General features: G+C 72.2%; 44 protein-coding genes, 2 rRNA genes, 1 pseudogene and 1 riboswitch (2 of these 48 cut by a window edge). Of the genes and pseudogenes, 14 read left to right on the top strand and 33 right to left on the bottom strand.

Going from position 1 to position 49,278, the window contains the following annotated elements:
* The 3 genes from ligD to AB8735_RS07250 all read right to left on the bottom strand — a co-directional run.
* Position 1, bottom strand: partial view of a non-homologous end-joining DNA ligase gene (gene ligD, locus AB8735_RS07240; RefSeq protein WP_372411789.1) — a 1-nt sliver only. Its footprint begins 842 nt before the window's first position; only 1 of the gene's 843 nt is visible here; only part of the start codon is in view: it crosses the left edge, with 1 base visible at position 1; the stop codon falls past the left edge of the window.
* 65 nt (positions 2-66) lie between these two features.
* A complete protein-coding gene (locus AB8735_RS07245) occupies positions 67-1,041 on the bottom strand; it encodes a Ku protein (protein ID WP_372406167.1) in 975 nt (324 codons plus the stop codon).
* Positions 1,042-1,120: 79 nt separating this feature from the next.
* Entirely contained in the window at positions 1,121-3,817 is a 2,697-nt protein-coding gene (locus tag AB8735_RS07250) for an AAA family ATPase (protein ID WP_372406168.1), read from the bottom strand.
* Positions 3,818-4,245: 428 nt separating this feature from the next.
* On the opposite strand from AB8735_RS07250, the gene AB8735_RS07255 reads away from it, so the two are divergent.
* From AB8735_RS07255 to AB8735_RS07275, 5 genes are read left to right on the top strand one after another with little or no spacing between them, the layout of a single operon-like run.
* Entirely contained in the window at positions 4,246-5,724 is a 1,479-nt protein-coding gene (locus AB8735_RS07255; protein WP_372406170.1) for a sensor histidine kinase, read from the top strand.
* A gap of 4 nt (positions 5,725-5,728) precedes the next feature.
* Positions 5,729-6,136 (top strand): roadblock/LC7 domain-containing protein, encoded by a 408-nt coding sequence (locus tag AB8735_RS07260; protein WP_199894135.1) that lies wholly within the window; start codon positions 5,729-5,731, stop codon positions 6,134-6,136.
* A complete protein-coding gene (locus tag AB8735_RS07265; RefSeq protein ID WP_344032698.1) occupies positions 6,133-6,495 on the top strand; it encodes a DUF742 domain-containing protein in 363 nt (120 codons plus the stop codon). The genes AB8735_RS07260 and AB8735_RS07265 overlap by 4 nt, the downstream gene beginning before the upstream one ends.
* Positions 6,476-7,099, top strand: coding sequence for an ATP/GTP-binding protein (locus AB8735_RS07270; RefSeq protein WP_344032700.1), 624 nt, complete (start codon positions 6,476-6,478; stop codon positions 7,097-7,099). Before AB8735_RS07265 ends, AB8735_RS07270 begins: the two co-directional genes overlap by 20 nt.
* Complete coding sequence (locus tag AB8735_RS07275) at positions 7,096-8,547, top strand: cytochrome P450 (protein WP_372406174.1); 1,452 nt, start codon at positions 7,096-7,098, stop codon at positions 8,545-8,547. The genes AB8735_RS07270 and AB8735_RS07275 overlap by 4 nt, the downstream gene beginning before the upstream one ends.
* 281 nt (positions 8,548-8,828) lie before the next feature.
* Here the strand turns inward: AB8735_RS07275 and AB8735_RS07280 are convergent.
* Both AB8735_RS07280 and AB8735_RS07285 read right to left on the bottom strand, forming a co-directional pair.
* A pseudogene (locus tag AB8735_RS07280) lies at positions 8,829-9,449 on the bottom strand (terpene synthase family protein); the annotation flags it as partial.
* Positions 9,450-9,682: 233 nt separating this feature from the next.
* Positions 9,683-10,591 (bottom strand): class I SAM-dependent methyltransferase, encoded by a 909-nt coding sequence (locus AB8735_RS07285; protein ID WP_344032704.1) that lies wholly within the window; start codon positions 10,589-10,591, stop codon positions 9,683-9,685.
* A 562-nt stretch (positions 10,592-11,153) separates the two neighbouring features.
* Between AB8735_RS07285 and lnt the strand changes: the two genes are divergently transcribed.
* Complete coding sequence (gene lnt, locus AB8735_RS07290) at positions 11,154-12,680, top strand: apolipoprotein N-acyltransferase (RefSeq protein WP_372406176.1); 1,527 nt, start codon at positions 11,154-11,156, stop codon at positions 12,678-12,680.
* On the opposite strand, the gene AB8735_RS07295 is transcribed toward lnt, so the two are convergent.
* Positions 12,652-13,557 (bottom strand): Gfo/Idh/MocA family oxidoreductase, encoded by a 906-nt coding sequence (locus tag AB8735_RS07295; RefSeq protein WP_344032708.1) that lies wholly within the window; start codon positions 13,555-13,557, stop codon positions 12,652-12,654. The genes lnt and AB8735_RS07295 overlap by 29 nt on opposite strands.
* Before the next feature lie 821 nt (positions 13,558-14,378).
* On the opposite strand from AB8735_RS07295, the gene AB8735_RS07300 reads away from it, so the two are divergent.
* Positions 14,379-15,074: a hypothetical protein gene (locus tag AB8735_RS07300; protein ID WP_372406177.1), complete on the top strand. Its 696-nt coding sequence runs from the start codon at positions 14,379-14,381 to the stop codon at positions 15,072-15,074.
* Here AB8735_RS07300 and AB8735_RS07305 read toward each other — a convergent pair.
* Positions 15,056-16,030 carry a helix-turn-helix transcriptional regulator gene (locus tag AB8735_RS07305; RefSeq protein ID WP_372406179.1) on the bottom strand — a complete coding sequence of 325 codons (975 nt, stop codon included), beginning with the start codon at positions 16,028-16,030 and terminating at the stop codon, positions 15,056-15,058. The two genes, AB8735_RS07300 and AB8735_RS07305, sit on opposite strands and share 19 nt — an antisense overlap.
* A 96-nt stretch (positions 16,031-16,126) precedes the next feature.
* Here AB8735_RS07305 and AB8735_RS07310 point away from each other — a divergent pair, with 96 nt between their 5' ends.
* Positions 16,127-16,546: a DUF3224 domain-containing protein gene (locus AB8735_RS07310; protein WP_372406180.1), complete on the top strand. Its 420-nt coding sequence runs from the start codon at positions 16,127-16,129 to the stop codon at positions 16,544-16,546.
* A 5-nt stretch (positions 16,547-16,551) separates the two neighbouring features.
* Here the strand turns inward: AB8735_RS07310 and AB8735_RS07315 are convergent, their stop codons facing one another.
* The 6 genes from AB8735_RS07315 to AB8735_RS07340 all read right to left on the bottom strand — a co-directional run bounded on the left by AB8735_RS07315 (position 16,552) and on the right by AB8735_RS07340 (position 21,293).
* Positions 16,552-17,280, bottom strand: a complete 729-nt coding sequence (locus tag AB8735_RS07315; RefSeq protein ID WP_344032739.1) for a uracil-DNA glycosylase — start codon at positions 17,278-17,280, stop codon at positions 16,552-16,554.
* Between the two features lie 90 nt (positions 17,281-17,370).
* A complete protein-coding gene (locus tag AB8735_RS07320) occupies positions 17,371-18,132 on the bottom strand; it encodes an SDR family oxidoreductase (protein WP_344032716.1) in 762 nt (253 codons plus the stop codon).
* 29 nt (positions 18,133-18,161) lie between these two features.
* The gene (gene fabG / locus AB8735_RS07325) at positions 18,162-18,923 is read right to left on the bottom strand and encodes a 3-oxoacyl-ACP reductase FabG (RefSeq protein WP_372406183.1); all 762 of its coding nucleotides are present in this window, start codon (positions 18,921-18,923) and stop codon (positions 18,162-18,164) included.
* A gap of 133 nt (positions 18,924-19,056) precedes the next feature.
* A complete protein-coding gene (locus AB8735_RS07330; protein ID WP_372411790.1) occupies positions 19,057-19,464 on the bottom strand; it encodes a DUF3037 domain-containing protein in 408 nt (135 codons plus the stop codon).
* A gap of 35 nt (positions 19,465-19,499) precedes the next feature.
* Positions 19,500-20,324 (bottom strand): HipA family kinase, encoded by an 825-nt coding sequence (locus tag AB8735_RS07335; protein ID WP_372406185.1) that lies wholly within the window; start codon positions 20,322-20,324, stop codon positions 19,500-19,502.
* A gap of 9 nt (positions 20,325-20,333) precedes the next feature.
* Positions 20,334-21,293 (bottom strand): LysR substrate-binding domain-containing protein, encoded by a 960-nt coding sequence (locus tag AB8735_RS07340; protein ID WP_344032720.1) that lies wholly within the window; start codon positions 21,291-21,293, stop codon positions 20,334-20,336.
* A 75-nt stretch (positions 21,294-21,368) separates the two neighbouring features.
* Between AB8735_RS07340 and AB8735_RS07345 the strand changes: the two genes are divergently transcribed.
* The gene (locus AB8735_RS07345) at positions 21,369-22,436 is read left to right on the top strand and encodes a DMT family transporter (protein ID WP_372406188.1); all 1,068 of its coding nucleotides are present in this window, start codon (positions 21,369-21,371) and stop codon (positions 22,434-22,436) included.
* A 36-nt stretch (positions 22,437-22,472) separates the two neighbouring features.
* Here AB8735_RS07345 and AB8735_RS07350 read toward each other — a convergent pair whose 3' ends face one another.
* Positions 22,473-23,804: an aminotransferase class I/II-fold pyridoxal phosphate-dependent enzyme gene (locus AB8735_RS07350; protein WP_372406190.1), complete on the bottom strand. Its 1,332-nt coding sequence runs from the start codon at positions 23,802-23,804 to the stop codon at positions 22,473-22,475.
* A 50-nt stretch (positions 23,805-23,854) separates the two neighbouring features.
* Between AB8735_RS07350 and AB8735_RS07355 the strand changes: the two genes are divergently transcribed.
* Positions 23,855-24,550: a pyridoxamine 5'-phosphate oxidase family protein gene (locus AB8735_RS07355; RefSeq protein ID WP_372411791.1), complete on the top strand. Its 696-nt coding sequence runs from the start codon at positions 23,855-23,857 to the stop codon at positions 24,548-24,550.
* On the opposite strand, the gene AB8735_RS07360 is transcribed toward AB8735_RS07355, so the two are convergent.
* The 4 genes from AB8735_RS07360 to AB8735_RS07375 all read right to left on the bottom strand — a co-directional run bounded on the left by AB8735_RS07360 (position 24,537) and on the right by AB8735_RS07375 (position 28,055).
* A complete protein-coding gene (locus tag AB8735_RS07360) occupies positions 24,537-25,553 on the bottom strand; it encodes a DMT family transporter (RefSeq protein ID WP_372406192.1) in 1,017 nt (338 codons plus the stop codon). The genes AB8735_RS07355 and AB8735_RS07360 overlap by 14 nt on opposite strands.
* Positions 25,554-25,740: 187 nt before the next feature.
* On the bottom strand, positions 25,741-26,748 hold the full coding sequence (locus tag AB8735_RS07365) for a DMT family transporter (RefSeq protein WP_372406194.1): 1,008 nt from the start codon (positions 26,746-26,748) through the stop codon (positions 25,741-25,743).
* A gap of 32 nt (positions 26,749-26,780) precedes the next feature.
* Positions 26,781-27,302: a Clp protease N-terminal domain-containing protein gene (locus AB8735_RS07370; protein ID WP_372406196.1), complete on the bottom strand. Its 522-nt coding sequence runs from the start codon at positions 27,300-27,302 to the stop codon at positions 26,781-26,783.
* Between the two features lie 168 nt (positions 27,303-27,470).
* Positions 27,471-28,055, bottom strand: a complete 585-nt coding sequence (locus tag AB8735_RS07375) for a PadR family transcriptional regulator (RefSeq protein WP_344032732.1) — start codon at positions 28,053-28,055, stop codon at positions 27,471-27,473.
* A gap of 167 nt (positions 28,056-28,222) precedes the next feature.
* Between AB8735_RS07375 and AB8735_RS07380 the strand changes: the two genes are divergently transcribed.
* Positions 28,223-29,044 (top strand): PhzF family phenazine biosynthesis protein, encoded by an 822-nt coding sequence (locus tag AB8735_RS07380; protein ID WP_372406198.1) that lies wholly within the window; start codon positions 28,223-28,225, stop codon positions 29,042-29,044.
* Between the two features lie 31 nt (positions 29,045-29,075).
* Here AB8735_RS07380 and AB8735_RS07385 read toward each other — a convergent pair whose 3' ends face one another.
* Together AB8735_RS07385 and AB8735_RS07390 are read right to left on the bottom strand one after the other, a co-directional pair.
* Positions 29,076-29,843, bottom strand: a complete 768-nt coding sequence (locus AB8735_RS07385) for a CPBP family intramembrane glutamic endopeptidase (RefSeq protein WP_344031853.1) — start codon at positions 29,841-29,843, stop codon at positions 29,076-29,078.
* 138 nt (positions 29,844-29,981) lie between these two features.
* Positions 29,982-31,481, bottom strand: coding sequence for a glutamate--cysteine ligase (locus AB8735_RS07390; RefSeq protein WP_344031824.1), 1,500 nt, complete (start codon positions 31,479-31,481; stop codon positions 29,982-29,984).
* A 477-nt stretch (positions 31,482-31,958) separates the two neighbouring features.
* Between AB8735_RS07390 and AB8735_RS07395 the strand changes: the two genes are divergently transcribed.
* A complete protein-coding gene (locus AB8735_RS07395) occupies positions 31,959-32,546 on the top strand; it encodes a hypothetical protein (RefSeq protein WP_372406199.1) in 588 nt (195 codons plus the stop codon).
* 304 nt (positions 32,547-32,850) lie between these two features.
* The gene (locus AB8735_RS07400) at positions 32,851-33,057 is read left to right on the top strand and encodes a DUF5999 family protein (RefSeq protein ID WP_344031828.1); all 207 of its coding nucleotides are present in this window, start codon (positions 32,851-32,853) and stop codon (positions 33,055-33,057) included.
* Between the two features lie 80 nt (positions 33,058-33,137).
* Here AB8735_RS07400 and gcvP read toward each other — a convergent pair whose 3' ends face one another.
* Positions 33,138-36,023 (bottom strand): aminomethyl-transferring glycine dehydrogenase, encoded by a 2,886-nt coding sequence (gene gcvP / locus AB8735_RS07405; RefSeq protein WP_372406201.1) that lies wholly within the window; start codon positions 36,021-36,023, stop codon positions 33,138-33,140.
* Positions 36,024-36,210: 187 nt separating this feature from the next.
* Positions 36,211-36,333: riboswitch (glycine riboswitch) on the bottom strand.
* 147 nt (positions 36,334-36,480) lie between these two features.
* Here gcvP and AB8735_RS07410 point away from each other — a divergent pair.
* Entirely contained in the window at positions 36,481-36,870 is a 390-nt protein-coding gene (locus AB8735_RS07410) for a PRC-barrel domain-containing protein (protein ID WP_372406202.1), read from the top strand.
* 77 nt (positions 36,871-36,947) lie between these two features.
* On the opposite strand, the gene AB8735_RS07415 is transcribed toward AB8735_RS07410, so the two are convergent.
* The 12 genes from AB8735_RS07415 to AB8735_RS07470 all read right to left on the bottom strand — a co-directional run.
* The gene (locus AB8735_RS07415; protein WP_372406203.1) at positions 36,948-38,342 is read right to left on the bottom strand and encodes a DNA polymerase IV; all 1,395 of its coding nucleotides are present in this window, start codon (positions 38,340-38,342) and stop codon (positions 36,948-36,950) included.
* A 78-nt stretch (positions 38,343-38,420) separates the two neighbouring features.
* Positions 38,421-39,119, bottom strand: a complete 699-nt coding sequence (locus tag AB8735_RS07420) for a MerR family transcriptional regulator (protein WP_344031836.1) — start codon at positions 39,117-39,119, stop codon at positions 38,421-38,423.
* A 232-nt stretch (positions 39,120-39,351) separates the two neighbouring features.
* Positions 39,352-39,825 carry a bifunctional nuclease family protein gene (locus AB8735_RS07425; RefSeq protein WP_049715992.1) on the bottom strand — a complete coding sequence of 158 codons (474 nt, stop codon included), beginning with the start codon at positions 39,823-39,825 and terminating at the stop codon, positions 39,352-39,354.
* A 51-nt stretch (positions 39,826-39,876) separates the two neighbouring features.
* A complete protein-coding gene (locus AB8735_RS07430) occupies positions 39,877-40,638 on the bottom strand; it encodes a MerR family transcriptional regulator (protein ID WP_372406206.1) in 762 nt (253 codons plus the stop codon).
* 38 nt (positions 40,639-40,676) lie between these two features.
* Positions 40,677-41,489: an FHA domain-containing protein gene (locus tag AB8735_RS07435; RefSeq protein ID WP_372406209.1), complete on the bottom strand. Its 813-nt coding sequence runs from the start codon at positions 41,487-41,489 to the stop codon at positions 40,677-40,679.
* A 130-nt stretch (positions 41,490-41,619) separates the two neighbouring features.
* Positions 41,620-42,480, bottom strand: coding sequence for a DUF881 domain-containing protein (locus AB8735_RS07440; protein ID WP_344031840.1), 861 nt, complete (start codon positions 42,478-42,480; stop codon positions 41,620-41,622).
* A 5-nt stretch (positions 42,481-42,485) separates the two neighbouring features.
* Entirely contained in the window at positions 42,486-42,818 is a 333-nt protein-coding gene (locus tag AB8735_RS07445; RefSeq protein WP_049715989.1) for a small basic family protein, read from the bottom strand.
* Positions 42,815-43,732 (bottom strand): DUF881 domain-containing protein, encoded by a 918-nt coding sequence (locus AB8735_RS07450; RefSeq protein ID WP_344031846.1) that lies wholly within the window; start codon positions 43,730-43,732, stop codon positions 42,815-42,817. The genes AB8735_RS07445 and AB8735_RS07450 overlap by 4 nt, the downstream gene beginning before the upstream one ends.
* Before the next feature lie 102 nt (positions 43,733-43,834).
* Positions 43,835-46,330, bottom strand: coding sequence for a sugar phosphate nucleotidyltransferase (locus tag AB8735_RS07455; protein WP_372406214.1), 2,496 nt, complete (start codon positions 46,328-46,330; stop codon positions 43,835-43,837).
* A gap of 76 nt (positions 46,331-46,406) precedes the next feature.
* The gene (locus tag AB8735_RS07460; RefSeq protein ID WP_344031850.1) at positions 46,407-47,024 is read right to left on the bottom strand and encodes a CDP-alcohol phosphatidyltransferase family protein; all 618 of its coding nucleotides are present in this window, start codon (positions 47,022-47,024) and stop codon (positions 46,407-46,409) included.
* A 141-nt stretch (positions 47,025-47,165) separates the two neighbouring features.
* Positions 47,166-47,282, bottom strand: a 5S ribosomal RNA gene (gene rrf, locus AB8735_RS07465).
* 70 nt (positions 47,283-47,352) lie between these two features.
* A 23S ribosomal RNA gene (locus AB8735_RS07470) occupies positions 47,353-49,278 on the bottom strand; it runs 1,197 nt beyond the window's last position.

Below are 49,278 nucleotides of genomic sequence, written 5' to 3' on the forward strand. Positions count from 1 at the left end.
GGTGGGACAGCGACAGCCGGTGGCCCTCGATCTCGACCGTCTGCCGGCCGCCGGCCGGTCCCCCGTTCAGGACGCCCTCTTCAGCGCCTCGACCAGCTCGTCACGGGTCATATGGGAACGGCCGGGGACACCGGCGTCGGCGGCGCGCCGGTAGAGCTCGTTCTTCGTGAGCTCCTCCAACTCACCCGCCCTGGCGCGCTTCCTGGCCGCTTCCTTGATCGGCGTGGGTGGCCGCACCTTCCGCTCCGTTTCCGGCGCGGCCTTCCCCTTCGCCTTGTCGATGCTCGCCTGCAACGCCCCCATGAGGTCGATGACGTTGGTCGACCTCGGCGCCGGCTCGCTCTTCTCGACCGTGCTTCCGGCCTGCTTGGCCCGGACGAGGTCGAGGACCTTCTCCTGGTACGTGTCGTGGTAGGACTCGGGGTCCCAGTCCGCGCTGAGCGCCTCCACCAGCTGGACGGCGGTGGCCAGTTCGCGCTCGGCCACCTCCGTCCGTTCCCGCAGCGTGCCGACCTCGACGCGCGGATCGCGGATCTCGTCGGCCCAGTGCAGGGTGTGCAGCGTCAGGATGTCGCCCTCCGCCTTCACCGCGACGAGGTACTCCCGGTTGCGCATCACGAGGGTGGCGAGCCCGGCCCGGTGGGACCGGTGCAGTGCCTCGCGCAGCAGGGCGTAGACCTTGGCGTACTCCTTGCTCTTCGGGCCGAGGTAGTACGTCTTGTCGAAGTAGATCGGGTCGATGGTGTCCAGGTCCACGAACCCGCTGATCTCCAGGGCCTTGGAGCGGCCCGGCGCGATGTCCTCCAGCTCGCCCGGCTCGACGACGACGTAGTCGTCCCCCAGGTCGTAGCCCTTGACGATCTCGGTGAGCGGGACCTCCTCGCCCGTGCGCTCGTTGACCCGCCGGTTGCGCACCCGGTCCGACGTGCCGCGCTGGAGCTGGTTGAACCGGATCGTGTGACTCTCCGTCGCCGCGAACATCTGCACCGGAAGGGTGACCAGCCCGAACGAGAGGGCACCGCTCCACACCGCATGCGCCATGACGTCCTCCGCCCAGTGGTCCCTCCATGGGACCCCGGCGCGACGGAGATCGCATCCCGGCGGCGGCCGGGCGCCCGCCTCAGGGCGTGTCCGCGGCACCCACCAGCGCCAGCGCCTCGCGCGCCCGGCCCGCGAGCCCGTCCGCCCCGCACTCCCCGGCGATCCGCAGGCCCTCGCCCAGCGGCCCGGCGGCCTCGGCCGCGCGCCCGGCCCGCTCCAGGGCCCGGCCGTGGTCGACCAGGGCCAGGGCGTACTCGTGGCGGCACGGGGAGCCGGCCAGGTGCCGGACCGCCTCCTCCAGCCGGGAGAGGGCCTCCGCCGGCTCCGCGAGGGACGCCGCGCGGCGCAGCGCCTCGCCGATGGCGGTATCGGTGCCGAACCGCAGGGCGTAGCGGACGGCGCGGTCCGCGAGTTCGCGGGCGCGCTCGGGCTCCTCGGGGGCGACGGCGGCGGCCAGGTCCAGGGCCCAGGGGGCCCACAGGGTGTTGTGCCGGCCGCGCTCCTCCAGGCGGTGGCCCGCGGCCTCCAGCTCGGCGACGGCCTCCTTGGTGCGGCCGAGGGCGAGGAGCAGGCGGCCCACCACACAGGCGGCGTCGGGCATGACCATGGCCGGGGGGTAGGGCGGGCCGAAGGAGTACTTCTCGGCGATGGCCTGGGCCTCGTCGAGGCGGCCCCGGGCCAGCAGGGTGTCGATGAGCAGACAGGTGCCGTCCCATTGGATGGGGACGCCCGGGCCCAGCCGGTCGGCGAGCCGCAGGCCCTCGCGGAGGAAGCCCTCGGCGCGGTCGAGGTCGCCGCGGCGGCGGTGGACGAGGCCGAGGAACTCGTGGGCGAAGGCGAGGTGTCCACCGCGCCAGCCGGAGATCTCGAACTCCCGGACGGCCTCGGTGAAGAGCTCCTCGGCCCGGTCCAGCCGGTCGGTGTAGGCGTAGGTGATGCCGATGATGCTGGGCAGTTCGAAGCCCCACTCGGTGTTGGTCCAGCCCATGCCGTCGGCGAGGCGGCCGTCCACCAGGGCGCGGTCGGCCAGTTCGGCGACCTGCAGGGCGTCCTCGGCGTGGATCATGGCGTCGAAGGCGCGGAGGGCGAGCAGCGCGCGCTCGGCGTTGTCCCGCCCGTCGAGGTGCCGGGTGAGCTCGGCGACCTCGCGGTAGCGCTCGTGGGCGCCCTCCTCCTCCAGCTGGATGCCCTTCCAGAGGTAGTGGGCGGCCTGGAGCCGCATCCGGCCGGGGCCGTCGGGGGTGCGGACGGCGTGTTCGGCGACCACCTTGGCGGCCTCGCTGAGCTGGCTGTTGTGCGCGTACGCCTGGGAGAGCCGGTAAGTGGCGTCCACCCGCAGGTCCTTGGGGAGACCGGCGAGGGAGAGGGCCGAGCGCAGATGGTTGATGGTGGTGGGCGGCGAGGTCAACAGGGCGGAGCAGCCCAGCTCGTAGAGGACGGCGGCACGTTCCTCCTCCGGGGGCGGCTCGGCCAGCGCCCGTTCGAGACAGCGCTGGGCGGCCTCCGGGGCGCCGACGGCGAGGTGTTCGCGCGCGGCGTCGCGCAACTGCCGTACGAGGTCGGCGTCGCCCTCGGGGTGCACCTCCAGCAGGTGCCGGGAGGCGGCGGCCGCTCCGTGGCCCGCGTTGGTGACGGCCCAGGCGGCCAGGCCGTGCATCGCGGTGCGGGCGGCCGAGGGGACGGCCTGGTAGATGGCGGTGGCGATGAGCGGGTGGACGAACTCCAGGTCGGCGGCGCCGGTGAGGATGCGGGCCTCGCGCAGCCGGTCCGCGCACACGGCGCCCTCGGCCGGGCTCATCCCGGCGAGCATGGCGGCCACCCGGACGGAGATCTCCGTGCCCAGCACGGAGGCGCCCCAGGCGAAGCGGGTGGTGGCGTTGCCCAGCCGCTCCAGCCGGGCGACGAGGCCGCTGCCGCGCGCGGCGGCGCCGAGCTCGCGCAGCAGGGCGGCGGACTCCTCCAGGGGCGCCAGGCTGCGGTCGCGGGCCTTGGCGACCAGCTCGACCGCCTCGTAGGGATTGCCGCCGGTGACGGCCCAGACCTCGCGGCAGAACGGGTCGTCGGCCTCGCGGCCCATGGCGGTGCGCACCATCTCGGCGACGGCGCCCGGGGTCAGCGGGTGGAGCGTCACCGGACGGTTGCCCCGGCCGGTGACCAGATCGTGGAACGCCGGTGAGTGCTTGGGGAGTTCCGCGGGCCGGTAGGCGACCACGAGGAGGATCGGCAGGTCGGCCAGGCGCAGGGCGAAGGAGGTCAGCCAGGAGAGCGACGCCGCGTCGACCCAGTGCACGTCGTCGACGACGAGGAGCAGCCGGCCGCGGGCCATCGCCAACTGCATGACGAGCCAGTCGATTCCGTCGCGGACGCCCTGGGGGTCGGCCTGCGGTCCGGTCGGCGGCGCGATGCCGAGGGCGGGTCCGGCGATGTCGTACCAGTCGCCGAGCATCCGCCGCCGCTCCCGCTCCTCCATGGGGGCGAGGGCGGGTTGCAGCAACTGCCGTACGACGTGGAAGGGAACGGACTGCGTCTGCTCGCTGCCGCGCGCGGAGAGCACCGTGCAGTCGCCGTGCTCGGCGGCGAGCCGGCGGGCCTCGCCGAGCAACGCCGTTTTCCCGACGCCCGCTTCGCCGCTGAACAGCAGCAGCCCTCCGGTCGCGGGGCCGTTGCCGTCCGTCCCGCCGCACAGGTCCGTGACGGCCCGCTGTGCGGTGGCCACCTCCTGGTCGCGCTCGAACAGGGCGGTGTACGGGCGCCGTTCGTGCTGTTGCCCCGTCATGACGTGTCTCCCGTATGAGTGTGGTGGGGCGAGCCTAGCCCTACGTGCGGAGGGCGGGGGAAGGGTTCGCCGGACAGAACCACCCGCGAGCATGACCCGTCGATCATCACGAACGCGATCCGGACATTCAAAAACCCTTTCGATAAACACACCTCGGGGTCATTGTGATGCCTTTCGAATTCCCTCGTCAGCCCTTTCCGCGAATATGACAACTTCGCGCCGGAGGGTCCCGCAACCGGCTACGCTCCTTCCCCGCAGCGGGTCGTGGCGACTGCGGCACGCTGCCGCCCACCGCCGTGCCGACGCGACCGGAGAACCCCGCGACCCCGGGGCGACCCCTGGGGAACCCGGGAACCCCCGCAGCCCTCTCCCCCGCGCGCCGACGGCGCCCCCTTCCCACGTCGCCCCCGCAAGCCCCGAGGAACTCGATGGTTGGTACTGGATCGTCACCTCACGTCAGGCGGCCCGCCCCCTCCCTCATATGGCTGGTTCCCCCCGTGCTGCTGGCGGCCTGCACCGCGGCCGCCGCCCTTCTCGCGCCCCTGGAGGCCCGTACCCCGGCGGTCTGGTGCGGGACGGTGGCCACCGTGGCCGTCGCCCTGGCCTCGTCGGAGGCCGCCCGCCGGGGCCGGGTGATCCATGCGCTGCGCCGCCGGTGCGACCAGCAGGAGGCGGTCCTCCGGCACCAACTGGCCCGGCAGCAGGCGGAGACCACCAGGCTGGCCAAGGAGCTGCTGCCGACCGCGGTCAAGATGCTCCAGCAGGGTGCGTCCGCCGACGAGGTGCTGGGCGAAGTCGCCCCGTCGCCCTCGCACGGCTCCCCGTTCGCGGCCGAACACCGCTCCGTGCTCCAGAACGTGGTGGAGGCGGTGCAGGCCGAGGAGGGCCTGCGCGACTCCACCCACCGCGCCTTCGTCAACATCGCCCGCCGGGTCCAGGCGATCGTCCACCAACAGGCCACCGACCTGCGGGAGATGGAGGACCGGCACGGCAACAACCCCGAGGTCTTCAGCGACTTGCTGCACCTCGACCACGGGACCGCACTGATCGGCCGCCTCGCCGACAGCATCGCCGTGCTCGGCGGCTCCCGCCCCGGCCGCCAGTGGAAGAACCCGATCCCGCTCTACAACGTGCTGCGCGGCGCCATGTCGCGGATCATGGACTACCGCCGGGTCGACCTCCACTCGGTCGCGGACGTCGCGGTGACCGGCCCCGGCGTCGAGCCGGTGATCCACGCCGCGGCGGAGCTGCTGGACAACGCCACCCGCTACTCCCCGCCGGAGACCCGGGTGCACCTGACCGCCGTGGAGATCCAGTCCGGCGTCGCCATCGAGATCGAGGACGCGGGCGTCGGGCTCACCGACGAGACCCGGCGCCGCACCGAGCAGGTGCTGGAGCTCGCCGACCGCGGCTTCGACCTCAACGACCTGGGCGAGACCCCGCGTCTGGGCCTGGCCGTCGTCAGCAGGCTCGCCCGGACCTACGACTTCCGGGTCTCCCTGCGCCCCTCGGCCTACGGCGGCGTACGGGCCGTGCTGATCATCCCGTCCCGGCTGGTGACCGCCAGCGCCACCCCCGGCGGCGAGATCGCCCGGGCCGCCACCCTGCCGCCCCCCAAGGTCAGGAAGAAGCCCGGCCGTCCGCTGCCGGACCCTCCGCAGATGCCGGACCTGTCCGCGGCCGAGCACACCGCCCACGGCCTTCCGCAGCGCCGGCGGCGCGCGCTGGGCATGGCCGCCCGGGCGGCGGCCGTCGCCCCGGCCGAGTCGGCCCGGACCCCCGAGCCGGAGGCCGAGCCCACCCAGCCGGGCATCTGGCTGGCCGCCTTCACCACCGCCCTCAAGGGCGACGCCCCGGCGGCCCACCGGAGCCCGACCACTGATGACCCGTCAGACGAGAAAGAGTAGCCAAGTGACGCAGCAGCGGTTCAACATGGACTGGATGCTCAAGGATCTGGCATCCAGCGTTCCGCAGACCCGCCACGTGATCGTGCTGTCCTCGGACGGCCTGCGCATGGCGCAGCACGGCACGGACACGGACGCCGCGGACCGGCTGGCCGCAGCCTGCGCGGGACTGCAGAGCCTGTCGACCGCGATCGCGGCCGAATTCCCGCACGGCGACGGGCAGATGAGGCTGGTCGTGATCGAGGTGGACGGCGGGTTCTTCTACCTGATGGCGGCCGGCGCCGGCGCCTATCTGGCGGTGCTCGCCGACGACGACGTGGACGCCGGGCTGATGGGCCAGCGGATGCGGGACCTGGTGGCCCGCATCGGCGAGCACCTCACCAGTCCGCCGCGCGTCAGCGGGCCGGTGGCATGAGCAAACCCGAAAGGGCATGGGATCCCGGCAATCCGGACCGGCTGTACATCGTCACCAAGGGCGGCGAGGAGACGGAGAAGAGCGACACCGGGCTCGACCTGGTGACCCTCATCGTCTCCCGCACGGAGACCGACCCCGGTCTCCAGCCCGAGCACGAGACGATCGTCCGCATGTGCGACTACCCGCTGTCCGTCGCCGAGATATCCGCTTATCTCACGCTGCCCGTCAGTACCGTGACCGTTCTGCTCGACGACCTCCTCTCCCGGGGGCACGTGGAGGCCAGACCCCCGGTCCCGGTCGCTGCCCTTCCTGACGTAAGCCTCCTGGAGGCGGTGATGCATGGACTACAAAACCTCTGACCCCCACACCGGTCCCAGGAGGGAGGACATCCTCCCGGCCACCGCCGCGGCGGCGGTGAAGGTCGTGATCGTGGGCGGGTTCGGGGTGGGCAAGACCACCCTGGTCGGCACGGTGAGCGAGATCAGACCGCTCACCACCGAGGAGACGATGACCCAGGCCGGCGTCGGCGTGGACGACCTCGCCGGGATCGAGCAGAAGATCGAGACCACCGTGGCCATGGACTTCGGCCGCATCAGCATCAACGAGCAGTTGGTGCTGTACCTGTTCGGCACCCCCGGGCAGGAGCGGTTCTGGTTCCTGTGGGACGGCCTCTTCGAGGGCGCCCTGGGCGCGGTGGTGCTGCTCGACACCCGCCGCCTGGAGGTCAGTTACGAGGTCGTGGGCATCCTGGAGGAGCGCGGCGTGCCCTTCGTCGTCGCCGTCAACACCTTCCCCGGCGCCCCCGTCCACCCCGTCCCGGAGCTGCGGGCCGCGATGGACCTCCCCGAGTCCGTACCCATCTTCGCCTGCGACGCCCGCGACCGGGCGTCCTGCCGCGACGCCCTGATGACCCTCATGCGCTACCTGTACCGCCTCGCACACAAGACCCCGGAGCCACAGTGACCCCACCCGACGAGCACACCCGCGCCGACTCCGCGCAGACCGCTCCCCCGCCCGAGTGCCCGGCCCACGCCTACGGTTCCGGGGGCGTCGCCCGGCTGTACGGGACGGCCGCGGAGGAGGACCCCATGGGGCTGTACGAGCAGCTGCGCGAGCGGCACGGCGCCGTCGCCCCCGTCCTGCTCAGCGGCGACGTCCCGGCCTGGCTGGTCCTCGGCTACCGGGAGAACCTGGACGTCACCCGTACTCCCTCGCGCTTCTCCCGCGACTCGCGCAACTGGCACGCCATCCGGAGCGGCGAGATCGACCCCCGGCACCCGCTGGCGCCGATCTCCACCTGGCAGCCGATCTGCTCGATGGCCGACGGTGCCGCGCACGAGCGCTGGCGCGGTGCCATCAACGACTCGATGAACCGGTTCGACCGGCGCGGGGTCCGCCGGCACATCACCCGCTTCGCCAACCGGCTCATCGACGAGTTCTGCGCCTCCGGCGGCGCCGACCTGGTGCACGCCTTCGCCGAGCCGCTGCCGATGATGGTGATGACCCAACTCCTGGGCATGCAGGAGGAGTACAGCCCCCGTCTGGTACAGGCCGCCCGTGACATGATCAAGGGCACGGAGACCGCGGTCGCCAGCAACGCCTTCGTCCAGGAGGTGCTGGCGAGGACGGTGGCGAACAAGCGCAGGGAGCCCGGCCCGGACTTCACCAGCTGGCTGCTGGAGCACCCCTCCCAGCTCTCCGACGACGAGGTCCAGCAGCACCTGCGGCTGGTGCTCATCGCCGCCTTCGAGACCACCGCCAACCTCATCGCCAACACGCTGCGGATGGTCCTGACCGACCCCCGGTGCCGGGCCAACCTGGCCGGCGGCCATATGACCCTGCCCGACGCGGTCGAGCAGACCCTGTGGGACGAACCGCCGTTCACCACCATCCTCGGACGCTGGGCGACCCAGGACACCGAGCTCGCCGGCCAGAAGATCAAGGCCGGGGACGCACTCGTCCTCGGGCTCGCCGCGGCCAATGTGGACACCGCCATCCGCCCCGACCCCACCGCCCCCGTCCACGGCAACCGCTCGCACCTGGCCTTCAGCGGCGGTGCCCACGAGTGCCCCGGCCAGGACATCGGCCGGGCCATCGCGGACACGGGCATCGACGCCCTGATGACCCGGCTCCCCGATGTCCGCCTGGCGGTGGCCGAGTCGGAGCTGTGCTGGGTCTCCGCCCTGATGTCACGTCATCTCGTCGCGCTGCCCGTGGCGTTCACCCCCGGGGCCCCTCAGCCGCCCGCGCCCCTGGTGCCGGCCGCCCCGGCGACCGTCGGCCAGGACACCGCCGACGATCCGGCGACGGCCGGCGAGGGCACGGCCCGGATCCCGGCGCCGCCCTCCTCGGAGTCGCGCCCGCGCGCCTCGTGGTGGCGGTCGCTGACCCGGTGGTTCCGCGGTGAGTGAGCCGGCGGGTCGAGCTGCTCCCACCACCACGCCGCGGACGGTATGGGCAGCGGGTCGGTCCGGGGGTCACTGGGGGTGTCCCGCCAGGTGATCCCGTACGTCGCCCCCGGGACCGGAAGCGGATGGCGGTTCCGGGGGCTGGCGTAGCGGGGGGCGTCGTTCATCCACCGGATGCAGCCGGCGATGTAGTGGCCCAACGCCTCCAGATAGCGGGCGAGTTGCGGGCCGGCGGTGCGGGCGAGCCGGTCGCGCAGGGCCAGGAAGAGGGTCATGGAGCGGTCCCGTATGGCGACGGCCTCCGTCAGGGCCCGGGTCAGGGAGGTGCCGTTGTGGTACGCGAGCACATTGACGAGGTTCTGGTCCATGGTCTCGTGGTCGTCCTCCTTGGCGTAGGAGAACAGGTCGTTGTCGCAGCTGACGATGAACCCCGCGGCTTCCGTGAGGGCCTGGACGGGGGGTGCGGAGAGTTCCTCGTCCGGGACCTCGATGCCGCTGGCGATCTGGTTCCAGGCCAGCGAGAAGCGCGTTCCGTTGATCGACGGCCGCAGGGCGACATAGTCGGAGAGCGTGGGCATGACGCGCCGTTCGATGTTGCTGACCTGCCATGCCGCGCCGAAGAGCCAGTCGCGCATCCCCTCGGCCACCCGGCGGAGCTGGACGGGGCCGGCGAGGGCCCGGGTCCGGGCCGCGAGGTCCTCCAGCGCGCGGTCGAAGGGGGAGGTGCCGAGCATGGCGGAGCCCGGCGCCTCCAGGCAGCGGGAGATCCGGGCGTTGAGGTCGACGATCCGGGCGGTCTTGATGTCGGCGGCGCCGGTGTCGTGCCAGAGGTCGTCGAGCGCGAAGGCCCAGTGGTTCCACTCGATGAACAGCAGCAGTGGTTCGTCCCGCCCGTGGGGGATCATCCGGCAGCTGAAGTCGGTGCTGTGGGTGGCGATGCTCCAGGCCCGTTCGGTGGCGTCGCGGAAGATGCCGCTGCGGTCCAGCCAGGCGACGGCCCGCTCCTCCAGCTCCGCCCGCCGGGGGTGCACGGCGGGCTCGATCGGGCAGTAGAACGGCGGCAGCCGCCAGCCGATCGCCGGGGCCCGGGAGGCCTCACCGGCGGAGGACGTCGTTTCGGCAGGGGAGGAAGACACGATCAGTCGCCCTCCATGCGGAACAGCAGCATGCGGGTCTCGACCGCGTGATCCCGCCAGGCCCGGAACAACTTGCCGTGCGTGAGCGCCGATTCGAGCAGCCGGTCGGCGGCGATCGGGGACTCGGTGCCGGTCCGGTGCACCTTGTCCAGCTCGGCCGTCGTCCAGGCCATGGACTGCACCCAGAACTCCGCGACGCGGTCGGTGATGTCCTCGTCCTGCTCCAGTTCGAAGCCGGCGGCCCGGGCGGCCGCGATGTACTCGGCGAGGGTGCCCAGGCGGGTCTTGTAGTAGCCGTCGATGAACGTGGTCCACTCCGGCCGGCACAGGAAGTGCTCCTGGATGCCGAACCAGCCGCCGGGCTTGAGCGCCTTGGCGACCACGGAGAAGAGCCGCTCGCGGTCCATGTAGCCGGAGCTCTCGATCGCCACGGCCGCGTCGTAGGCGGTCTCCTCGCGCAGGTCGTGGATGTCCCCGAGGACGGGGGTGACCAGGTCCTCCACGCCCGCCTCGCGGACGAGGTCGGCCATCACGGGCACATGCTTGGCCGTGACGGTGATCGCGGTGACATGGCAGCCGTACTCCTGGGCCCAGTAGATGGAGCCGCCGCCGATGCCGCAGCCGATGTCGAAGAGCTGCTCGGGTGGGTCCTCCGCCACGCCCCAGGTGCGGGCGGCATGGTCGAGGGCGGCCTCCTGCGAGGCTTTGAGGCGGTTGCGCAGGACGCGCTGCGAGACTGTCGTGTTGGGACTGAGCCCGGGCTCGAACATGCCCACGTGGAAGTGGATCCGGGGCCCGGGGCCGTACTTGTGAAGGATCTCGGCGGTCTTCCTGGAGTAGTAGGACGGTACCGGGGTCTCTTCGGACACCGCATCCGTAGCAGCGGTCACTTCCGCAACAAGGTGGTCCATGGGATCCCTCCGAGACTTCGGCTGTCGGTGGACAGACGGACGAGGAGCCGGGTCCCGGATGGGCTGCCCCTCCGGTGACGACTGGATTGCCGTTCGATCACATGCGCGAGTCACGCCGCCCCCCAGCAACAAGCGACCAGCATTCCTGTCCAGTTTTGCCCGGTACCTGCCCAGGGCGGGACAGCGATAACCCGTGATACGTACCGCCGTGCGCCTTTCTGGCAGACCCTCCCGAGATCACTTCCTTTCGCTTTAGACCGCATCGAACCGTTTCTGCACTGCGTAGCGACCAGAAAGGCTGAAAATTGCGCGCTGTTGTCGGGGTTTTGGCCTCGGTGCGGACCGATAACCGGACGCCCGGCGGATGGCCGGATCCCGCTCATGCGTGTGGTGTGCAGGCGATCGAAGGGGGCGCTAGCACTTGTGCGCATGCGCCCTTTCACGGCGTCCCCCGGTTTCCGGCCCGTCCCAGTGTGTCGCATACGCACCGGCCCGGGCGTGTCCCCGGCTCTCGCGCACACTGGAATCCGGCCGCACGACGCACCCGAGGAGGCAGGGCGTGATGACGGTGACGCCACCGGCGGGGACAGCCGGACCACCCGCCGCCGCACCCCGCTGGCGGGCGCCCGCGGCGGTGGCCGCGGGCGCCCTGCCTGCACTGGCCTTCCCCGAACCCGCCCTGTGGTGGCTGGCGTACGGGGCGCTCGTCCCCTGGCTGCTGCTGGTGCGCTCGGCGGGATCCGCGCGCCGCGCCGCGCTGGAGGGATGGCTGGGAGGCGCCGGTTTCCTGCTGGCGGTGCACCACTGGCTGCTGCCGAGCCTGCACATCTTCATTCTGGTACTGGCGGCGCTGCTGGGGCTGTTGTGGGTGCCCTGGGGTCTGCTGGTGCGGCGGCTGCTGGGGGGCGACCCGGGACCCGGCCGGGTGGCGGCGGCGCTCGTCGTCGTGCCGGCGGGCTGGATCCTGGCCGAACTCGTGCGTTCCTGGGAGTACTTGGGCGGACCCTGGGGGCTGCTGGGCGCCAGTCAGTGGCAGGTTCCGGCGGCGCTCCGGCTCGCGTCGGTGGGCGGCGTGTGGCTGGTCGGCCTGCTGGTGGTCGCCGTCAACACGGCGCTGGCGGCGCTCGTTTCGGCCCCGCGCGCCCGCCGGGCCGCCGCTGCGGGGCTGCTGGTGTGCGCCGCGGTGGCGGCGGGGACATGGTGGTGGGCCCCGCTGCCGCGGACGGCCGGGACCGTACGGGTCGCGGTGGTCCAGCCCGGCGTGGTCCCCGGGGAGGCCCGGCGCTTCGACCGCGAGGAGGCGCTCACCCGCGGACTGGCGGGCCGGCGGGTGGACCTGGTGGTGTGGGGCGAGAGCAGCGTCGGCACCGACCTCGGCCGGGACGCCGCGCTGCGGGACAGGCTCGCCGCGCTCTCCCGGACCGTCGGCGCCGACCTGCTGGTCAACGTGGACGCGCGGCGCTCCGACCGGCCCGGGATCTTCAAGAGCTCCGTCCTGATCGGACCGGACGGCCCCACCGGGGACCGCTACGACAAGATGCGCCTCGTCCCCTTCGGCGAGTACGTCCCCGCCCGTTCGCTGCTCGGCTGGGCCACCTCCGTGGGCAGGGCGGCGGGCGAGGACCGCGGGCGCGGCGCGCGGCAGGTGGTGATGCGGCTGCCGTCGGGGGCCGGGGCCGGGCTGCGGGTGGGCCCGCTGGTGTGCTTCGAGTCCGCCTTCCCCGACATGAGCCGCCATCTGGCCCGCGACGGCGCCCAGCTGATCGTCGCGCAGTCCGCGACGTCCACGTTCCAGCACAGCTGGGCCCCGGAGCAGCACGCCTCCCTCGCGGCGCTGCGGGCCGCCGAGACCTGGCGGCCGGTGGTGCACGCGACGCTGACCGGGGTCAGTGCGGCCGCGGACGCGCGCGGCCGCACGGTCGGCCGGTGGGTGGGCACCGACCGCAGCGCCGCGGTCGTCTACGACGTGCCGCTGGCCGAGGGCACCAGCCCGTACGCGCGCTTCGGCGACTGGGCGGTGTACGGCGCGCTGGCGGCCCTGCTCCTCTACTCCCTCTCCCTCATGCGGCCTGCTTCTCCAGGGCGTTGACGACCCGCTCGCACAACTCATGGGTGCGCAGGGCGTCCTCGGCGTCGATCGCCTTGCCGGCGCGCACCGCGTCGAGGAAGGCGTCGGCGCACTGCTCGATCCCCCGCTGGCGGGCGACCGGCACCCAGTCGCCGCGACGGCGCACCGTCGGCTGGCCCTTGTGGTCGATGACCTCGGCGAGGTTGACGACCTGCCGCTTGGAGTCCTGGCCGGAGACCTCCAGGACCTCCTCGGTCGAGCCGCTCGCCCGGTTCATGACGCCGAGGGCGGTGAAGCCGTCGCCGGAGAGCTGGAGGACGACGTGCTCGACGAGCCCGTCGCGCCCCCGTCCGCGCACGTCCACGTGCTCGACCGGCCCGGGGACGAGGAACCGGAGGGTGTCGACGACATGGATGAAGTCGTCGTAGACCAGGGTCCGGGCCTCCTCGGCCAGCCCCAGCCGGTTCTTCTGCAGGAGGATCAGGTCGCGCGGGTGGTCCAGGCACTGGACGTAGCCGGGCGCGTAGCGGCGGTTGAACCCCACGGCCAGCGGTACGCCGCGCTCCCGCGCCAGCCGCACCAGGCGCTCGCTCGCGGCGAGGTCGGAGGCGAGCGGCTTGTCCACATAGACCGGGATCCCGGCCTCCAGCAGCCGGGAGACGATCTCCGGGTGGGCGGCGGTCGGGGCGTGCACGAACGCCGCGTCGAGCCCCGCGGAGAGCAGCGAATCGAGGTCGGCGTGACGCCGGTCCGCCGGGACGTGGTGGGCGTCCGCGACCCGGGTGAGGGTGCTCTGCGTGCGGGTCTGGAGGTGCAGTTCGACGCCGGGCCGGGTGCCGAGCACGGGCAGGTACGCCTTTTGCGCGATGTCGCCGAGTCCGATGCAGCCGACCTTCACGGGTCCTCCTTGGTGGTGTCCGTCCGTGGCAGCATACGTGCGCCCCGGGGGCACCCTCGGGTGTGCCCCTGGCCCGCCCTTTCACCGTTTCTTCCGGGGCTCCGCCCCCTCGGCCCGGCACCGCGCTGCCGCGCGGTGGGCGGGGCTCCGCCCCTGCACCCCGGCGGGGGCTGCGCCCCCTGCACCCCTGCTCCCGGGGCTCCGCCCCTGGCCCCCTTTTCGGGGCTCCGCCCCGGACCCCGTTTGTCGCGGCTCCGCCGCTCGTCCTCAAACGCCGGACAGGCTGGGTTTCGCGCCCGGCCGGATTCCAAAGCCCAGGCGGGCACTTCAGCCCGGGCGCGCGCTTCAGCCCAGGCGCGCACTTCAGCCCAGTCGCGTACTTCAGCCCGGGCGCACACTTCAGCCCGTCCGGCGCTTGAGGACTCCGCCCGAAGGGCGGACGGGGCCCGGGGTCTCCCCGGAAGAAACGGTGAAAGGGCGGGACAGGGGCACACACCCAGCCCGTCCGGCGTTTGAGGACAGCGCCCGAAGGGCGCTTCAAGGGGGCCAGGGGGCGAAGCCCCCGGTGGGGCGCAGGGGCGAAGCCCCGCCCACCCGCGCGGCAGCGCGGGACCGCCCCCACCGCGCGCCAGCGCGCAGCGGGGTGCCGCAGGGGCGGCAGCCCCTACGGGAAACGGCGAAAGGGCGGGCCAGGGGCAAAACCTCCCCCCACCACCCAAGGGGGCACGGGACAAACAGGGGGCGCACCCCCCACCCCCCCACCCCCACGTCACCCCCACAGGGCGTTCCCAACCCACCCCGCCCACCCCAGAGTTGGGAGAATGCCCCGTCGCCCCGCAGCCACCCTCCTGATGGCCCTCACCGTCACCGCCACCGCCGGCTGCGTCTCCCTCTCCGCGCATCCGTCCCCTCCCCATCCACCCCGCTCCGCCGCGGACCAGCGCGCCATCCTCCCGGGCCGGGACCGCGAGTCCCTGGTGGACACCGGCCCGGGCGGGGCGGGCGCGACGGCCACGGCCGACGCGACCACGGGCACGTCCCACGGCCCGTCCCCCGGATCTCCGGGCGCCCTCTCCGAGAACGGACACCGCGAGACACCCCGGACATCCGCCCCGGACATCCGCACGGACCCCGGCACCCCTTCGCTCCCCTCAATCCCGACTATCCCATCCATCCCGTACGCCCCGTCCATCCCCTCCGCTCCGCGGGACTTGCCCACCACCCCCCGCGAGCCCCTCCCCCGCGAACCCGAGGCCCCCCGCCCCCCGGATCACCACTCGGAGGCACCCCCGCCCCGGGAGGCCCCGGCACCCCCGCCGCAGCACCACACCACCCCTCCCCCACCACCGCCTCCTCCCGCCCCCGAGCCGCCTCGCACCCGCCCCGCACCCGCCCCGCCGCACCCGGCGCCGGCGCCCCCCGCCCGCGGCGGCACCTGTGCGCTCGGCGAGCGCTACGGCCGCTGGCAGCCGGGCAGCGACGCCTCGCGCATCTGCCGTCAGGTGTACGGCGGTTGATACCGGGCGGCCAGCGCGGCGGCGGCCTCCGCCACCGCCGCCCGCAAGGACGCCGGTCCCAGCACCTCCGCCTCCGCCCCGAGCCCCAGCAGGTCGTGGACGGCCACCTTCGGCGCCTCGACGGCGAGCGTCACCGTGGCCCACCCCTCCCCATCAGGCTCACCCGCTCCTTCCACCGCAAGCCGCCCCACGGCCCCGAACTTCGCGGGCAGCAGGGCCAGTCCCGCCGGGCTCAACCGCAGCAGCGCCTCGCCCTGCAGGCGCATGTCCTCCAGCCGCCGGGCCGACCGGCGCCAGTGGTCGGCGAGATCGAAGCCCGCCGGCCGCTCGAAGCGTCCGTCCAGCAGCTCCGCGGCGAGGACCCGGCCCACCCGGTATGTACGGATGTCCGCACCGGACCGGGCCACGAGGTACCAGATGCCGCCCTTGAGGACGAGCCCCAACGGCTCCAGATCCCGGCGCACTTCGCCCTTCCACCGCCGGTAGTGCACGCGCAGGAGGCGCTGCCGCCACACGGCCCCGGCGAGGGTCGCCAGGTGCGGAACGGGCTCGGAGTCCCGGAACCACGCGTCGGCGTCGAGGTGGAAGCGCTCGGCGACCCGGCGCGCCCGGTCGCCGAGCCCGGCGGGCAGGGCCGCCTCCAGCTTCAGCCGCGCGGTGGCGAGGTCGGCGCCCAGCCCCAGTTCGGCGGCGGCACCGGGCACGGTGGCCAGGGCAAGGGAGCCGGCTTCGTCCTCGGTGAGGCCGGTGAGCCGGGTGCGGTATCCGTCGAGCAGGGAGTAGCCGCCGTCGGGGCCGCGGTCGGCGCGGACGGGGACGCCGGAGGCGCCGAGCGCCTCGATGTCCCGGTAGACCGTGCGGACGGAGACCTCCAGTTCCGCGGCGAGTTCGGGGGCGGTCATGCGGCCCCGGTTCTGGAGCAGGAGGAGCAGCGAGAGGAGACGGTCGGCGCGCACCCCGGCATTTTCCCGGACCCGCCCGCCGTACCTGACAGAAGGTGTCAGGTACGGGCGACAGAGTGGTCCCGCACCGCACGAGCGAGAGGACCCCTCATGACCACGACCACGACCACGCACATCACCGGCGCCTTCACCTCCGACGGCTGGGACGAGGAGGAGCTCTCCCGGACCGGGGACGGGACGCGCCTGGCGCGAACCGCGGTGCGCAACACCTACACCGGCGTCATCGAGGCGGCCGGCACCCACTGCGCGTACACCATCGTCTACCGCCCGGACGGCACCGGCTCGTTCACCGGCCACCAGCAGTTCGACGGAACCGTCGGCGGCCGGCGCGGCTCCTTCGTGGTGCACGAGAGCGGCACCTTCGACGAACGGGGCACGGTGCACTGCGCGTTCGAGGTCCTGCCGGAATCGGGCGGCGGGGAGCTGGCGGGGCTGGCGGGCAGCGGCTCGTACACGGCGGAGCACGGCGTCAAGGCCGTGCCCTACCGTTTCGAGCACACCGCGGGCTGAACCGCTCAGACCTCCAGGTCCGGGATGCGCCAGTCGACCGGCTCATGGCCCTGGGCCAGGATCGCCTCGTTGATCTGGGTGAAGGGGCGGCTGCCGAAGAAGCGCTTGGCCGACAGCGGCGAGGGGTGGGCGCCCTTGACGACGACGTGCCGCGATTCGTCGATCAACGGCAGCTTCTTCTGGGCGTAGTTGCCCCAGAGGACGAAGACGGCCGGGTCGGGCCGGGAGGCGACGGCGCGGATGACCGCGTCGGTGAACTTCTCCCAGCCCTTGCCCTTGTGGGAGTTGGGCTCGCCGCCGCGGACCGTCAGCACCGCGTTCAGCAGCAGGACTCCCTGCTGGGCCCAGGGCAGCAGATAGCCGTTGTCGGGGATGTCGTAGCCGAGCTCCTCGCGCATCTCCTTGTAGATGTTGCGCAGGGAGGGCGGGGTCCGCACCCCGGGGCGGACCGAGAAGGACAGGCCGTGGCCCTGGCCCGCGCCGTGGTACGGGTCCTGGCCGAGGACGAGGACCTTGACCTTCTCGTAGGGGGTGGCCTCCAGCGCGGCGAAGACCTCGCCGCGCGGCGGGTACACCGGGGCCTTCGTCCGCTCCTCCTCCACGAAGTCGGTGAGCTCCTTGAAGTAGGGCTTCTCCAGTTCCTCGCCGAGGACTGTGCGCCAGGACTCGGGCAGCACGTCGGTGACCGTCACGTCAGCAACCTCCGGGGTCGTTCTTGAACTCGGGGAGAACATACCGGGGGCCACTGACAACGCCGGTCCGCGCCGGGAGGGCGGAAGCCCCGGCCCGGCCCGGACCCGCCTCGCACATGCCTCGGACCCGCCTCAGATCCCGGCGTTGAGGAACAGCCCCCCGTCCAGGACGAGCGTCTGCCCGGTGATCCACCCGGCGGCGTCCGAGAGCAGGAACGCGGCCGCCCCGGCCACGTCCTCCGGGACGCCGAGGCGGCCCAGCGGGTAGGAGGCGGTGGCCTCCGCCTCGCGTCCCTCGTAGAGGGCGGCGGCGAACTTCGTCCTGACCACGGCGGGCGCGAGGGAGTTGACGCGCACCTTCGGGGCCATCTCGTGGGCGAGCTGGAGGGTGAGGTTGGCCATGGCGGCCTTGCTCATGCCGTAGACGCCGACGAAGGGGGAGGCGGCGAGGCCGGCGATGGAGGTGACGTTGACGATCGCCCCGCCGTTCTCCTTCTGCCAGGCGTGCCAGGTGCGCTGGGCGAAGCCGAGCGCGGAGACGACGTTGGTCTCGAAGACCTTGCGGGCGACGGCGAGGTCGGTGTCGGCGATGGGCCCGAACACCGGGTTGGTACCGGCGTTGTTGACGAGGTAGTCGATGCGGCCGAAGCGTTCCATCGCGGCCTCGACGGCGGCGGCCTGGTGGGCCTCGTCGTGCGCCTTGCCGGGCACGCCGAGCGCCCGCCCCTCGCCGAGCGAGGCGACGGCCTCCTTCAGCGCCTCCTCGTTGCGGCCCGTGATGACGACGCGGTCGCCGCGGGCGACGAGGGCCTCGGCGATGGCGTGGCCGATGCCGCGGCTGGCCCCGGTGATCAGCGCCACTCTGCCGGTGCCGGCGGGCTCCTGTGCGGTCATGCTGGTGCTCCCGTTCGGTCGAGCGGCGTTCAGTCGAGCGGCCCGCCGGCCACGTACAGGACCTGGCCGGAGACGAAGCCGGCGTTCTCCCCGGCGAAGAAGGCGATGGCGTCGGCGACGTCCTCGGGCCGGCCGACCCGGCCCACCGGGATCTCCTTGGCCGCCGCGGCCTGGAGGTCCTCGAAGCCCACACCGATCCGCGCCGCGGTGGAGGCGGTCATGTCGGTGGCGATGAAGCCGGGGGCGACGGCGTTGACGGTGACGCCGAACTTGCCGAGCTCCTTGGCGAGGGTCTTGGTGAAGCCCTGCAACCCGGCCTTGGCGGCGGAGTAGTTGACCTGGCCGCGGTTGCCGAGGGCGGAGCTGCTGGAGAGGTTGACGATACGGCCCCAGCCGGCGTCCACCATGTGCTTCTGGCAGGCCCGCGCCATCAGGAACGCACCGCGCAGGTGCACGTTCATGACGGTGTCCCAGTCGCTGTCGCTCATCTTGAACAGCAGGTTGTCGCGGAGCACCCCGGCGTTGTTGACGAGCACGGCGGGGGCGCCGAGTTCCGCCGTCACCCGGGCGACCGCGGCGGTCACCTGATCGGTGTCGGAGACGTCGCAGCCGACGGCGAGGGCGGTGCCGCCGGCCGCGGCGATCTGCTCCACGGTGCCGGCGCAGGCCGCCTCGTCGAGGTCGAGGACGGCGACCGCGTACCCGTCCCGGGCCAGCCGCAGGGCCGTCGCGGCGCCGATGCCTCGTGCCGCGCCGGTGACGACGGCCACCCGTCGCTCGGTGGTGGACATGCCGTATCTCCTCACCTCGTTGGCGGCTCCCCCGCGCGGGGAGCAGCGGGTGAGCAACCGCTTAGTAGCTTCGGCCGATCAGACGCTAGAAGCCCGGCCACCCGCTGTCAACGCCCCCGCGCACCACGGTGTCTCACCTGACCAGCAGGTCGAGCAGGCGCTCCGGTTCCGCCCGGGGATCGCCGGTCAGCCCGGTGTGCACCGGTCCGGGCTGGACGACCGTGCTGCGCGGCGCGATCAGCCAGCGGAAACGGCGTCCGGCGTCGTCGCAGGCGGCCTGGCCCGCACGCGCCCCGCCGGCGCAGATCCCCTCGACGGCGTGCAGCGCGGCCCGGACGCCCGCCACGTCGGCCGTCGGGTCGAGGGCCAGCAGACGGCGCTCGTCCAGGTGGACGCGGGCCTCGACGTACGACTCGGCCTGGCAGTAGACGACCACGCCGGCGTTGATCTGCTCCCCGCGCTCGACCCGGGGGACGACGCGCAGCAGCGCGTACTCGAACACCTCACGCTCTTTGGGATCCATGCCGCCTCTGGGATCCATGCTGCCCTTGGCGCCCATGCTGCCCTTGTGGTCCGTCACTTCCCGGCCTTCCTGTCCAACCTGACCCGCACCCACTCGGGCGCTTCCGAGGGCTTGTCCGCGCTGCGTTCGCCGATGGTGATCCGCTCGCCCACGGTGGCGGCGCGGTCCCGCAGCGCCTCGACGTAGGCGCGGCGGACGGCGTCCGGACCGGTGAACCCCGGCTCGTCGGCCAGCCATTCGTCCGGGACGTCGGCGAGGACCTCGGTCAGCAACTCCTCGGTCACCCGCGGGGCCAGTGCGGCGGCGGCCCCGGCGAGGTCCGGGGCGAAGGTGGCCAGGACGTGGTCGGAGGCGTCGTACGGCTTGGCCGCGGCGGCCGGCGCGGACGGCCAGTTGTGATGCCAGATCATCGTCGCGCCGTGGTCGATGAGCCACAGGGCGCCGTGCCACACCAGGAGGTTGGGGTTGCGCCAGGAGCGGTCGACGTTGCCCACCAGCGCGTCGAACCACACCACGCGCCCCGCCTCGGCGGCGTCCGTCTCGAAGGCGAGCGGGTCGAAGCCGAGGGCGCCGGGGAGGTAGTCCATGCCGAGGTTGAGCCCGCCGCTGGCCTTGAGCAGCCCCTGCACCTCCGGGTCGGGCTCGGCGCGGCCGATGACCGGGTCCAGCTGGATGCCGACCAGCTCCGGGACGCGCAGCCCCAGCGCCCTGGCCAACTGACCGCAGATCACCTCGGCGACGAGGGTCTTGCGGCCCTGCCCGGCCCCGGTGAACTTCATGACATAGGTGCCGAGATCGTCGGCCTCGACGATGCCCGGCAGCGAGCCGCCCTCACGCAAGGGCGTGACGTAGCGGATGGCGGTGACTTCGGGGAGCATCGCCCCAGGTTACTGCGGGGGCGCGGGGGTTTCGCGCGCCCCCGGCCGCGGGCCCCGCCCCGCCGCCCCGGCGACCGCCCGGCCGACCGCGCACAGCGCCCCGACGGCGGCCCGCACCGAGGGCCGGTCGCCGGCCCCGGTGCGCCAGACGGCGAAGACGTGCCGGCACATCGCGTGCCGCACGGGCACCATGCGCACCCCGTCGGGAACGGGCCCGCGGCCCAGCCGGGGCGAGACGACGACCCCGAACCCGGCGGCGACCAGGGCGAGCTGGGTGTGGTGCTCGTCGGCCAGGTGCGAGATCCGCGGCTCGATGCCCTTGCCCCGCAGGGTGCACAGCAGCCAGTCGTGACAGAACTCGCCCTTGGGCCAGGAGACCCACTCGTCGGCCGCGAGGTCCTCCAGGACGATGTCGTCGCGCCCGGCGAGGCGGTGGCCCTCCGGCACCGCCACGTCGACGGGGTCGTCGAGGATCGCGGCCTTCGACAGCCCGGCGGGCAGGGTCGTCGGCCGGTTGTCCCAGTCGAGGACGACGGCCAGGTCCAGGTCGCCGCGCTCCACCCGGCGCACGGCCTCCTCGGGCCGCATCTCCTCCAGGCTGACGGTCAGCCGGGGATGTTCCGCGCGCAGCCGGGCCAGCGCCGCCGGCAGCACCCCGCGGGCGGCGGTCGGGAAGGCGCCGATCAGCAGCTCGCCGATGGCCTGGCCGCGCTGCGCCTCCAGATCCGCCCGGGCGAACTCGACCTGGGTGAGAATGCGCGCCGCGTGGGCGGCGAGCAGCCGGCCCGCGTCGGTGAGGCGCACCCCGCGGCCCTGCTTGGCCAGCAGCTGCTGGCCGGTCTCCCGCTCCAGCTTGGCCAGCTGCTGGGAGACGGCGGAGGTGGTGACGTGCAGTCCGTCGGCCGCTCCGCCGACCGAGCCGTAGCGGGCGACGGCGTCGAGGGTCCGGAGGCGTTCGAGGTTCAACACCTCAGCGATGCTACGCGATTGCGCCAACCATTAATTGCTTGTCCTAACGGGATGGGCGCGACATCTTGTGTGCTCATGACGACCGTCACTCCACGCTCCTCCTCTGCCCCACCTCTTACCCCCACCGCTGACTCCCCTTCCAGCACTCCGGCTTCCGGCGCTCCGGCCACGGCCGGCCCGCGCTCCTCCTCCCTGGACTGGCGCATCCGCTTCGGCGCGCTGGCCCTCGTCTGGGGTTTCAGCTTCCTGTTCATGCGGCTGGGGACGGACGGCTACGCCCCGCTCTTCGTCTCCTTCGGCCGCATGCTCTTCGGCACGGCGGTGCTCGCCCTGGTGCTCGTCCTCCGGCGGGGGCGGCTGCCGCGGGCCCGGCGCACCTGGGCGCATCTGACGGTCGCGGCATTCCTGCTCAACGTCCTGCCCTTCTCCCTGTTCGCCTACTCGGAACTGACGATCCCCTCCTCCCTCGCGGGCATCTGCAACGCCACCACGCCGCTGTGGGGGATGGTGCTCTCCCTCGTGGCGCTCTCCGAGGACCGGCCGACCCGCCGCCGGTTCGCGGGGCTCCTCCTGGGCTTCGCCGGGGTGCTCATCGTGCTGGGCGCCTGGAAGGGGTTCTCCGGGCAGGACCCCTGGGGCACGGCCATGGCCCTGACGGCGTCCGCCAGTTACGCGGTCGGCTGGATCTATGTGAAGCGCACGCTCTCGGGCACGGGCGAGTCCCATCTGTCGCTGTCCACGGGCCAGTTGCTGGTGGGCACCGTCCAACTGGCGGTCATCGCGCCGCTGGCGGCGCCGCTGCCCTCCTCCTTCCATCTCGTGCCGGTCCTGGCGATCGCCGCGCTGGGCGCACTGGGCACCGGCCTGGCCATGCTCGTCCAGTACGGCCTGGTCGCCGAGGTCGGCCCGACGACGGCGGCGCTGAGCACCTACTTCATCCCGGTCGTGGCCACGGCGGCCGGCGCGGCCCTGCTGGGCGAACGGCTCAGCTGGAACACCCCCGTCGGCGCGGCCGTGGTCCTGGCCGGAGCGGCCCTCACCCAGACCGGGGCGTCCCGCACCGGCAGGCCCCGGCGCACCCGCACCGAGGACGCCGCGCCCCCGCCCGGCAAGGCCCCCCGGCCCGAGCACGTCCGCCCCTAGGGGCCGGGCGAAAGCCCCCCGGAGAGCCGCCGCCGCTCAGCCGTAACGGACCGCCCGCGCCGGGCCGGTCACGGACGCCAGCGCGTCCGCGACCGGGCCTATGTCGTCCGCGGTCAGCGCCGAGACCGTGACCCGGACGCCGGGAGGCGAGGCCACCCGGAACCGGGCGCCCGGCGCCACCGCGTACCCGGCCTGGAGCATCCGGGCCACCGCCCCCGTCTCGTCGGGCACGGGGATCCAGACGTTCATCCCGCTGCGGCCGCGGGCCTCGACTCCCCGCTCGCGCAGGGCCGTTATCAGTGCGTCGCGGCGGCGGCCGTAGGAGGCGGCCGTGGCCGCCGGGTCGACCGCGCCGGTGCGCCAGAGGTGCACCACGGTGTCCTGGAGGAGGTGGCTCACCCAGCCGGGGCCCAGCCGCTGCCGCCCCCGGACCCGGTCCACGGTGACCGGATCGCCGGTGAGCACCGCGAGCCGCAGATCGGGCCCGTAGGCCTTGGCCACCGAGCGGACGAACGCCCAGCGCCCGGTGGCCCCGGCGAGGGTGTGCAGGGCATCATCGACGATGCCGTGGCCGTGGTCGTCCTCGACCAGCAGCGCCTGGGGGTGGTCCGCCAGGACGGCGCGCAGCGCGCGGGCCCGCTCCGCGCCGATCACCGCCCCGGTGGGGTTCTGCGCACGGCCGGTGACCAGGAGGGCCCGCGCCCCCTGCGCCAGCGCGCGGGCCGCCTCGTCGGGCAGCGGGCCGTCGTCGTCCACCCCGACGGGGACGGGGCGCAGCCCGAGGGCCGGGACGAGGTCGAGGAGGGCGCCCCAGCCGGGGTCCTCGACGGCGACGGCGTCGCCGGGGCGCAGATGGGCGCCGAGCACCCGCTCGACGCCGTCCAGCGCGCCCGCGGTGACGGCCACGGGCCCGGCGGGCACGCCCTCCGCGTCGAAGGCGGCCCGGGCCAGCCGCTCCAGCTCGGTGTCCACCGGCGGGGCCCCGTAGAGAACGGGTGCGCGGGAGGCACGCCCGGCGGCCGCCGCGAGTGCCGCGCCGAGCGGCGGCAGCAGGGCGGGGTCGGGATTGCCGGCCGCCGCGTCCAGCACACCCTCGGGGACGTCGACCTGCACGAGCTCGCGCGACGTACTGGACGGCCGCGGGCGCACCCGGGTGCCGCGCCGCCCGGCCGTCTCGATCACCCCGCGATCCCGCAGGATCCGGTAGGCGGACGCGACGGTGTTGTGATTGACCCCCAGCTCGACGGCCAATTCCCGCATGGGCGGCAGCAGTTGACCGGGGGCGAGGTCGCCCTCCCCCACGGCGCGCTCCACGCTCGCGGAGATCTCCGCCGCACGGCGGCCCGTGATCCGATACTCTCCTAGCACAAAGAACACTATGCACTAGTGCAATGGAGCGCGCAATGTCCTCTCCGGCAATGTCCTCTCCCGCGTCCCCTTCCCCGCCCCCGCCCCGGACCGGTCCGTACGAGCGGACGCGCCGCACCACTCCCACCCGCTACCGCGACCGCGTCTCCTACGACCGCGAGCTGGTCCACGCGATACTCGACGACGGCTTCCTGTGCCACCTCGGCTTCGTCCGCGACGGCGCCCCCGTCGTCCTGCCCACCCTCTACGGGCGCGTCGGCGAGCGGCTGTACGTGCACGGCTCCACCGGCTCCGCGCCACTGCGCGCGGCCGGCCGGGCCGGGGAGCCAGGCATGCCCGTCTGCCTGACGGTCACCCATGTCGACGGGCTCGTCCTGGCCCGCTCCGCGTTCAACCACTCCGTCAACTACCGCTGCGTCGTGGTGCACGGCACCGCCCGCCCGGTCACGGACCCCGAGGAGCTGTCCACCGCCCTGGACGCCCTGGTCGACCAGGCCGTGCCCGGCCGGGCCGCCGACTCCCGGCCGGCGTCGGCGAAGGAGCGGGCGGCCACGGCCGTGCTGCGCGTCGACCTCGACGAGGTCTCCGCCAAGGTCCGCGCCGGCGGAACGGACGACGACCCGGAGGACCTCGCCCTTCCGTACTGGAGCGGCGTCGTCCCCGTGACCGCGGTGCGCGGCACCCCGGTCCCGGCGGACGACCTGGTGCCCGGCATCCCCGTGCCGGGCTATCTCACCGGCCGCTGACCGGGGCCGGAGCCGGGGCGGGGGCCGCGGCGCTCCGCGCCTCCGCCAGGGCCAGCGCGGCCACCGAGCCCATCAGCACGGCCGTGCCCGCCACGGTCGCGGCGGTCAGCCGCTCCCCGAGGAGGGTGACGGCGATGACCGCCGCGGTGACCGGCTCCAGGAGCGTGATCACCGTGGCGGTGGTGGCCCGCACGGCCTGCAGCCCGGTGAAGAAGAGGGCGTACGCCAGCGCGGTGGGCACCGTCACCAGATACGCCATCAGCCCCAGGGTGACGCCCAGTTCACGGGTGTGCGGCAGCAGCCCCTCGGCCGCGGCGAGCGGCAGGAGGGCGACCGTGCACACGCCGAAGGACGTCAGCGTCGTGCCGAACGGGTCCGCCGCCCGGCCCGTCCGGCCGAGATGCCGGGTGTAGACCGTGAAGAGCGCGTACCCCGCGCCGGACAGCAGCGCGAGCGCCACCCCCGCGGGGCGCACCGTGCCCGCGCCGCCGCCGAGGACCAGCACCGCCAGCCCGGCGATCGCCCCGCCGGTCGCCAGCCGGCCGCCGGTGCCGAGCCGTTCGCCCATGAGCAGCCGCCCGGCGGCGGCCGCCAGCACGGGCGCCGCCCCCAGGGTGACCACCGTGCCGACCGCGGTGCCGGTGGCCTCGACCGCCGCGAAGAAGGCGGCGTTGAAGACGGTCAGGCCCACGCCGTTGACGAGGGCGGGCACGATCCGCCGGCGCAGCGGCCCGGCCGCGCGGCCGCGGCGCGCCCGCCGCCGGGAGGGCGCGAGGAGCCGTACGGCCAGCAGCAGCGCGAAACCGCCCGCGCCGCGCCAGAAGGTGAGCGCGACGGGCCCGAGTCCGCTGCTGGCGAGGGCCAGGGTGGCGGTGGCACCGGTGGTGCCCCAGGAGAGGGCGGTGAAGGTGACGTAGAGCAGGCCGCGTGCGGCCGAAGGGGCCGCGGATATCGGGGAGTTGTCCTGCGCGGGGCAGGACGGGGCAAGGGTGGAGTCGGACATGACTGTTCTCCCGCAGAAGACGTGAGGGGATCGCGTGGTCCTCTGTGCGGGCAGCGGCGACCGTCCCCGGGCGCATCGCAGCGCACGCCGGGGCGCGGTGTCCTCAGGAGGCTTCTCAGGAAGCGGCGGCCGCCCGCGCTACGCGGCGGGAGGCGGCAGAACAGCAGTCGTGGGCATGATCGGAACCTTATGCCGGGAGCGAGTCGTCGGACAACTCCCGGCCGCCGGGCGACTCCCGGCCGGCGCCCGCCGTTGCGGCCCCCTGGGCGACCGGTTCCGGGCGGGCGGCCCGGGGCGTGGACGTCTGCGCGATAAAGGCACCGGCCAGCACCAGGGCGCCGCCCACCGCCTGCGGCGCGGACAGTCCCTCGCCGAGCAGCACCCAGGCCAGCACGACGGCCACGAGCGCCTCCAGGAAGGCGACGACGCAGGCCACTTGGGAGGAGAGGCGGCGCACCGAGACGACCCCGGTGAGATAGGCCGCGACGGTGGCGACCAGCACGAGCCAGGCGAGCAGCAGCCCGGCGGGGACGCCCGTGCCGTCCATCGCCGCGCGTCCCGCGAGCAGGTGCCAGTCCAGGGTCCAGGGCCGGGCGACGACGGTGAGGACGAGGGCGCCGACGAGCAGTCCGTGGGCGGTGACGCCCACCGGGTCCGCGGCGTCCTCGCCGTCGGCCCCGTGGTCGGCCAGGACGAAGTAGCCGGCCTGGCAGCAGGCCCCGCCCAGCGCGATGACGAGGCCCAGGGCGTCGAAGCGCAGCCCGGACCACACCTCGACGACGCAGGCGAGCCCGCCGACGGCCAGCACCACCCCGGCCGCGGCCGCCCGGCTCACCGGCCGCCGCTGCACGAACCGCACCCAGCCGAGCAGCAGCGCGGGACCGAGGTACTCGACGAGCAGGGCGACCCCGACGGGGATCCGGGAGATGGCCGCGAAGTAGCAGGTCTGGACGCCCGCGACGCCCAGCAGTCCGAACCCCGCGAGCAGGGCGGGACGGCGGCGCACCAGCGCGCGGTGCCGCCAGGCGACCGGCAGCAGGACGAGCGCGGCACCGGTCGCCCTCAGCCAGACCACGTGCAGCGGGTCGAGCCCCGCCTCGATCAGCGGCTTGGCCGCGACTCCCGAACCGCCGAACGCGAGCGCGGAGACCAGGGCGAGCCCCAGCCCCACGCCCCTCCCCTGAGACGTCTGCATCGCTGCATCATGCCAAGGCCACGTCAGGAGTGTCAGCCACTTTGTGCATGGCGGACCGCGGGCTCCAGCCGGGCGTCCAGGGCCGGGAGGTCGACTCCGGCCCGGCGCAGCACGTCCACCGCGCGGCAGCGGGGGTCATGGGCGAGGGCGGCGAGCAGGTCGGTGCCCCCGACGGGACCGGCGCCGCGGGCGGCGGCCCGGGCGGCGGCCGCGGTCATGGCGGTGGCGGCGGCGGGCGACCAGCCGGGCGCCCCGCCCTCGGGCAGCCGGGGCAGGGCCTGGGAGTCCTCCACGGTGGCGGACCAGCGCAGCCCGTAGCCGATGGAGCGCTGGACGAGGTAGCCGAGCAGCCGGGCGACCTGGGGAGGTCCCCCGGGCAGCGCGTGGCGGGCGTCGGCGTCGGCCTCGAGCAGGGAGTGCAGGAGGTGGGCGGTGTCGATCTGCCGGTCACCGTCGCGCTGCGCGCGTCTGCGGGCACCGGCGACCGCCGCGGCCAGCTCCGCGCTCAGCGGTCTCTCGCCGGGGGTGCTGTGGTCGGAGGTCCGGCTGTACACCCTCCCACCCCATCAGTCCCGGGCCGCGGCGGCATCCCCGGGGGGAACCATTCGTACATCCGACGCGAGTTGGGCGCGTTCGAACACGCGCTCCTCCTTGAGGAGGAGACGGGAGCGCGCCCTCTCGGGGTCGCGCCCCCGCCCCCGGTCCTCCTCCCCGGCTCCGGCTCACCCCTCCTCGGCGAGGATCAGGTAGAGCTTCTTGCGGGACTCGTTGATGACGGCGAGGGCCTTCTCCCGCTGTTCGGGAGTGCCGGTCTTCCAGACCTGGCCGAAGGCCTCCATGAGCCCGAAGCCCGCCTGCCGGATCTCCCGCATGGCCTCCAGGTCGATGCCCCCGCCGACCTCTTCCCACGGGGTGGGCGACCCGGCCGCGGCCTCGGCGCGGCCCTCGTCGGTGAGGGTGAAGAGCTTCTTGCCGCCCTCGCTCTCACTGCTGATCAGGCCCTCGTCCTCCAGCAGTTGCAGGGTCGGGTAGACCGACCCCGGGCTGGGCTTCCAGGCGCCGCCGCTGCGCTCGGCGATCTCGCGGATCATCTCGTAGCCGTGCATCGGCCGGTCCTGGAGCAGCGCCAGGATCGAGGCCCGTACGTCGCCGCGGCGGGCCCGGCCGCCCGGGCCGCCGCGCCCGCGGCCGCCGAAGGGCGGCCCGCCGAACGGAGGACCGAACGGCCCGAAGGCGCGCCGTCCGCCGCGCTCGCCCCAGCCTCGGCGGCGGGGGCCCTGGTGTTCGTGTTCCTGGTGGGAGTACATATCGTTCCCTCCGATCATCGATCGTTCACGATGCTTCGACGATATATCGGAAACACTCGTACGACAAGCCCCCGGCCCCCGATGCTTCGCGGATTCCCCCGGACACGGATCCACTTCTCCCCCATTGGCCGTGTACGCCGCCGCGCCACCGCGCCTACGGTCACGCCATGCGCATCCGAATCGTCGACGCTTTCACCGACCGTCCCTTCGCCGGCAACCCCGCGGGCGTCCTGCTCTTCGGACCCGAGGGCTTCCCCGACGACGAGCGGCTCCAGAGGATCGCCGCGGAGGTCAACCTCTCCGAGACCGCGTTCGCCCATCCCCTGCCCGACGCCGCGGAGGCGGACTGGGCGCTGCGCTGGTTCACCCCGACGACCGAGGTGGACATGTGCGGGCACGCCACCCTCGCCACGGCGCACGTCCTGCACACCACCGGTACGGCCACGGGGACGGTGCGGTTCGCCGCCCGGTGCGGGGCCCTGGTCACGACCGCGGCGGAGGACGGCTCGATCACCCTGGACTTCCCGACGTCCTCGCTCACCCCGGTCGCCATTCCGGAGGGACTGGCCGACGGCCTGGGCGCCCGGCCGCTGGGCGTGCACGACACCAGCGGCCACCTCGGCGACCTGCTGGTGGAGCTGGCCGACGAGAAGACCGTCCGTGCGCTCGCCCCCGACCTGCGGGCCCTGACCGGGCGGTCCCGCAGGGGCGTCATCGTCACCGCGCCGGCCGAGGACCCGGCCCGCGGCTACGACTTCGTCTCGCGCGGCTTCTTCCCGAACGCGGGCATCGACGAGGACCCCGTCACGGGCAGCGCCCACACCGCGCTGGCCCCGTTCTGGTCCGCACGCCTGGGACGCACGGAGCTGACGGGGCTCCAGGGCGGGGCCCGTCAGGGGCTGGTGCGGGTCTCCCTGCGCGGGGAGCGGACGCTGCTGACCGGTGACGCGGTCACCGTCATCGACGGCGAACTGCTCGTCCAGGACTGACGCGCCCCGAGGCCCGTCGGTCCGCGGCCCGTCAGCCCGTGGGCAGCCAGCCCACGCGGCCGGCGAGCAGCGCGTAGCCGACGAAGGCCACGATGTCGATCAGGGCGTGCGCGGCCACCAGCGGACCCACCCGGCCCCAGCGCCGGTAGAGCAGGACGAAGAGCACGCCCATCGCCATGTTCCCGACGAGGCCGCCGATGCCCTGGTAGAGGTGGTACGAGCCGCGCAGCACCGCGCTCGCGGCCAGTGCCGCCGCCGGCGACCAGCCCAGCTGCCCGAGCCGGCGCAGCAGGTAGCCGACGACCACGACCTCCTCCAGGACCGCGTTCTGCACGGCGGAGGCGATCAGCACCGGGAACTTCCACCAGACGTCGGGCAAGGACTCCGGCACCACCGTCAGGTTGGCGCCGAAGGCCCGGGCCCCGAGGTAGAGGAGCAGGCCGGTGCCGCCCACCACCGCCGCGACGGCGGTGCCCCGGGCCAGGTCGGAGCCGGGGCGGCGGCGGTCGAGGCCGATCGTCCGCAGACCGGCCCCCTCGCGCAGCAGCAGGTGCGCGACGAGGAACACGGGCACCAGCGCGGTGGCGATGCCGAAGACCTGCCAGGCCAGGTCCAGCCAGGGCCGGCCGGGCGCGTGCGAGGCGTTGAGCCGCGCGGCCTGGTCCTTGAGCCCGCCCGGCCGGGTCGCGGCGCCGATGAAGCTGATCAGTGCGGAGACCGCGCTGGCGCCCAGCGACAGGGCGAGGACCAGCAGGGTCTCGGTGCCCAGGATCCGCCGCGACGGGCCGGGGCCGGCCATGGGTTCCGCCACCGGGGTCTGTGCCGTGTCCCGGGCGTTCTGCCGCACTCCACCACTCCCGCGTCCGTCGTCCGGTCACTCGTCCGTGACCAGCTTGCCCGACGGCCCGACGGCCGGACGACAGGGGGTACGGCCGTGTCAGCCGATGCCGACGGGCCAGGTGTGCACCGGGTCCCCGGTGGCCATCAGCTCGCAGTAGCGGCGCGTGGTGGCGGCCAGCGCGGCGTGCCGGTCCAGGCCCTTGTCCCGCGCCAGGTGGTAGGTGGCGGTCTGCCAGGACGCCCCGTTGACCCGCCAGCGGCAGCGGCCCTCGATGATCCCCAAGTAGCGGTCGCGGTCGGCCGGTTCGACGCCCCAGGCGTCCAGCCCCGCGGCGGCCAGCGGCAGCAGCTCCTCGCGGACCAGCCGGACCGCCGGCACGGGGACCACGGTGCCGCCCCGCCCGGCCTTCGGCCAGCGCAGCACGGCGTCGATGCCGTGCCGGCAGGCGGCGTCGAAGTTGTCGGCGGCGACGGCGAAGGGCAGCCGCGTCCAGACCGGGCGCGGCTCCTCGGCCAGGGCCCGCACCAGGCCGTAGTAGAACGCGGTGTTGGCCAGGACGTCGGCCACGGTCGGTCCGGCGGGCAGCACCCGGTTCTCCACCCGCAGGTGGGGGACGCCGTCGGCGATGCCGTAGACCGGGCGGTTCCAGCGGTAGATCGTGCCGTTGTGCAGCGTGAGTTCGTCCAGCCGCGGCACCCCGCCGCCGTCCAGCACGCGCAGCGGGTCCTCGTCGCCGCTGATGGGCAGCAGCGGCGGGAAGAACCGCAGGTTCTCCTCGAAGAGTTCGTAGGCGGAACCGATCCAGCGCTCGCCGAACCAGGTGCGCGGCCGCACCCCTTGTGCCTGCAGCTCCGGCGGGCGGGTGTCGGTGGACTGGACGAACAGCGGCGGCCGCGACTCGCGCCACAGCTCCCGGCCGAAGAGGAAGGGCGAGTTGGCGCCCACCGCGATCTGCGCGGCCGCGATCGCCTGGGCGGCGTTCCACACGGCGGCGAACCGCCCGGGGGTGACCTGGAGATGCAGCTGGACGGAGGTGCAGGCGGCCTCGGGACAGATGGAACCCGCGGTGCACACGAGCCGTTCGACGCCCTCGATGTCGATGGCGAAGTCCTCGCCGCGGGCGGCCACCACCTGGGCGTTGAGCAGGGCGTAGCGGTCGGCCGCGGAGAAGTTCGCGGGGACCAGGTCGGCCTGGCCGAGCGTCGGCAGAATGCCGATCATCACTATTCGGGAACCGACTTCCCGGGCCTTTCGGTCGGCATACCCGAGGCCGGTGCGCAACTCCTCGGCAAGCTGGTCGAGAACCGCTCCCGACAACTGGTGCGGAACAATGTTTACTTCGAGGTTGAACTGACCGAGTTCGGTCTGGAAATCATGGCTCGCGATCCGCTCCAGCACCTTGGCATTCATCATGCTCGGCATGCCGTCGGGGCCCGCCAGATTCAACTCGATCTCCAGCCCCATAAGATTGCGGGGACGATCGAAACGCCGCTCCCGGAGTAACCCCGCCAACGCTTCCAGGCACTGCCGGAGCTTGTCCCGGTGGCGCTGGCGGTCGGTCAGGTCGAACCCCGCGGCCGCGACCTTCTCACCCATGGAAGCCCTTCCCTCCTCAAGCGGGCCGCCGCGGCGCCGGCCGCCGTCGTCACGGACGATGATGCCCAGACGGCGCGATCGAAACGCCTCGCAACGACCCCATAACCGCTAGGCTGGAGGCGGAGCGCACTCCGGCACATTCCGTTGGCATGACGGCAGCTGAGGGCACCGGGGATTGCGCTGGTCATAAACACCGACGAGTTTCGGCCTACCGTCCCCGGGAAAGAAACCGAGGTCAGGTGTGTGCGGCTCGGAACGAAATAACCGAAATCCACCCCGCAGGCGGCCCTGATATCCCCTTGCCGGAAATACCGGCGACAGGTACCCGAAACACCATGTGAACATGTGTCGTATAAACTCGGGTTGAGGCAGAGAGTAGGCCCCGGCAGTCGGTCCCGGCTCCCCCTCTGACCCCGCACACCGACAGCGTCGTCACTGCCCAGCACCGCGTGTCTCCGAAGTGAGAGGCGAACCGTCATGCCCCTGCATGTCCCCCCCGCACCCGCGCCTGCCCTCCGCAGCATCCGCACGGCCCTCGGCTCCCCCACCGCCGTCCGCGAGACCCGTACCCCGTCCCTCAAGGCCGCGCAGGGCGTCCTCAGCTGCGAACTCCCGCTGCCCGTCCATGTGCTGGAGCCCGTCTCCCCGGCCGGCGGTGCCCCGCGCACCCGGCTGACGGGCTGGCGCTTCCTCATCAAGGAGGACGAGCGCGCGATCGCCGCGGGCGAGACGATGCTGACCCCGGACGGCTGGGCGTTCTCGCACTTCTTCGAGGGGCCGTACGTCGCCTCCACCGAACTGGCGCTGCACCAGGCCGAGTCGCTGTCCACCCCGTACCAGCCCCGCCTGCTGACCGTCCCCGGGCTCTACATGTGCACGCTCTGGCTGCACGGCGACATCGCCGCCGACGCCGCGTCGGGCCTGCCGGCCCCCGGCGATCTGCTGGTGCCGCTCGCCCCCGCGCCGCCGGGCATCGCCGCGCACCGCCCGCACCGCTTCGCCGACCTGCTGCCGGTCCTCACCCTCCGGCTGACGGCCGCGCCGCTGCTGCAGAAGTCCGCCTGACGCGCTCTTCCGTGGCGCCCTGCGGCCGGACGGCGGGGCGCCGCGCGCGTCCTCACCCACTCGGGGGACCCCTATCGACGCCGACACGAACCGACCGAAGCGACAGCCTTGTTGACAGCAACCGTCCGCATGGGTGACGCGTCCTCCTCCGTAGAGGACCGCTGCCATGAAATCCCTGCGGAATCCCGCCCGTAGGGCAACACTGGGACCGACCGACCGAATTGCAACGGGGGGCGGCATGACCACCGCATCGAGCCGCAGCACAGCGTCAGCATCACCGACATCCCAGCGAAAGAACCCTCCCATGTGCCAGCACCAGCCCGCGTGCCCGTCAGCCGACTCAGCCGACCGGGAAGCCGCGCATCTCGTGGCCCACTTCCCGCAGCAGGGCTGGAGCCTGCTGTGCAACGGCGTCCTCGTCTTCGAGGACACCGGTGAACTCCTGCCCGACGGGCAGATCATCGCCCCGCACCGGCCGCTCGGCACGGGGCAGATCGTGACCGCGGCCTGACGGCACGTCCGGCACACCGGAGGACGACGCGAAGGGGCCGGCCCGGCGCACCGCCGGACCGGCCCTCTTTCCTGTGCGGATCAGCCCTCGTACTCGTCCAGCGGCGGGCAGGAGCACACCAGGTTCCGGTCGCCGAAGGCGCCGTCGATCCGGCGCACCGGCGGCCAGTACTTGTCGGCGGCCGAGGTCCCGCCCGGGAAGACCGCCTCCTCACGGCTGTAGGGGTGCTCCCACTCCCCGGCGACCGAGGCCGCGGTGTGCGGGGCGTTGCGCAGCGGGTTGTCGTCCTTGTCCCACGCGCCCGAGCCGACCTTCTCGATCTCGGCGCGAATGGCGATCATCGCCTCGCAGAAACGATCCAGCTCGACGAGGTCCTCGCTCTCCGTCGGCTCGATCATCAGGGTGCCGGCCACCGGGAACGACATGGTGGGCGCGTGGAAGCCGTAGTCGATCAGGCGCTTGGCGACGTCGTCCACGCTCACGCCGGTCGCCTTGGTGAGCGGCCGCAGGTCGATGATGCACTCGTGCGCGACCAGGCCGTTCGGGCCGGTGTAGAGCACCGGGTAGTGCGGCTCCAGGCGCTTGGCGACGTAGTTGGCGCCGAGCACCGCGACCTGGGTGGCCTTCTTGAGGCCCTCGCCGCCCATGAGCCGGACGTACGCCCAGGAGATCGGCAGGATGCCGGCCGAGCCCCAGGGCGCGGCCGAGACCGGGCCGACGCCCGTCTCCGGTCCGGCCGACGGCTGCAGCGGGTGGTTGGGCAGGTACGGCGCCAGGTGGGCGCGGACGCCGACCGGGCCGACGCCCGGGCCGCCGCCGCCGTGCGGGATGCAGAAGGTCTTGTGCAGGTTCAGGTGCGAGACGTCGCCGCCGAACTTGCCCGGCTTCGCCACCCCCACCAGGGCGTTGAGGTTGGCGCCGTCGACGTAGACCTGGCCGCCCGCCTCGTGCACCAGGGCGCAGATGTCGCTGATGTGCTCCTCGAACACCCCGTGCGTGGACGGGTAGGTGACCATCAGCACGGCCAGCTCGTCGCGGTGCTTCTCGATCTTGGCGCGCAGGTCCGCGGCGTCGACCTCGCCGTCGTCACCGGTCTTGACGACGACCACCCGCATGCCGGCCATCACGGCGCTGGCCGCGTTGGTGCCGTGCGCGGAGGACGGGATGAGGCAGACGGTGCGCTGCTCGTCCCCGTTGGCGCGGTGGTAGGCCCGGACGGCGAGCAGGCCGGCCAGCTCGCCCTGCGAACCGGCGTTGGGCTGGAGGGAGACCTTGTCGTAGCCGGTGACCTCGGCCAGCCGCTCCTCCAGCTCACGGATCAGCGTGAGGTAGCCGGCGGCCTGCTCCTCAGGGGCGAAGGGGTGCAGCGCGCCGAACTCCGGCCAGGTGATGGGCTCCATCTCCGTGGTGGCGTTGAGCTTCATCGTGCAGGAGCCGAGCGGGATCATGCCCCGGTCCAGCGCGTAGTCCCGGTCGGCGAGGCGGCGCAGGTAGCGCAGCATCGACGTCTCGGAGCGGTGCTGGTGGAAGACCGGGTGGGCGAGGAAGCCGGAGCGGCGCAGCAGCTCCTCGGGAAGCGCGTCGGAGGTGGCGGCGTCGAGCGCCTCGACGTCGGCCTCCACCCCGAACGCGGCCCAGACAGCGGCCAGGTGCTCGCGGACGGTGGTCTCGTCGCAGGCGATGCCGACGGTGTCGGCGTCCACCTTGCGGAGGTTGACCCCGCGCTCCAGGGCCGCCGCGAGAACCGCGTCGGCCCGGCCGGGGACCCGGGCGGTCACGGTGTCGAAGTACGCACCGTGGACGACCTCGACGCCGCCCGCGCGCAGCCCCGCGGCGAGCAGCGCGGCGTAGCGGTGGGCCCGGCGGGCGATGGTCGTCAGGCCCTCGGGGCCGTGGTAGACGGCGTACATGCCGGCCATCACGGCGAGCAGGACCTGCGCGGTGCAGATGTTGCTGGTGGCCTTCTCGCGGCGGATGTGCTGCTCGCGGGTCTGCAGGGCCAGGCGGTACGCCTTGTCGCCGTCCGCGTCCACGGAGACGCCGACGAGGCGGCCGGGGAGGCTGCGGGCGAACTGCTCGCGGACGGCCATGTATCCGGCGTGCGGGCCGCCGAAGCCCATGGGGACGCCGAAGCGCTGGGTGGTGCCGACGGCGATGTCCGCGCCGAGCTCCCCGGGCGGGGTCAGCAGGGTGAGCGCGAGCAGGTCGGCGGCGACGGTGACGATCGCGCCCAGCTCGTGCGCCTGCTCGACGACCGGCCGCAGGTCGCGTACGGCACCGGAGGCGCCGGGGTACTGGAGCAGGACGCCGAAGACGCCGCGCCCGGCGATCTCGTCGGGGATGCCGGCGGAGAGGTCGGCGACGACGACCTCGACCCCGGTCGGCTCGGCGCGGGTCTCGATGACCGCCACGGTCTGCGGCAGGGTGTCGGCGTCGACGAGGAAGACGCCGTCCTTGACCTTGCCGACGCGGCGCGAGAGCGCCATCGCCTCGGCCGCCGCGGTGCCCTCGTCGAGGAGCGAGGCACCGGAGGTCGGCAGCCCGGTGAGGTCGGCGACGACGGTCTGGAAGTTGAGGAGGGCCTCCAGGCGGCCCTGGGAGATCTCCGGCTGGTAGGGCGTGTAGGCCGTGTACCAGGCCGGGTTCTCCAGCACGTTGCGCAGGATCACCGGCGGGGTGAACGTGCCGTGGTAGCCCAGCCCGATCATGGGGACGAGCACCTGGTTGCGGTCGGCGAGGGTGCGCAGCTCGGCGATCACCTCGGACTCGCCGCGGGCCCCGGGCAGCCGGAGCGCCTCGGCACTCTTGATCACGTCCGGTACGGCGGCGGCCGTGAGTTCGTCGAGCGAGCCGAAGCCGACCTGGGCGAGCATCTTCGCCTGGGCCCCGCTGTCGGGGCCTATGTGGCGGTTCGCGAAGGGAGTGCCGCGCTCCAGGTCGGAGAGGGCGATGCGGTGGGCTGTCATCTGCGGGGGCCTCCTGGTCATACGACCTGCGAGGGGTACCACGGCGCGGGTACCCGGACGGCCTCCCCCTCTGTCAACTGGACCTGAGAGCTTCACCGGGCCCCTACGGGCAGCCCGGCTTTCACCGTCGGTGAGGGGGGCTCGGCATGGTGCGAGGACCGGGGCCCGACCTGCTTTCCAGAGTGACCTCGTCCGCGCGGTACGTGTGCCTGAGAGATTCCGGGGAGGAGTTGCTCCTTCGGCGCCCCCGTCGAACCCTTCCAGGTCGGTACCTGTCCGGGTCCCAGGGGGACTCTCCCGCGCGGGGTCAGCGGCCAACCGCCAGCCTACCAGCGGCGATGTCGCGGGCGGATCTCCCGAGAGCTCCTTCCTCCTTTGCGGCTTTTCATGCCCCCCAAGGGTTTTCATGGGCTTTGCGGCAGCCGTACCAGGGAACCCAGTGGGACGGACGTGGCCCATGGGAGGAACCGTGCAGACCGACATCGACCCCCGGAGCCTGATCGGGCGCAAGGCCTACGACCGCGACGGCGCGCGGATCGGCACCGTGGACGAGGTCTACCTCGACGACGCGACGGGCACGCCGGAGTGGGCGGCGGTACGCACCGGGCTCTTCGGCCGCGACGCGTTCGTCCCACTGAAGCCGAGCGCGCTCGTGGGGGACACACTGCGCGTCCCCTACGAGCGCGCGCTCATCAAGGACGCCCCCGACCTGGGCGTGGGCCGCCACCTCTCCCCCGAGCAGGAGCTGCGGCTGTACCACCACTACCGCCTGGACGTCCCGGAGGACCCGCCGCCCCCGCCCGAACGGAACCCGGGCCCCGACGCGGCCGAGGGCTCCGGGCCCTGAACGCAGCACGGGGCCCAGGGGCGGAGCCCCGGTGGGGTGCAGGGGGCAACGTCCCGCCCACCACCGAAACCCACCGGTCACGCAGCAGAAGCACCACCCTCCCCCGACGACGCCCCCGCATCGCCCCCGTACGGAAGCCCACCCGGCCGCAACAACGGCACCGGCTCCGCCGGCTCCAGCCCCGGGTCGCCCACGGCGAACGTCCGCACCCGCCCCGGGCCCGGCGACCACGGCTCCTCGAAGCGCACGGTGACCCGGCCGAGGCCGCTGCCCTGGACCCAGCCCCGCCCGAGCTCCGCATGGACCACGTCCAGCCCCGGCAGCCACTGCCGCGGGCGCGCCCCGGCGTCCGGCCGCTCCTCGGGCTCCGCGACGGCGTCCGCCTCCGGTGCCCGGGCCGCCCGCGCCTGGGCGAAGAGGTCCTCCTGGGTGTAGTCGGCGAGCCCGCTGACGCCCACGCCCAGCAGCCGGACGCCCTCCGAGGTGTCCACCCCCTCCAGCAGCCGCGCGGCGGCCTCGCGCACGACGGCGGGGTCGTCCGTCGGCCCCCGCAGCGTCTCCGAGCGGGTCAGGGTGGAGAAGTCGTAACGGCGGACCTTGATGACGACGGTGCGCCCGGACCGCCCGGCGCCCCGCAGCCGCTGCACGCACCGGTCGGCGAGGCGCGCGAGCTCCAGCCGGACCCGGGTCCGGTCGGTGAGGTCCTCGGCGAAGGTGTCCTCCACCGAGACGGACTTCGCGTCCCGCTCCGCCACCACGGGCCGGTCGTCGTGGCCCGTCGCCAGCGCGTGCAGGGACGCCCCGTGGGCCTTGCCGATCAGCCGCACCAGCTCCGCCTCGCCGGCCTCGGCCGTCTCGGCCACGGTGTGGATGCCGGCCCTCCGCAGCGCCTCCGCGGTGGCGGGCCCGACGCCGGGGATGGTCCGCACCGGCATCGGCCCCAGCAGCTCCAGCTCCGTGCCGGGCTCGATGATCACGAGCCCGTCCGGCTTCGCCTGTTCCGAAGCGATCTTCGCGAGCATCTTGGACCCGGCGAGCCCCACCGATCCGCTGACCCCGGTCGCCGCCCGGATGTCCCGGCGCAGTCGCTCGCCCACGGCCCGGACCGCCGCCGAGGAGCCCTCGACGCCGCCCGCCTCCAGGTCCACGAACGCCTCGTCCAGGCTGAGCGGCTCGACCAGCGGCGACAGCCGGCCGAGCAACTCCATGACGATGTCGCTGATCTGCCGGTAGAGGGTGAACCGTGGATGCAGATACGCGGCGTTGGGGCACAGCCTGCGCGCCTGGGCCGTCGCCATGGCCGAGTGGACGCCGAAGACCCGCGCCTCGTACGAGGCGGTGGCCACCACGCCACGGGGGCCGACGCCGCCCACGACCACCGGCTTCCCGCGCAGGCTGGGCTTGGCCGCCTGCTCCACCGAGGCGTAGAAGGCGTCCATGTCCAGATGCAGGATCGTCGGCGAACCTCTCACACGACAGATGCTGCCGCACACCACTGACAATCGCACCGATGTACGAGCGGAGTGTCGGTGGAGGCGACCCGCGGCCCCTCAGCCGGCCCTGTTGCGGCGGCGCGCCAGCTCGTCGGTCGGGTTGTGGCCGATGAGCGTCTCCCCCGTGTCCACCCGCTCCCCGTGGAGCTGGGCCAGCGCGCTCTCGACGTCGCGCCACACCACCCCGACCGCGATGCCGAAGACGCCCTGCCCGCCCTGGAGCAGGCCGACGACCTCGTCGGGCGAGGAGCACTCGTAGACCGTGGCCCCGTCGCTCATCAGCGTCATCTGCGCGAGGTCGGCCATGCCGCGCGAGCGCAGGTGCTGGACCGCGGTGCGGATGTTCTGGAGCGAGACCCCGGTGTCCAGCAACCGTTTGACGATCTTCAGGACGACGACGTCCCGGAAGCTGTAGAGGCGCTGGCTTCCCGAGCCGTAGGCGGGCCGGACGCTGGGCTCGACCAGCCCGGTGCGCGCCCAGTAGTCGAGCTGCCGATAGGTGATGCCGGCCGCCGCGCACGCGGTCGGCCCCCGGTAACCAATGGTGTCGGTGCCGGTCGTGGTGTCCCCCCCGGTCGTCTCCGCGCCGGCCGGGCCGCCGGCCCGGTGTCCTCGCTGCGAGGTGACCGCTGCCGCGGCGGGGACGGGGGTACCTCCTGTGCCGTTCAGGCTGTGAGGGAGGGTCACCGGTTCGACCGTTCCCCCATGCAGCGGATACGGACTGCCGACCGCTGTACCGTCGCCCGTGCTTCTCACGCCGACCTCCGTCCTTGACCTGCCTTCTCGACGGTAGGCAGTCGCTCGGGGTGCGTCAACGATCGCCACACTCGGCACGCCGAGTGATAATCACCCTGAGAGTGGTTTTACGTATCCCCGTAACGGGAAAGGCTACTTGAATGGGCCCGGACCACCCTTTTTCGGGCCCGGCCCGCGCCTCACCGGCCGTCCGCGACCGTCGTCCGCGGACCCCCCGCCGGCTGTCGGACCCTCACTGGTTGCTGGTGCCGAAGTCCTCCGGCGAGATCTGGTCGAGGAACTCGCGGAACTTCTCCACCTCGTCCTCCTGCTCGTCCGGGATGGCGATGCCCGCGTCGTCCAGCACCCCGTCACTGCCGTAGATCGGCGTGCCGGTGCGCAGCGCCAGCGCTATGGCGTCGGACGGCCGCGCGCTGACCTCCACCCCGCTGGCGAAGACGAGCTCCGCGTAGAACACACCCTCGCGCAGGTCCGTGATCCGGACCTCGGCGAGCTGCTGGCCCACCGCGTCCAGCACGTCCTTGAACAGGTCGTGGGTCAGCGGCCGGGCCGGGGCCATGCCCTGCTGGGCGAAGGCGATGGCCGTCGCCTCCCCCGGGCCGATCCAAATGGGGAGGTACCGGTCGCCTCCCACTTCGCGCAGGAGCACGATCGGCTGGTTGGACGGCATTTCCACCCGGACACCCACGACATCGAGCTCGTTCACACAGCAACCCTAGGACGTGCCCGCCGGGTTTGGGTAGTCGGGACGCCCCGGTCACTGCCCGCGCTGCTGGAGCGCGGACTGGACGAGGGCCGCGTGCAGCCGCACGGACAGCCCGGCCAGCTCCCGCGCGGTCGCCTCGGCGTGCGCCCGGGTCTGCGGATTGCGGTGCCTGCGCAGCGGTGCGACCACCTGTTCGACCAGGCCGGCCTCGCGGTCGGCCGCGGCCTTCATCGCCCGCAGATGACGCGGCTCCAGACCGAACCGCCCCAGATCGGCGACGAGCCGGGCGACGGCCACGGAATCGGCGGCGAATGCGCCGTCCGGGTGGGGCGCGACCAGCCCGTAGGACTCCCATTCCGCCAGCTCCGCCTCGGTGACGCCGGTGGCGGCCAGCAGCTCGTCCCGGCCGATCCGCGCGGCGGGTGCGGAGGCCTCGGCCTCCACCGCCTCGCAGGCGTCCTCGGGCAGGCCGAGGGCGTCCCGGGGCTGCCCGGGTGCCGGGAGCGGGATGCGCTCGCCCCGCTCCAGCGCGTCCAGGTGCTCGCGGATGACCTTCAGCGGCAGATAGTGGTCGCGCTGCATCCGCAGCACCTGGGCCAGCCGCTCCACGTCCACCGGGCGGAACTTCCGGTAGCCGGACGGCGTGCGCTGCGGCTCCACCAGCCCCTCCGCCTCCAGGAAACGGATCTTGGAGATGGTGACCTCGGGGAACTCCTCGCGCAGCGCGGTGAGCACCGTGCCGATGCTCACCGGCCGGCCCTCCGCACCGGCGGTGCCGGAGGACCCGGCGCCGCCCGACGGTGTCTGAAGCATGGCTCTTCCTTGGAGTCCCTCCGGAGCCCGGGGGACGGTCAGATGGCCCGCTGGCTGCCGAAGAAGACCAGGCGGTACTTGCCGATCTGCACCTCGTCGCCGTTCGCCAGCACCACGGAGTCGATCTGCTCCCGGTTCACATACGTGCCGTTGAGGCTGCCGACGTCCGTGACGCCGAAGCTGCCGTCGTGGGCACGGCGGAACTCCACGTGCCGACGGGAGACGGTCACGTCGTCGAGGAAGATGTCGCTCTGCGGGTGCCGGCCCGCGGTGGTCACCTCACCGTCCAGCAGGAAGCGGCTGCCCGAGTTCGGGCCGCGCCGGACGACCAGCAGCGCCGAACCCGCCGGCAGCGCCTCCACGGCGGCCTGGGCCTCCGGGGAGAGCGACGGGATGGGCGTCTGCCCGGTGGTCTCCGAGTCGTACGCCTCCAGACCGGAGATCGAGATGGTGGAGGTGGTCTCCGAGGCCCGCTCGGCCACGGCACCGGGCCGCAGCGGCGCACCGCAGTTGGAACAGAACCGGCTGTTCTCGCCGTTCCGGTGGCCGCAGCGCGAACAGACCGGACCGGCGCCTTCCCCCGCTCCCGGCGGAGTGCCGAAACCTATGCGACCCGTCGCCGAGGGGTCCACGGGAGCAGCTCCCTGACCACCCGTCTGGTCACGGAACAGGGGACGCCCTTCCTGACCCTGCTCCTCGCCTTCCACCGGACCCGCGGCCCGGTGCCGGGCGGCACCACTGCCGCCGCTCTGGCGTGCGCTCTTGCCGAACAACTTCGCAAACAACTTCACGGGCGATTCCCCTTGACCGAAACAGACCCGCCCGTGGGGCAGGACAAACCCTCGATGCACACACCGTCCGACCTGGACATCCTTACAACGTCCAAGGCCAACAGACAGTTTCCATCACGCACCCCGTTCTTGGTGCGCCGACCCCCCGCAACTTCCCGCCCTCCCCGCAGAGCTCCTGCGTGCGCCCGTCTCACTGCGATGACGACCGAGCGTAGTCAGGCCGCTTCGCCGGACGCAAGGCGTCGACAATGATCTTCTCAGACCGGGAGATGTCCACCCCCGCCTGTTCCTTCTGCAGAGTCTGCACCACACCGCCGGGAATGTTGAGCGCCGGCTTCAGATCGTCGGGCTTGCCGATGACCTTGAACTTGTACGGCTGGGAGATCTTCTTGCCGTCGATCTCCACCTTCCCCGCACCCCCCGAGAAATATGTGCCGGCGACCACACGGACATCGTTGATCTGGATCGCCTCGGCCCCCGCGGCCCTCAGCTCCTGGATGGCGTCCAGCAACGAGTCCGGCTCGACCGCTCCCTTGGAGTCGCTCACCGTGAGCACGATGCCCGGCCCCTGGGCAGCCACCGTACCCGCCAGCACGCCGAGCTGCTGCTCCTTCTGCGCCGTCTGCTTGCGGGCCTCCGCGGCCTGGTTGGAGCTGCTCTCCAGCTCCGTGCGCTGGTCCTCCAGGCGCCGCTTCTCGTCGTCCAGGCGCTTGGTGCGGTTGTCCAGTTCGTCCAGGATCCGCACCAGGTCCTCCTGGCGCGCCCCGCGCAGCACACTGCTCTCGCTGTTGGACCGCACCTGGATCGCCAGGGCCAGCCCCAGCACGCACAGCAGCACCGCCATCGTCAGCTGCGCCCGGGTGAACCGGGGCGGCCAGAGCGCGTGCAGCAGCCGCTGGCGCCCCGTCAGGGGCGGGAGCGGAGGCTCCGCCTCCCGGGCCGCCCCCACCGGCTCCTCCGGCTTCCCGGACGGCTCCTCCGGCCGCTCGGAACCCCCGGCCCCCTTCGACTCCTCGGGCTTCGGCTCCTCGGGCGTGTCGTCGGCGCTCATCGGCCTCACGCCCGGAAGACGTGCCGCCGGATGGCAGCGGCGTTGGAGAAGATGCGGATGCCCAGGACGACCACCACACCCGTCGACAGCTGCGCCCCGACGCCCAGTTTGTCCCCCAGGAAGACGATCAGGGCCGCCACGACCACGTTGGACAGGAACGACACCACGAAGACCTTGTCGTCGAAGATGCCGTCCAACATCGCCCGCAACCCGCCGAACACGGCGTCCAGCGCGGCCACCACGGCGATAGGCAGGTAGGGCTCGACCGCCGTCGGCACCACGGGGCGGACGACCAGTCCGACCACGACTCCCACGACGAGGCCCAATACGGCGATCACGATGTGCCCTTCCCTGTGTCGGCGGCGCGGTCGGCCGCGCCGCCCTCCTTCGCGCGTGCGGTACGGACGATCAGGCTCGGCGCGGCCGGCAGCCGGAGCTCCTCCTCGACGGAGATGTTCGCCCTGACCCCGTAGTTCTGCTGGAGGACGTGCAGGTACTGACCGTCCACACTGTCCTGGAACGCCGTGTTCATCCGCTTGCCGTCACCGATCGCCAGCACCGTGTACGGCGGAACCAGCGGCTTGTTGTCGACCAGTATGGCGTCCCCGGCCGCCCGGATCGCCGACAACGACGTCAGACGCTGGCCGTTGATGGCGACGGCCTCCGCGCCCGCCTGCCACAGCCCGTTGACGATGCGTTGCATGTCACGGTCGCGCACCCGGCCCGTGTCCGAGAAACCACTGCTCTCCCGCGGACCGCCGCCACCGGTCTTGGCCTGCTTGGCGTCGTCGACGACCACCTTGAGCCCGGGGCCCTTCACCGGGGTCGCCCCGGCCAGCAGGGAGACCAACTCGGCCTTGTCCCCGCCGTGTTTCTCCAGGGCCTCGCGCTGCCGCTCGCCGACGGACTCCCGCAGGGAGTCGACGTTCTTCTGCAGCGCGTCCGCCGCCGAGGTCTCCGACTCGATGCGGTTGATGAGCTGTTCGCGCTCCTTGGCCAGCGTCGGTGCCGATATCCGCGCCTGCGCCGCGCCGAGCGTCACCACGACCGCGGCCAGCAGCAGCGCCCCGGCGAGCCCCAGCTTGGCCCGCAGCTTGCCCGGCAGGCCCGCGCCGCCCTCAGCCCGTCGGGCCGCCGCCTCCGCGTACCCGTCGTCCAGGCTGTGGTCCATCACATTGTTCAGCAGCGACATGGAGGCATCGGGGCGCGGAGGCGGCGCGGACCTGCTCCGAACGGGGGGCTGCTGCGACATGCCGCACATCGTCGCACGTCGGAGGCGCCGTCTCCCAATGGCCCCACCGGCGTGCCGGATCCGGACCGGGAAGACGGCGCCTCAAGTGTCCGCGGAGGCAGCTCAGCGCCCGGCGCCGTCCACGACCGCCGACCACTCGTCCAGCAGGGCCTGGGCGGACGCGTCGTCAGGCCCCTCGGCCCACAGGTGCGTCACGGCCTCCGCCGGGTCGGGCAGCACCATCACCCACCGCCCGTCGGCCTCCACCACCCGGACGCCGTCGGTCGTGTCGACGAAGCGGTCACCGGCCGCCTCGACCACCTGCCGCATCACCAGCCCCTTGACCGCCCAGGGCGTCGCCAGATCCCGCCGCAGGACGTGCGCCCGGGGAATACGCGCATCGATCTGACTGAGCGTGAGCTGGGTACGGGCCACCAGACCGGTCAGCCGGACGAAGGCCGCCGTACCGTCGAAGACGCTGCTCGACTCCGGGACGATGAACCCGCCGCGCCCGTCCCCGCCGAAGATCGTCGAATCCACCCGGCCCACCCGGGTCAGGTCGTCCGGCGACGTCGTCGTCCACTCCACCTGCGTACCGTGGTACGCCGCGACCTGCTCGGCGATACGGGTCGTGGTCACCGGCAGGGCCACCCGGCCGCTGCGCCGCTCGGCGGCGACCAGGTCGAGCAGCACCAGCAGGGCACGGTCGTCCTCGACGATGCGGCCACGCTCGTCCACCAGGGAGATCCGCTCCCCCACCGGGTCGAATCGCACGCCGAACGCCGCACGCGCGGAGGCCACGATCTCCCCGAGCCGCACCAGCCCCGAACGGCGGGTGTCCGCGGTCTCGGTGGGACGGGCCTCGTCGAGCCCGGAGTTGATGGTGAGCGCCTCCACGCCGAGCCGGCCGAGGAGGCTGGGCAGAACGAGGCCGGCGCTGCCGTTGGAGGCGTCCACGACGACCTTGAGCCCGGCCTCGGCGACACCCGAGGTGTCGATGGACCGCAGCAGCGCGCCCGAGTACGAGTCATAGACGCTGGAGGGGAAGGAGAGGTCGCCGATCTCCCCGGGGAACGCGCGCCGGTACTCCTGACGGGCGTACACCCGGTCCAGCTTCCGCTGGCCCGCCTGCGAGAGGTCCGCGCCGCGCTCGTCGAAGAACATGATGTCGACGGAGTCCGGCACCCCCGGAGTGGTCCGGATCATGATGCCGCCGGCGCTCCCCCGGGCGGTCTGCTGACGGGCCACCGGCAGCGGTACGTTCTCCAGGTCGCGCACCTCAATCGCGCTGGCCTGCAGCGCCGAGATCACAGCCCGTTTGAGGGCGCGCGCGCCGCGCGAATGGTCGCGCGCCGTGGTGACGGTCGCGCCCTTCTTGAGTGTCGTGGCATACGCACCCGCGAGCCGTACGGCGAGTTCGGGGGTGATCTCCACATTGAGGATGCCGGACACCCCGCGCGCGCCGAAGAGGTGGGCCTGACCACGCGACTCCCAGATCACCGAGGTGTTGACGAAGGCACCGGCCTCGATGGTCTTGAAGGGGTAGACCCGGACATTCCCCTGGATGATCGATTCCTCACCGATGAGGCACTCGTCGCCGATGACGGCTCCGTCCTCGATCCGGGAGGCCCGCATGACATCGGTGTTCTTGCCGATGACACAGCCGCGCAGATTGCTCTGCTGACCGATGTAGACGTTGTCGTGGACGACGGCCTTGTGCAGGAAGGCACCGCTCTTGACGACGACGTTGGAACCGACGACGGTGTGCTCGCGGATCTCCGCCGCGGCCTCGACCTTGGCGTAGTCGCCGATGTAGAGCGGACCGCGGAGAACGGCGTCGGGGTGGACCTCGGCGCCCTCGGCGACCCAGACACCGGGTGAGATCTCGAAACCGTCTATCTCGACGTCCACCTTGCGTTCGAGAACGTCGGCCTGGGCCTTGACGTAGCTCTCGTGGGTGCCGACGTCCTCCCAATAGCCCTCGGCGACATAGCCGTAGACCGGCTTGCCCTCCTTCATGAGCTGGGGGAAGACGTCCCCCGACCAGTCGACGGGGACATCGGGGGCGACGTACTGGAAGACCTCGGGCTCCATGACGTAGATGCCCGTATTCACGGTGTCGGAGAAGACCTGGCCCCAGGTGGGCTTCTCCAGGAAGCGCTCCACCCGGCCGGCCTCGTCCACGATGGTGATGCCGAATTCCAGCGGATTGGGGACCCGGGTGAGGCAGACGGTGACCAGGGCGCCCTTTTCCCGGTGGAACCTGATCAGGTCCGTCAGGTCGAAATCGGTGAGGGCGTCACCCGAGATGACGAGGAAAGTGTCGTCCTTCAGGGCCTCTTCAGCATTCTTGACGCTGCCTGCCGTGCCGAGTGGCTTTTCCTCGTTGGCATAGGTGAGCTCCATCCCGAGCTCCTCGCCGTCGCCGAAGTAGTTTTTCACCAGCGAGGCGAGGAACTGGACGGTCACCACCGTTTCGGTCAGCCCGTGCCGCTTGAGCAGCCGGAGAACATGCTCCATGATCGGGCGATTGGCCACCGGCAGAAGCGGCTTGGGCATGCTTGAGGTCATGGGGCGAAGGCGGGTGCCTTCGCCACCGGCCATCACGACGGCCTTCATGTCGGAAGCGTCCTCCTCGAGAGATGACGGACCGCCGACCAAAACGCCCGGGTCGAACGTGGGACTTACACGGGGATCAGTCGGCCGTGGTATCCGCGGTATCCGCCTTGACCAGTCGGCGGACCTGAACCACGTAGAGGATCCCTGCCCACCAATAGAGGGTTGTACCCCATCCGGCGAACGCCCATCCGAAAATGGTGGCCGGTGTATCCAGCCAGGTCCCGCTGTCACTGAGAAGCAGCAGCGGGAAGGCGTACATCAGGTTGAACGTCGCGGCCTTGCCGAGGAAGTTCACCTGCGGCGGCGGATAGCCGTGCCGCCTCAGAATCCACACCATGACCAGGAGCATCGCCTCACGCGCCAGGAGGGCGGCGGTCAGCCAGAGCGGAAGGATCTCGCGCCAGGTGAGGCCGACCAGGGTGGAGAGGATGTAGAGCCGGTCGGCGGCCGGGTCGAGGAGCCGGCCGAGGCTGCTGATCTGGTTCCAGCGCCGGGCCAACTTGCCGTCGAGGTAGTCGCTGATGCCGCTCAGGGCCAGTACCAGCAGGGCCCATCCGTCGCTGTTCGGGCCGTCGAAGACGGGCCGGAGGATCAGCCACAGGAAGAGTGGTACGCCGACGAGGCGCGCCATGCTGAGGATGTTGGGGATGGTGAGGACGCGGTCGGTCTGGACGCGCGTCTCCTGGACCTCCACCCGGGGGCCTCCTGTGGGGAACGTGCCTGTTGATGCCTTCTTGACCTTACCGGTAACGCCGGAAGGAACGCGCAGAGGGGCCGGTAAACACAAGTAAGCCCTGGCAGGAAACAAGTTCCCACCAGGGCTTACTGAATAATAGTTCGGCGGCGTCCTACTCTCCCACACGGTCCCCCATGCAGTACCATCGGCGCTGAAAGGCTTAGCTTCCGGGTTCGGAATGTAACCGGGCGTTTCCCTAACGCTATGACCACCGAAACACTACGAAACACACAACCGGCAATGGTTGTTCGTGGTTTCAGAACCAACACAGTGGACGCGAGCAACTGAGGACAAGCCCTCGGCCTATTAGTACCAGTCAACTCCACCGGTTACCCGGCTTCCATATCTGGCCTATCAACCCAGTCGTCTACTGGGAGCCTTACCCCATCAAGTGGGTGGGAGTCCTCATCTCGAAGCAGGCTTCCCGCTTAGATGCTTTCAGCGGTTATCCCTCCCGAACGTAGCCAACCAGCCATGCCCTTGGCAGAACAACTGGCACACCAGAGGTTCGTCCGTCCCGGTCCTCTCGTACTAGGGACAGCCCTTCTCAAGACTCCTACGCGCACAGCGGATAGGGACCGAACTGTCTCACGACGTTCTAAACCCAGCTCGCGTACCGCTTTAATGGGCGAACAGCCCAACCCTTGGGACCGACTCCAGCCCCAGGATGCGACGAGCCGACATCGAGGTGCCAAACCATCCCGTCGATATGGACTCTTGGGGAAGATCAGCCTGTTATCCCCGGGGTACCTTTTATCCGTTGAGCGACGGCGCTTCCACAAGCCACCGCCGGATCACTAGTCCCGACTTTCGTCCCTGCTCGACCCGTCGGTCTCACAGTCAAGCTCCCTTGTGCACTTACACTCAACACCTGATTGCCAACCAGGCTGAGGGAACCTTTGGGCGCCTCCGTTACCCTTTAGGAGGCAACCGCCCCAGTTAAACTACCCACCAGACACTGTCCCTGATCCGGATCACGGACCCAGGTTAGACATCCAGCACGACCAGAGTGGTATTTCAACGACGACTCCACACACACTGGCGTGCATGCTTCACAGTCTCCCACCTATCCTACACAAGCCGAACCGAACACCAATATCAAGCTATAGTAAAGGTCCCGGGGTCTTTCCGTCCTGCTGCGCGAAACGAGCATCTTTACTCGTAGTGCAATTTCACCGGGCCTATGGTTGAGACAGTCGAGAAGTCGTTACGCCATTCGTGCAGGTCGGAACTTACCCGACAAGGAATTTCGCTACCTTAGGATGGTTATAGTTACCACCGCCGTTTACTGGCGCTTAAGTTCTCAGCTTCGCCCCACCGAAATGGAGCTAACCGGTCCCCTTAACGTTCCAGCACCGGGCAGGCGTCAGTCCGTATACATCGCCTTACGGCTTCGCACGGACCTGTGTTTTTAGTAAACAGTCGCTTCTCGCTGGTCTCTGCGGCCACACCCAGCTCAGAGTGCAAGACTCATCACCGGACATGGCCCCCCTTCTCCCGAAGTTACGGGGGCATTTTGCCGAGTTCCTTAACCATAGTTCACCCGAACGCCTCGGTATTCTCTACCTGACCACCTGAGTCGGTTTAGGGTACGGGCCGCCATGAAACTCGCTAGAGGCTTTTCTCGACAGCATAGGATCATCCACTTCACCACAATCGGCTCGGCATCAGGTCTCAGCCTTAACGTGTGACGGATTTGCCTACCACACGGCCTACACCCTTACCCCGGGACAACCACCGCCCGGGCTGGACTACCTTCCTGCGTCACCCCATCGCTTACCTACTACAAGTCTGGTCCGTCGGCTCCACCACTTCCCTTCACCCGAAGGATCCAGGACGGCTTCACGGACTTAGCATCGCCTGATTCGATATTGGGCGTTTCAAAGCGGGTACCGGAATATCAACCGGTTGTCCATCGACTACGCCTGTCGGCCTCGCCTTAGGTCCCGACTTACCCTGGGCAGATCAGCTTGACCCAGGAACCCTTAGTCAATCGGCGCACACGTTTCCCACGTGTGTATCGCTACTCATGCCTGCATTCTCACTCGTGAACCGTCCACAACTCGCTTCCGCGGCTGCTTCACCCGGCACACGACGCTCCCCTACCCATCCACACACCCGTTAGGGCTGTTGTATGAATGACACGACTTCGGCGGTACGCTTGAGCCCCGCTACATTGTCGGCGCGGAATCACTTGACCAGTGAGCTATTA

It is taken from the genome of Streptomyces luteireticuli (genome assembly GCF_041519305.1).
In the GTDB taxonomy this organism is placed as follows: domain Bacteria; phylum Actinomycetota; class Actinomycetes; order Streptomycetales; family Streptomycetaceae; genus Streptomyces; species Streptomyces luteireticuli.

Excerpts from the sequence above, each read along its gene's own strand:
- AB8735_RS07380 (WP_372406198.1), top strand. The coding sequence starts at position 28,223 with ATGCGCATCCGAATCGTCGACGCTTTCACCGACCGTCCCTTCGCCGGC.
- AB8735_RS07335 (WP_372406185.1), bottom strand. The coding sequence starts at position 20,324 with ATGCTCCCCGAAGTCACCGCCATCCGCTACGTCACGCCCTTGCGTGAG.
- fabG (WP_372406183.1), bottom strand. The coding sequence starts at position 18,923 with ATGTCCACCACCGAGCGACGGGTGGCCGTCGTCACCGGCGCGGCACGA.
- AB8735_RS07255 (WP_372406170.1), top strand. The coding sequence starts at position 4,246 with ATGGTTGGTACTGGATCGTCACCTCACGTCAGGCGGCCCGCCCCCTCC.
- AB8735_RS07345 (WP_372406188.1), top strand. The coding sequence starts at position 21,369 with ATGACGACCGTCACTCCACGCTCCTCCTCTGCCCCACCTCTTACCCCC.
- AB8735_RS07410 (WP_372406202.1), top strand. The coding sequence starts at position 36,481 with ATGGGAGGAACCGTGCAGACCGACATCGACCCCCGGAGCCTGATCGGG.
- lnt (WP_372406176.1), top strand. The coding sequence starts at position 11,154 with ATGACGGTGACGCCACCGGCGGGGACAGCCGGACCACCCGCCGCCGCA.
- AB8735_RS07385 (WP_344031853.1), bottom strand. The coding sequence starts at position 29,843 with ATGGCCGGCCCCGGCCCGTCGCGGCGGATCCTGGGCACCGAGACCCTG.
- AB8735_RS07310 (WP_372406180.1), top strand. The coding sequence starts at position 16,127 with ATGACCACGACCACGACCACGCACATCACCGGCGCCTTCACCTCCGAC.
- AB8735_RS07250 (WP_372406168.1), bottom strand. The coding sequence starts at position 3,817 with ATGACGGGGCAACAGCACGAACGGCGCCCGTACACCGCCCTGTTCGAG.
- AB8735_RS07355 (WP_372411791.1), top strand. The coding sequence starts at position 23,855 with ATGTCCTCTCCCGCGTCCCCTTCCCCGCCCCCGCCCCGGACCGGTCCG.
- AB8735_RS07430 (WP_372406206.1), bottom strand. The coding sequence starts at position 40,638 with ATGCTTCAGACACCGTCGGGCGGCGCCGGGTCCTCCGGCACCGCCGGT.
- AB8735_RS07440 (WP_344031840.1), bottom strand. The coding sequence starts at position 42,480 with ATGAGCGCCGACGACACGCCCGAGGAGCCGAAGCCCGAGGAGTCGAAG.
- AB8735_RS07455 (WP_372406214.1), bottom strand. The coding sequence starts at position 46,330 with ATGAAGGCCGTCGTGATGGCCGGTGGCGAAGGCACCCGCCTTCGCCCC.
- AB8735_RS07450 (WP_344031846.1), bottom strand. The coding sequence starts at position 43,732 with ATGTCGCAGCAGCCCCCCGTTCGGAGCAGGTCCGCGCCGCCTCCGCGC.
- gcvP (WP_372406201.1), bottom strand. The coding sequence starts at position 36,023 with ATGACAGCCCACCGCATCGCCCTCTCCGACCTGGAGCGCGGCACTCCC.
- AB8735_RS07245 (WP_372406167.1), bottom strand. The coding sequence starts at position 1,041 with ATGGCGCATGCGGTGTGGAGCGGTGCCCTCTCGTTCGGGCTGGTCACC.
- AB8735_RS07375 (WP_344032732.1), bottom strand. The coding sequence starts at position 28,055 with ATGTACTCCCACCAGGAACACGAACACCAGGGCCCCCGCCGCCGAGGC.
- AB8735_RS07320 (WP_344032716.1), bottom strand. The coding sequence starts at position 18,132 with ATGACCGCACAGGAGCCCGCCGGCACCGGCAGAGTGGCGCTGATCACC.
- AB8735_RS07330 (WP_372411790.1), bottom strand. The coding sequence starts at position 19,464 with ATGGATCCCAGAGGCGGCATGGATCCCAAAGAGCGTGAGGTGTTCGAG.
- AB8735_RS07300 (WP_372406177.1), top strand. The coding sequence starts at position 14,379 with ATGCCCCGTCGCCCCGCAGCCACCCTCCTGATGGCCCTCACCGTCACC.
- AB8735_RS07395 (WP_372406199.1), top strand. The coding sequence starts at position 31,959 with ATGCCCCTGCATGTCCCCCCCGCACCCGCGCCTGCCCTCCGCAGCATC.
- AB8735_RS07270 (WP_344032700.1), top strand. The coding sequence starts at position 6,476 with ATGGACTACAAAACCTCTGACCCCCACACCGGTCCCAGGAGGGAGGAC.
- AB8735_RS07315 (WP_344032739.1), bottom strand. The coding sequence starts at position 17,280 with ATGTTCTCCCCGAGTTCAAGAACGACCCCGGAGGTTGCTGACGTGACG.
- AB8735_RS07365 (WP_372406194.1), bottom strand. The coding sequence starts at position 26,748 with ATGCAGACGTCTCAGGGGAGGGGCGTGGGGCTGGGGCTCGCCCTGGTC.
- AB8735_RS07265 (WP_344032698.1), top strand. The coding sequence starts at position 6,133 with ATGAGCAAACCCGAAAGGGCATGGGATCCCGGCAATCCGGACCGGCTG.
- AB8735_RS07390 (WP_344031824.1), bottom strand. The coding sequence starts at position 31,481 with ATGGGTGAGAAGGTCGCGGCCGCGGGGTTCGACCTGACCGACCGCCAG.
- AB8735_RS07285 (WP_344032704.1), bottom strand. The coding sequence starts at position 10,591 with ATGGACCACCTTGTTGCGGAAGTGACCGCTGCTACGGATGCGGTGTCC.
- AB8735_RS07400 (WP_344031828.1), top strand. The coding sequence starts at position 32,851 with ATGTGCCAGCACCAGCCCGCGTGCCCGTCAGCCGACTCAGCCGACCGG.
- AB8735_RS07360 (WP_372406192.1), bottom strand. The coding sequence starts at position 25,553 with ATGTCCGACTCCACCCTTGCCCCGTCCTGCCCCGCGCAGGACAACTCC.